Annotated in this window: 55 protein-coding genes and 1 tRNA gene; 31 read left to right on the top strand and 25 right to left on the bottom strand. The window is 69.1% G+C overall.

Features of this window, described 5'->3' with window-relative positions; translation table 11 throughout:
• Window positions 1–73: 73 nt before the first annotated feature.
• Window positions 74–592: a flavin reductase family protein gene (locus ACFPN9_RS11750; RefSeq protein ID WP_066735274.1), complete on the top strand. Its 519-nt coding sequence runs from the start codon at window positions 74–76 to the stop codon at window positions 590–592.
• Window positions 593–755: 163 nt separating this feature from the next.
• On the opposite strand, the gene pcaC is transcribed toward ACFPN9_RS11750, so the two are convergent.
• The 5 genes from pcaC to pcaB are packed head-to-tail and all read right to left on the bottom strand — an operon-like array spanning window position 756 to window position 5043.
• A complete protein-coding gene (pcaC, locus tag ACFPN9_RS11745; RefSeq protein ID WP_066735272.1) occupies window positions 756–1151 on the bottom strand; it encodes a 4-carboxymuconolactone decarboxylase in 396 nt (131 codons plus the stop codon).
• Window positions 1152–1186: 35 nt separating this feature from the next.
• Window positions 1187–1966, bottom strand: a complete 780-nt coding sequence (gene pcaD / locus ACFPN9_RS11740) for a 3-oxoadipate enol-lactonase (protein ID WP_066735270.1) — start codon at window positions 1964–1966, stop codon at window positions 1187–1189.
• A 20-nt stretch (window positions 1967–1986) separates the two neighbouring features.
• On the bottom strand, window positions 1987–2400 hold the full coding sequence (locus ACFPN9_RS11735; RefSeq protein WP_066735268.1) for an aconitase X swivel domain-containing protein: 414 nt from the start codon (window positions 2398–2400) through the stop codon (window positions 1987–1989).
• Window positions 2391–3644: an aconitase X gene (locus ACFPN9_RS11730; RefSeq protein WP_082735431.1), complete on the bottom strand. Its 1254-nt coding sequence runs from the start codon at window positions 3642–3644 to the stop codon at window positions 2391–2393. The genes ACFPN9_RS11735 and ACFPN9_RS11730 overlap by 10 nt, the downstream gene beginning before the upstream one ends.
• Window positions 3637–5043 (bottom strand): 3-carboxy-cis,cis-muconate cycloisomerase, encoded by a 1407-nt coding sequence (gene pcaB / locus ACFPN9_RS11725; protein ID WP_066735266.1) that lies wholly within the window; start codon window positions 5041–5043, stop codon window positions 3637–3639. The genes ACFPN9_RS11730 and pcaB overlap by 8 nt, the downstream gene beginning before the upstream one ends.
• 181 nt (window positions 5044–5224) lie before the next feature.
• Between pcaB and ACFPN9_RS11720 the strand changes: the two genes are divergently transcribed.
• Window positions 5225–5677, top strand: a complete 453-nt coding sequence (locus ACFPN9_RS11720; protein WP_066735264.1) for a CoxG family protein — start codon at window positions 5225–5227, stop codon at window positions 5675–5677.
• Between the two features lie 22 nt (window positions 5678–5699).
• Here the strand turns inward: ACFPN9_RS11720 and ACFPN9_RS11715 are convergent, their stop codons facing one another.
• Window positions 5700–7055, bottom strand: a complete 1356-nt coding sequence (locus ACFPN9_RS11715) for a methyl-accepting chemotaxis protein (protein WP_156450017.1) — start codon at window positions 7053–7055, stop codon at window positions 5700–5702.
• A gap of 310 nt (window positions 7056–7365) precedes the next feature.
• Between ACFPN9_RS11715 and ACFPN9_RS11710 the strand changes: the two genes are divergently transcribed.
• From ACFPN9_RS11710 to ACFPN9_RS11700, 3 genes are all read left to right on the top strand, one after another.
• Complete coding sequence (locus ACFPN9_RS11710) at window positions 7366–7878, top strand: (2Fe-2S)-binding protein (protein WP_066735261.1); 513 nt, start codon at window positions 7366–7368, stop codon at window positions 7876–7878.
• 86 nt (window positions 7879–7964) lie between these two features.
• On the top strand, window positions 7965–10328 hold the full coding sequence (locus ACFPN9_RS11705) for a xanthine dehydrogenase family protein molybdopterin-binding subunit (protein ID WP_377817030.1): 2364 nt from the start codon (window positions 7965–7967) through the stop codon (window positions 10326–10328).
• A 139-nt stretch (window positions 10329–10467) separates the two neighbouring features.
• On the top strand, window positions 10468–11271 hold the full coding sequence (locus ACFPN9_RS11700; RefSeq protein ID WP_066735257.1) for an FAD binding domain-containing protein: 804 nt from the start codon (window positions 10468–10470) through the stop codon (window positions 11269–11271).
• A gap of 7 nt (window positions 11272–11278) precedes the next feature.
• Here the strand turns inward: ACFPN9_RS11700 and ACFPN9_RS11695 are convergent, their stop codons facing one another.
• Entirely contained in the window at window positions 11279–11632 is a 354-nt protein-coding gene (locus ACFPN9_RS11695) for a nuclear transport factor 2 family protein (protein ID WP_066735254.1), read from the bottom strand.
• 94 nt (window positions 11633–11726) lie between these two features.
• Between ACFPN9_RS11695 and ACFPN9_RS11690 the strand changes: the two genes are divergently transcribed.
• The 7 genes from ACFPN9_RS11690 to ACFPN9_RS11660 all read left to right on the top strand — a co-directional run bounded on the left by ACFPN9_RS11690 (window position 11727) and on the right by ACFPN9_RS11660 (window position 17811).
• Complete coding sequence (locus ACFPN9_RS11690) at window positions 11727–12653, top strand: AAA family ATPase (protein ID WP_066735251.1); 927 nt, start codon at window positions 11727–11729, stop codon at window positions 12651–12653.
• 87 nt (window positions 12654–12740) lie between these two features.
• Window positions 12741–13118: a nuclear transport factor 2 family protein gene (locus ACFPN9_RS11685; protein WP_066735249.1), complete on the top strand. Its 378-nt coding sequence runs from the start codon at window positions 12741–12743 to the stop codon at window positions 13116–13118.
• A gap of 166 nt (window positions 13119–13284) precedes the next feature.
• Window positions 13285–14484, top strand: coding sequence for a vWA domain-containing protein (locus ACFPN9_RS11680; protein WP_066721836.1), 1200 nt, complete (start codon window positions 13285–13287; stop codon window positions 14482–14484).
• 73 nt (window positions 14485–14557) lie between these two features.
• On the top strand, window positions 14558–14881 hold the full coding sequence (locus ACFPN9_RS11675; protein WP_066721837.1) for an XdhC family protein: 324 nt from the start codon (window positions 14558–14560) through the stop codon (window positions 14879–14881).
• Complete coding sequence (locus ACFPN9_RS11670) at window positions 14881–15510, top strand: LysE family translocator (protein ID WP_066721846.1); 630 nt, start codon at window positions 14881–14883, stop codon at window positions 15508–15510. The genes ACFPN9_RS11675 and ACFPN9_RS11670 overlap by 1 nt, the downstream gene beginning before the upstream one ends.
• 4 nt (window positions 15511–15514) lie before the next feature.
• Window positions 15515–16207 carry an XdhC family protein gene (locus tag ACFPN9_RS11665; RefSeq protein ID WP_377817025.1) on the top strand — a complete coding sequence of 231 codons (693 nt, stop codon included), beginning with the start codon at window positions 15515–15517 and terminating at the stop codon, window positions 16205–16207.
• Window positions 16204–17811: an NTP transferase domain-containing protein gene (locus ACFPN9_RS11660; protein ID WP_066721850.1), complete on the top strand. Its 1608-nt coding sequence runs from the start codon at window positions 16204–16206 to the stop codon at window positions 17809–17811. Before ACFPN9_RS11665 ends, ACFPN9_RS11660 begins: the two co-directional genes overlap by 4 nt.
• A gap of 82 nt (window positions 17812–17893) precedes the next feature.
• On the opposite strand, the gene ACFPN9_RS11655 is transcribed toward ACFPN9_RS11660, so the two are convergent.
• Window positions 17894–18079, bottom strand: a complete 186-nt coding sequence (locus ACFPN9_RS11655; protein ID WP_066721852.1) for a DUF2256 domain-containing protein — start codon at window positions 18077–18079, stop codon at window positions 17894–17896.
• Between the two features lie 79 nt (window positions 18080–18158).
• Between ACFPN9_RS11655 and ACFPN9_RS11650 the strand changes: the two genes are divergently transcribed.
• Window positions 18159–18893: an SDR family NAD(P)-dependent oxidoreductase gene (locus ACFPN9_RS11650; RefSeq protein WP_066721854.1), complete on the top strand. Its 735-nt coding sequence runs from the start codon at window positions 18159–18161 to the stop codon at window positions 18891–18893.
• 12 nt (window positions 18894–18905) lie between these two features.
• Here the strand turns inward: ACFPN9_RS11650 and bcsS are convergent, their stop codons facing one another.
• Window positions 18906–19664 (bottom strand): cellulose biosynthesis protein BcsS, encoded by a 759-nt coding sequence (gene bcsS / locus ACFPN9_RS11645; protein WP_066721856.1) that lies wholly within the window; start codon window positions 19662–19664, stop codon window positions 18906–18908.
• Between the two features lie 154 nt (window positions 19665–19818).
• On the opposite strand from bcsS, the gene ACFPN9_RS11640 reads away from it, so the two are divergent.
• Both ACFPN9_RS11640 and ACFPN9_RS11635 read left to right on the top strand, forming a co-directional pair.
• Window positions 19819–20088, top strand: coding sequence for an usg protein (locus ACFPN9_RS11640; protein WP_066721858.1), 270 nt, complete (start codon window positions 19819–19821; stop codon window positions 20086–20088).
• Window positions 20089–20167: 79 nt separating this feature from the next.
• Entirely contained in the window at window positions 20168–20767 is a 600-nt protein-coding gene (locus tag ACFPN9_RS11635) for an exopolysaccharide biosynthesis protein (protein ID WP_066721860.1), read from the top strand.
• Window positions 20768–20797: 30 nt separating this feature from the next.
• Here the strand turns inward: ACFPN9_RS11635 and ACFPN9_RS11630 are convergent, their stop codons facing one another.
• From ACFPN9_RS11630 to map, 7 genes are all read right to left on the bottom strand, one after another.
• Window positions 20798–22969, bottom strand: a complete 2172-nt coding sequence (locus ACFPN9_RS11630) for a putative bifunctional diguanylate cyclase/phosphodiesterase (RefSeq protein WP_377817020.1) — start codon at window positions 22967–22969, stop codon at window positions 20798–20800.
• Between the two features lie 153 nt (window positions 22970–23122).
• Window positions 23123–23872 (bottom strand): proteasome-type protease, encoded by a 750-nt coding sequence (locus tag ACFPN9_RS11625; RefSeq protein WP_066721867.1) that lies wholly within the window; start codon window positions 23870–23872, stop codon window positions 23123–23125.
• Window positions 23873–23961: 89 nt separating this feature from the next.
• Window positions 23962–24789, bottom strand: coding sequence for a transglutaminase family protein (locus ACFPN9_RS11620; RefSeq protein ID WP_066721869.1), 828 nt, complete (start codon window positions 24787–24789; stop codon window positions 23962–23964).
• Window positions 24790–24873: 84 nt separating this feature from the next.
• Window positions 24874–25815: an alpha-E domain-containing protein gene (locus ACFPN9_RS11615; protein WP_066721871.1), complete on the bottom strand. Its 942-nt coding sequence runs from the start codon at window positions 25813–25815 to the stop codon at window positions 24874–24876.
• A gap of 73 nt (window positions 25816–25888) precedes the next feature.
• A complete protein-coding gene (locus tag ACFPN9_RS11610) occupies window positions 25889–27304 on the bottom strand; it encodes a circularly permuted type 2 ATP-grasp protein (RefSeq protein ID WP_066721873.1) in 1416 nt (471 codons plus the stop codon).
• A 121-nt stretch (window positions 27305–27425) separates the two neighbouring features.
• Window positions 27426–28166 carry a RadC family protein gene (gene radC / locus ACFPN9_RS11605; RefSeq protein WP_066721874.1) on the bottom strand — a complete coding sequence of 247 codons (741 nt, stop codon included), beginning with the start codon at window positions 28164–28166 and terminating at the stop codon, window positions 27426–27428.
• On the bottom strand, window positions 28163–28987 hold the full coding sequence (gene map / locus ACFPN9_RS11600; protein ID WP_066721889.1) for a type I methionyl aminopeptidase: 825 nt from the start codon (window positions 28985–28987) through the stop codon (window positions 28163–28165). The genes radC and map overlap by 4 nt, the downstream gene beginning before the upstream one ends.
• 173 nt (window positions 28988–29160) lie before the next feature.
• Here map and ACFPN9_RS11595 point away from each other — a divergent pair, with 173 nt between their 5' ends.
• The 5 genes from ACFPN9_RS11595 (at window position 29161) to ACFPN9_RS11575 (ending at window position 34193) form a co-directional block, all read left to right on the top strand.
• Complete coding sequence (locus ACFPN9_RS11595) at window positions 29161–30039, top strand: FkbM family methyltransferase (RefSeq protein WP_066721891.1); 879 nt, start codon at window positions 29161–29163, stop codon at window positions 30037–30039.
• Between the two features lie 100 nt (window positions 30040–30139).
• Window positions 30140–30904 (top strand): competence/damage-inducible protein A, encoded by a 765-nt coding sequence (locus ACFPN9_RS11590; protein WP_066721876.1) that lies wholly within the window; start codon window positions 30140–30142, stop codon window positions 30902–30904.
• A gap of 358 nt (window positions 30905–31262) precedes the next feature.
• Window positions 31263–33014, top strand: coding sequence for a methyl-accepting chemotaxis protein (locus ACFPN9_RS11585; protein ID WP_197426646.1), 1752 nt, complete (start codon window positions 31263–31265; stop codon window positions 33012–33014).
• A gap of 122 nt (window positions 33015–33136) precedes the next feature.
• Complete coding sequence (gpt, locus tag ACFPN9_RS11580) at window positions 33137–33646, top strand: xanthine phosphoribosyltransferase (RefSeq protein ID WP_066721880.1); 510 nt, start codon at window positions 33137–33139, stop codon at window positions 33644–33646.
• A gap of 52 nt (window positions 33647–33698) precedes the next feature.
• Complete coding sequence (locus tag ACFPN9_RS11575; RefSeq protein WP_066721882.1) at window positions 33699–34193, top strand: methyltransferase family protein; 495 nt, start codon at window positions 33699–33701, stop codon at window positions 34191–34193.
• 9 nt (window positions 34194–34202) lie between these two features.
• Here ACFPN9_RS11575 and ACFPN9_RS11570 read toward each other — a convergent pair whose 3' ends face one another.
• From ACFPN9_RS11570 to rutB, 3 genes are all read right to left on the bottom strand, one after another.
• Window positions 34203–35120 (bottom strand): DMT family transporter, encoded by a 918-nt coding sequence (locus tag ACFPN9_RS11570; protein WP_066721885.1) that lies wholly within the window; start codon window positions 35118–35120, stop codon window positions 34203–34205.
• A gap of 121 nt (window positions 35121–35241) precedes the next feature.
• Window positions 35242–36444: a Zn-dependent hydrolase gene (locus ACFPN9_RS11565; protein WP_067253452.1), complete on the bottom strand. Its 1203-nt coding sequence runs from the start codon at window positions 36442–36444 to the stop codon at window positions 35242–35244.
• Between the two features lie 48 nt (window positions 36445–36492).
• Window positions 36493–37230: a pyrimidine utilization protein B gene (gene rutB / locus ACFPN9_RS11560; protein ID WP_066716978.1), complete on the bottom strand. Its 738-nt coding sequence runs from the start codon at window positions 37228–37230 to the stop codon at window positions 36493–36495.
• 167 nt (window positions 37231–37397) lie between these two features.
• Here rutB and ACFPN9_RS11555 point away from each other — a divergent pair, with 167 nt between their 5' ends.
• From ACFPN9_RS11555 to ACFPN9_RS11540, 4 genes are all read left to right on the top strand, one after another.
• Window positions 37398–40223 (top strand): phosphoenolpyruvate carboxylase, encoded by a 2826-nt coding sequence (locus tag ACFPN9_RS11555; RefSeq protein WP_066716975.1) that lies wholly within the window; start codon window positions 37398–37400, stop codon window positions 40221–40223.
• A 99-nt stretch (window positions 40224–40322) separates the two neighbouring features.
• Window positions 40323–41903: an AMP-binding protein gene (locus ACFPN9_RS11550; RefSeq protein ID WP_066716972.1), complete on the top strand. Its 1581-nt coding sequence runs from the start codon at window positions 40323–40325 to the stop codon at window positions 41901–41903.
• Between the two features lie 28 nt (window positions 41904–41931).
• On the top strand, window positions 41932–42594 hold the full coding sequence (locus ACFPN9_RS11545) for a DUF1190 domain-containing protein (RefSeq protein ID WP_066716969.1): 663 nt from the start codon (window positions 41932–41934) through the stop codon (window positions 42592–42594).
• Between the two features lie 78 nt (window positions 42595–42672).
• Window positions 42673–42759: transfer RNA gene (locus tag ACFPN9_RS11540), tRNA-Leu, on the top strand.
• Window positions 42760–42776: 17 nt separating this feature from the next.
• Here the strand turns inward: ACFPN9_RS11540 and ACFPN9_RS11535 are convergent.
• On the bottom strand, window positions 42777–43451 hold the full coding sequence (locus ACFPN9_RS11535) for a DUF938 domain-containing protein (protein ID WP_377817010.1): 675 nt from the start codon (window positions 43449–43451) through the stop codon (window positions 42777–42779).
• A gap of 132 nt (window positions 43452–43583) precedes the next feature.
• Between ACFPN9_RS11535 and ACFPN9_RS11530 the strand changes: the two genes are divergently transcribed.
• Both ACFPN9_RS11530 and chrA read left to right on the top strand, forming a co-directional pair.
• Window positions 43584–44846, top strand: a complete 1263-nt coding sequence (locus ACFPN9_RS11530) for a hemolysin family protein (RefSeq protein ID WP_066719030.1) — start codon at window positions 43584–43586, stop codon at window positions 44844–44846.
• Window positions 44846–46240 (top strand): chromate efflux transporter, encoded by a 1395-nt coding sequence (chrA, locus tag ACFPN9_RS11525; protein WP_066719027.1) that lies wholly within the window; start codon window positions 44846–44848, stop codon window positions 46238–46240. The genes ACFPN9_RS11530 and chrA overlap by 1 nt, the downstream gene beginning before the upstream one ends.
• 3 nt (window positions 46241–46243) lie before the next feature.
• On the opposite strand, the gene ACFPN9_RS11520 is transcribed toward chrA, so the two are convergent.
• The 4 genes from ACFPN9_RS11520 to ACFPN9_RS11505 form a co-directional block, all read right to left on the bottom strand.
• The gene (locus ACFPN9_RS11520; protein WP_066719024.1) at window positions 46244–46561 is read right to left on the bottom strand and encodes a hypothetical protein; all 318 of its coding nucleotides are present in this window, start codon (window positions 46559–46561) and stop codon (window positions 46244–46246) included.
• Between the two features lie 76 nt (window positions 46562–46637).
• Window positions 46638–47813: an FAD-dependent monooxygenase gene (locus ACFPN9_RS11515; RefSeq protein WP_066719021.1), complete on the bottom strand. Its 1176-nt coding sequence runs from the start codon at window positions 47811–47813 to the stop codon at window positions 46638–46640.
• A gap of 91 nt (window positions 47814–47904) precedes the next feature.
• Window positions 47905–48159 carry a zinc-finger domain-containing protein gene (locus ACFPN9_RS11510; protein ID WP_066719018.1) on the bottom strand — a complete coding sequence of 85 codons (255 nt, stop codon included), beginning with the start codon at window positions 48157–48159 and terminating at the stop codon, window positions 47905–47907.
• Window positions 48160–48232: 73 nt separating this feature from the next.
• The gene (locus ACFPN9_RS11505; RefSeq protein WP_066719015.1) at window positions 48233–49228 is read right to left on the bottom strand and encodes a heparan-alpha-glucosaminide N-acetyltransferase; all 996 of its coding nucleotides are present in this window, start codon (window positions 49226–49228) and stop codon (window positions 48233–48235) included.
• 103 nt (window positions 49229–49331) lie between these two features.
• Here ACFPN9_RS11505 and ACFPN9_RS11500 point away from each other — a divergent pair, with 103 nt between their 5' ends.
• Together ACFPN9_RS11500 and cysE are read left to right on the top strand one after the other, a co-directional pair.
• The gene (locus ACFPN9_RS11500) at window positions 49332–50099 is read left to right on the top strand and encodes an alpha/beta fold hydrolase (protein ID WP_066719013.1); all 768 of its coding nucleotides are present in this window, start codon (window positions 49332–49334) and stop codon (window positions 50097–50099) included.
• Between the two features lie 177 nt (window positions 50100–50276).
• Window positions 50277–51125 carry a serine O-acetyltransferase gene (cysE, locus tag ACFPN9_RS11495; protein WP_066719011.1) on the top strand — a complete coding sequence of 283 codons (849 nt, stop codon included), beginning with the start codon at window positions 50277–50279 and terminating at the stop codon, window positions 51123–51125.
• A gap of 17 nt (window positions 51126–51142) precedes the next feature.
• Here cysE and ACFPN9_RS11490 read toward each other — a convergent pair whose 3' ends face one another.
• Complete coding sequence (locus ACFPN9_RS11490; RefSeq protein ID WP_066719009.1) at window positions 51143–52033, bottom strand: LysR substrate-binding domain-containing protein; 891 nt, start codon at window positions 52031–52033, stop codon at window positions 51143–51145.
• A gap of 129 nt (window positions 52034–52162) precedes the next feature.
• Here ACFPN9_RS11490 and ACFPN9_RS11485 point away from each other — a divergent pair, with 129 nt between their 5' ends.
• From ACFPN9_RS11485 to ACFPN9_RS11475, 3 genes are all read left to right on the top strand, one after another.
• A complete protein-coding gene (locus ACFPN9_RS11485) occupies window positions 52163–53485 on the top strand; it encodes a serine hydroxymethyltransferase (RefSeq protein ID WP_066719008.1) in 1323 nt (440 codons plus the stop codon).
• A 117-nt stretch (window positions 53486–53602) separates the two neighbouring features.
• Window positions 53603–53671, top strand: a complete 69-nt coding sequence (locus tag ACFPN9_RS11480) for a hypothetical protein (RefSeq protein WP_348626266.1) — start codon at window positions 53603–53605, stop codon at window positions 53669–53671.
• A gap of 29 nt (window positions 53672–53700) precedes the next feature.
• Window positions 53701–54051 carry a head-tail joining protein gene (locus ACFPN9_RS11475; protein WP_066719006.1) on the top strand — a complete coding sequence of 117 codons (351 nt, stop codon included), beginning with the start codon at window positions 53701–53703 and terminating at the stop codon, window positions 54049–54051.
• Window positions 54052–54254: the final 203 nt, after the last annotated feature.

Genomic DNA, 54254 nt, shown 5'->3' with positions numbered 1-54254 from the left:
CGCGCAAACTGGCGTTTTCGCGCCTCAGCGCCTACATGACGGTCCAACCGCCGCTTCGGCCATCCGGATCGCCATGACCGACACTCTCTCTTTGCCGCCGCGGGCGACGCCCGAGGCCGCGTCTTTCCGTGACGCCATGGCCCGCGTCGCCAGCGCGGTCCATGTCGTGACCACGCTGGGGCCGGCCGGGCGGGCCGGTCTGACCGCGACGGCGGTGGCCTCTGTCTCGGACAATCCGCCGACGGTGCTGGTCTGCATCGCGCGGCCGAGCCGGACTCTGGCGGTGATCGAAGCGAGCGGGCTGTTCTGCATCAACACGCTGCCCGGTGCGGATCACGAACTCGCGGAGATCTTCGCCAGCCGGCGCGGGATCGAGGGCGAGGCCCGTTTTGCGACACGGCCCTGGACGACGCTCGCCACCGGCGCGCCGGTGTTGTCGGACGCGGTCGCGGCCTTCGACTGCCGGCTCACCGCGGTCCAGGACGTCGCGACCCATCGCATCCTGATCGGCGAGGTGGTGGGTCTCGGCGGGGCAGCGGCGGCGCCCGGCAGCAGCCTGATCTATCGGCAGCGGCAGTTTCAGGCGGTTTAGCGCCGATCGGATCCTGCCCATTCCCGCGGTCATCCCGGACGCAGCGCAGCGGAGATCCGGGATCCATGCCGGAGCGCTGGTCGGCGAGGTTCCGGAATGGGTCCCGGGTCAAGCCCGGGACGACCTGCTGGTTTCGAGACAACCGATAAGGCGCGGCGGCGATTCAGCCCTTCGCCGCCTCCGTCTCGATCTCGGCGAACACGCTCGCGGCTTCCTTGAAGGCGTGGTTGGCGGCCGGGACGCCGGCATAGATCGCCGTCTGCATCAGCACCTCCTTGATGTCGTCGCGGGTGAGGCCATTGTTGATCGCGCCGCGGACATGAATGCGGAACTCGCCCCAGGCGCCGAGCGAGGCGGCGATCGCCAGCACGATGATCGAGCGCTCGCGCCGGGGCAGGCCCGGCCGGTTCCAGATGTCGTTCCAGGCGGTGCGGGTGATGAACTCCTGCCACTCGGCGTTGAAGTCGGTCAGGCCGGAACTGGCCTTGTCGACATAGGCGCCGCCGAGCACGGCGCGGCGTGTGGTCATGCCCTCGGCATAGCGGGTCTTGTCGTCCATGGGGGGCTCCTTCAGGTAGGGCTGTCGAAAGGGTGTCAGCCCGTCAGGAAGTCCTGCACGGCCTTTGTGAACGCTTCGGGCTGCTCGAGGTTGGAGAGATGCGCGGCGTCGAGTTCGACCGTGCGGGCGCCGGGGATGGCCTCCGCGATCAGCTGGCCGGCGGCCGGCGGCGTCGCCGGGTCGACCGTGCCGATGACGACGAGGACGGGGTTGGTCACGCTGCGGATCGTCTCGCGCTGGTCCATGTCGCGGATCGCGGCGCAGCAGGTGGCGTAGCCGATCGCCGGAGTCGTGGTCAGCATCGTGCCGACCCGCGCCACGGTCTCAGGCTCGGCCTCGCGGAATCGCGGGCTGAACCAGCGTGCGAGCACGCCCTGGACGAGGGCCTCCATGCCCTGGCCGCGCGCGGTCGCGATCCGGTCGTCCCAGAGCGAGGGCGGGCCCATATGGGCGGCGGTGTTGGCGAGGACGAGGCGGCCCATGCGCTCGCGGGCATTCGTCGCGAGCCATTGCCCGACCATGCCGCCCTTCGAGACGCCACACCAATGCGCCCGCTCGATGCCGAAATGGTCGAGGATGGCGAGGGCGTCCTTGCCCAGCCGCTCGATCCCGAAGGAGGTGTCGGTGGCGACGGAGAGGCCGTGCCCGCGCGAATCATAGCGCAGGACGCGAAAGCGCTTCGACCATTCGGGAATCTGCGGGTCCCACATCGAGAGATTGGTGCCGAGCGAATTCGACAGCATCAGCACGGGGGCATCTGACGGCCCGTCGAAGCGGATGTTGAAGGGTTCGCCCGCTAGGGTTTCGATCGGCATCAGCGTATCCCTCGTCTCAGTCAGTCGTTGAGCGTGATGGTGCCGTCGGCGGCGACGGCGAGACTGCGGCCCGCCAGCGGCGCCTGGTCGGCGGCGGCCAGGCGCAGGGCCGGCGGCGTCGGCCAGCCCATCTCGCGCGCCACCACGAGCCCGAGCAGCAGGATGGCGTCGGGCGCGTCCATCAGGATCGCGGCCGGCGCCTTGCCGGCATGGACCAGTTCGAGCAGCACGGCCGAGGCCGAGGAGGAGCCGATCGTGCCCGGCAGCGCCAGGATCGTTCCCGCCACACCGAGCCCGCACTGGGGATGGCGCTGGTCGATGATCCGGCCCGAGCGGGGATCGACGCCGCCCCAGAAGCTGATCGGGGCGGTCAGGGCGAGGCAGGGGCCGGTCGCGGCCGGGCCCGGCAGGAGGATCTGTCCGGTCAGGCCCATGCCCGCTCCTCCCGGACGAGGCGGCCGGCCACCGCGCTCTCGACGCATTCGCCGAGCGAACCATAGGTGACGGCATAGCCGGTGGTGCCCGGCGCGTAATGGGCGAATTTGCCGGAATTGGTCATCAGCACCGCGCCCTCGATCTCGGGCAGGATCGGCGTGACGACGACGCAGGTGTCGACGACGAAGACCACGCCGGCCTGCTCCAGCGCGGCGCGGCGGCCTTGCGCCTCCAGCGGCTTCAGCACATGGCGGCCGGTGTTGGCATAAAGCGGCGCGGCGAGTCGACGGCCGGCGAGCCTGTGCTCGATCTCGTCGATCTCCGCCAGCGACAGATGCGGCGAGCCGACCGCGACCGCGTCGATGCGCTCGGTCCGGCCGGCGGTGGAGAGGCCCGCCAGCGCCTGCTGCACGATCGCGGGCGTCAGCACCAGCGTTTCGCGCGGCGGCAGGCCGCCGAGCGCGGCCGCGGCGTCCGGCGCCTCGGGCGTGACGCCCGCGACATGGAACAGCCCGACGCCGCCGGCCGAGGCGGAGGCCGCGCCCAGCGCCTTGAGCCGGTCTTCCGTGGTGCAGCCCTGCAGCCCGTCGATGACGGCGATGGACGTGCCGGCGGTGCGGCCGAGCAGGGTGCCGAGCACGGGGTAGAACACGTCCGAGGCGCGTAAGCTCCGGCTCAGGCCGGTGGTGTCGATCAGCAGCGTCGCGATGCGGTTCTCCGGGCGGTGGAGCCCGTAATCGGGGGCGACGCCGGCGATGGCGCAGGCGATGTCGAGGAAATCGCCATAGCGGTTGGTGCGCGCGCCGAGCACCGAATTGCAGAAGACGACCGCGTTGGACTCGCCCCAGGCGACGTCCGTGCCCTTGGCCGGCCGGTGCCCGGCCTGATAGGGCGCGCAGGTCCAGGAGGGCTCGCAGCCCATCGCCTCATAGGCGCGCATCATGCGCCCCGCCATGTCGCGCTCATGCGGCGGCAGCCGGATCGCGGCGCAGCCAGCCGGCGCCAGCGCGCCGACATTCAGCGTCGCGCGCACCGCGACGCGGGCGCCGCCTTCGACCAGCCGCTCGGCGAAGAGCGTGCCGGAATCGCCATGGTAGAGCGCGCCGTCGATATGGGCCGAGGCCACGGGGATGAGCCGCGGCGCGCCCATCAGCCGGGCGGCCTCCGCGACGATGCGCAGCGCCATGGCGGCGCCGTCCGTGCCGGCCGCGATGGCGCGCTGCTGTGGGGTCAGCTCAAGCATCCGTGACCCCGTGTGCGCGCGTCGGCGCCGCCGCGCGGGGAAGGGCCGCCTGTGCGGCTCGCGCCAGAACCCGGTCGATGATGGCGTCGGAGGCGCCGCGATAGGTTGTGGGGTCGAACAGATCGGCCAACGCCTCGGCGGTCAGATGTTCGGTGACGGCGGGCATCGACGCCAGCACGTCGCGCAGATGCTGGTTCTGCGCGACGCAGGCCCGGCTGGCCTCCTCCAGGAGATGATGCGCCTTCGCCTTGCCCAGCGTCGCAGCCAGCGCGAGCGAGACACGCTCCGACATCACGAGGCCCTGGGTCAGGTCGATATTGGCGCGCATGCGCTCCGGGAAGACCTGAAGCCCCTCGATGAGAGTGATCATCTGGGCCAGCGCGGCCCCCGCGATCTTGAAGAGCTCGGGCAGTGTCGGCCACTCGGCATGCCAGCCGCCGAGCGCACGCTCATGCTCCTGCGGCAGCGCCGACAGCATGGTGGCGACCAGGCCGGGCGCGCGCTCGGCTGCGGCGAGGATCAGGGTGCAGAGCACCGGATTGCGCTTGTGCGGCATGGCGGAGGAGCCGCCCTTTCCGGGCGCCTCGGGCTCGGCGACCTCGCCGATCTCGGTCTGGGCCATCAGCCCGATGTCGCGGGCGACCTTGCCGAGATTGCCGGTGAGGATGCCCAGTTCGGCCGCGAGGCGGGCGATGCGGTGACGTTGCCCGTGCCAGGGGATGAGCGAGGGTTCTGCGGCCTGAGTCAGCGCGACGAACCGCGCCTGAAGGCGATCGCCGTCGTCGCCTAGCGCGGCCAGGGTACCAGCCGCTCCAGCCAACTGGACGATCGGCTCGGCCAGCATCTGGCGCAGCACATGCCGGCTTTCCAGCAGCGGATCGAGCCACAGGGCCGTCTTGACGCCAAAGGTGATCGGGACCGCCTGCTGCAGGAAGGTGCGGCCGATCATGGGCGTCGTGCGGTGCGTCTCCGCCAGCGCACGCAAGGCACCAGCCAAGCGGACAAGCCGCATGTCGATGAGCTTCAGCCCGCAGCCGATGACATGGACATGGCCGGAATCGATCACGTCCTGGCTGGTCGCGCCGAAATGAACCCATTTGGCCTGCTCGGGAGCGACTGCGGCGACGCGCGCGGTCAGCGCCTTCACCAAAGGGATCGCCGGATTGCCGGCCAGCGTCGCGGCCCGCCCGAGTTCGGCGATGTCGTAGAAATCGGGGTCGCACTGTCCGGCAATGGCATCGGCCGTGCCCTGCGGCGCGACAGATTCAGCTTCCAGCGCACGCGCGAGCATCGCCTCAAAGCCGAGCATGCCGTGCAGCAGCGCCCGATCGCTTATCGCATCCGCCATCTCGCGATCGACGAAGAGTTCGCCGAAGAGGCCCGCGTGGCTGCCGGTCATGGTGATGGAGGCGCCATGCGGCGGGCGGGTCCGGTCCTCACGCGTGCTCCCCCTGTGCAGCTCGCCCTTGTGCGGGCCGGCGCTTTCCGCTCATGGATAGGCGCGCTCGTCTTGGATAGACCCGAGGCGAGGCCGGCTGCAACAGGGGCCGCGCGCGACGAGGGATGGGAGGACAACCGCCATGGCCATGACGATGAACGGCGAGGTGACGCTGCCGGCGAGCCGGGAGGTGGTCTGGGCCGCGCTCAACGATCCCGAGGTGCTGAAGGCCTGTATCCCCGGCTGCGAACAGCTCAACAAGGACGACGAGACGCATTTCTCCGCCGTGGTGAAGGTCAAGCTCGGGCCGGTGAAGGCGAGCTTCAAGGGCAAGGTCGAGCTGGTCGATCTCGACCCGCCGAACGGCTACCGCATCCAGGGCGAGGGCGAGGGCGGCATCGCCGGCTTCGCCAAGGGCGGGGCGAAGGTCGCTCTCAGCGATGCGGAAGGCGGCCAGACCCTGCTGCGCTACGATGTCGAGGCACAGGTCGGCGGCAAGCTGATGCAGCTCGGATCGCGGCTGATCGATTCGGTTTCGAAGAAGCTGGCCGACGAATTCTTCGCCAATTTCGCCAAGGCCGTCAGCGAAGGCTGAACCGGGGCCGGCGGCCGGCCGGTCAGGAGACCTTGCGCAACGATTCGAGCGCGGCGCCGACGGTGGCCTCGGCGGCGCCGACCTGAAGCGCGATATCGGCGGCGGCGGCATTGGCGCGTTCCAGCGCCCGGGCGGTGTCGTCGAGGCTCCGGCTGACGGCATTGGCCCGCTCGATCGCGGTGTCGGAGCTGTCCGCGACGGCGGCCGCATCCTGGGCGATCGCCGCGGTCACGGCGCTCTGCTGTGAGACCGCCTCCGAGATCGCCTCGGAATCGAGCCTGATCTTGCCGATCGTGTCGGCGATCGACAGCGCATGGGCGCTGCAGGCCTCGGCGCTGGCGGTCAGTTCGGCGATCTGCCCGGCAATGTCGCTGGTGGCGCTCGCCGTCTGCGTCGCGAGCGACTTCACCTCCGAGGCGACGACGGCGAAGCCGCGCCCGGTCTCGCCGGCGCGGGCCGCCTCGATGGTCGCGTTGAGCGCCAGAAGATTGGTCTGGGCCGCGATGTCGGCGATCAGCCCGACGACGGTGCCGATATTGGCCGTGACCTCCCGCAGCCGCGCCACGGCCGCGTTCATCTGGCCGGCATCGTCGACCGCGCGATGGGCGACGACGAGGCTGGTATGGGCGCGCTTGCCGATCTCGGCGATGTTGGCCGACATCTCCTCGGTCGCCGCCGCCGTCTGCAGCGACTTCTCGCGCACCAGGATCGAGGCGCCGGCGACATCGCCGAGGACATCCTTGATGAAGCCCGTCGCCCGCCCGGTCTCGTCGGCGGTGGCGACGAACTGCTCGACGGCGCCGCCGATGCTGGCCTCCAGCCCGCCCATGCGGTGGCGCAGCGTCTCGGCCGCGTCATCGAGCGCGACGGCGCGGCGGCCGGCCTCCGCCGCACGGATCTCGTCGCCGATGGTGATCGCGGTGGTGACGTCGAAGACGAGGACCCGCTCGATCACGAAGAGATCCCGGGCGAACTGGGCGCGCCGCAGGATGTGGCGGTACCAGTGCATCCGCCCGAGCCGCTGCAGCAGAGCCATGCCGACCGACACCCTGGGCTTGGGGCCGATGCCGGCGCGCATCTCGAGGCGGCAGAGATTCTCCGCGGAGGCGACGTAATCGGCGTCGAAGCGTCCGGCGAAGAGCAGGCGGAGATGGTGTTTCTCGGCCGCGCGCAGCTCTCTGTCCACCGGCCCGAGCGAGGCGGAGAGTTCCGGCCGGATGACGAGCGCGCGGTCGAAATCCTCCTCGACGATCGCGTCCGCCAGCCGCTCGGCCTTGGCGGCATAGGCGAGCAGCCGGAGTCGCTCCGGCTTGCCATAGCCGATGGCGCGCAACCGGCTCTGGATCTGCTCGGCCGTCGAGAGCGGATGGCGGGGCACCACGGCGTTTCCTCTTGTTTTAGAGCAGACTAGGCGCGCATCATTAAAAAACGCGTAATTTCAGCAGCGTGCCACTCAGCGGTGTGCCGCGCTGCCATGCCGCAGCGTCAGTTATAAAAAGGCGAGGATTCCGCCCTGAAATCCCGCTCATCCCTCCGCGCGCGCCGGCTTGACCGCGCAAATCGGCGGGTCCACACTCGATTTATAGCTGTTCCAAGGAAAGCGTGCGCCCGCGGCCGGGGGCGCGATGCGTTACAGCGACCGGCGCGACCACAAGCCGGGCGGCAGACCCGGGCGAAGGAGGATGAGGATGGCGAGCGTATCCATGACGGTGAACGGCAAACCGGTCACCGGGACGATCGATCCGCGTACGCTGCTGGTGCAGTTCCTGCGCGAGAACCTGCGTCTGACCGGCACCCATGTCGGCTGCGACACCAGCCAGTGCGGCGCCTGCGTCGTCCATATCGACGGCAAGGCGGCCAAGGCCTGCACCGTGCTCGCCGTCTCGCTCGAGGGCGCCAGCATCACCACGATCGAGGGACTGGCCGGCGAGGGCGGGCTGCACCCGATGCAGGAAGCCTTCCGCGAGCATCACGGCCTGCAATGCGGCTTCTGCACGCCGGGCATGATCATGGCCGCCGTCGACATCGTGAATCGCCGCGGGCACCAGCTCGACGAGAAGACGATCCGCGAGGATCTCGACGGCAACATCTGCCGCTGCACGGGCTACCACAACATCGTCAAGGCCGTCGCGGCCGGCGCCGAGGCCATGGCCGGGCAGGCGATGGACAAGAAGGAGCCGCCGCGCCAGGCCGCCGAGTGAGACGCCGCCGCCCGCGCCATCCCGTGCGGGCGATAGCCCTTGAGATGATGACGTGCCCGTCAGAGGCGCGCTGAGGAGGAGACATCATGACGGCTACCGGAATCGGCGCCCCGGTGCGGCGCAAGGAAGACCACCGCTTCATCACCGGCCAGGGCCGCTACACCGACGACATCAACCGCCCCGGCCAGGCCTACGCCTATTTCCTGCGCTCGCCGCACGCTCATGCCACGATCAAGTCGATCGACACAAAGGCCGCGGCCTCGATGCCGGGCGTGGTCGGCATCTTCACCGGTGACGATCTCGCGGCGGACAAGGTCGGCGGGCTGATCTGCGGCTGGATGATCCACAACAAGGACGGTTCGCCGATGCGCGCCGGCCCGCATCCCGCGCTCGCCCAGGGCAAGGTTCGCTATGTCGGCGATCATGTCGCCGTGGTCGTGGCGGAGACGCTGGCGCAGGCGCGCGATGCTTCCGAGGCGATCGCCGTCGATTACGAGGTGCTGCCGGCGGTCGTCGAGACCGCGCGCGCGGCGGGCGCCAAGACCGTGATTCACGCCGAGGCGCCGGACAACACGGTGTTCAACTGGCATCTCGGCAACAAGGACGAGACGGAAGCCGCCTTCAAGGCGGCCAAGCACGTCACCAAGCTCGACATCGTCAACAACCGGCTGGTGCCGAACCCGATGGAGCCGCGCGCGGCCGTCGGTGACTACGATGCGGGCGAGGGCATCTTCACCCTCTACACCACGAGCCAGAACCCCCATGTGGCGCGGCTCGTGCTCTCTGCCTTCATCGGCATCGCGCCGGAGAACAAGCTGCGCGTCGTGGCGCCGGATGTCGGCGGCGGCTTCGGCTCGAAGATCTTCATCTATGCCGAGGAGACGGTCTGCGTCTGGGCGGCGAAGAAGGTCGGCCGGCCGGTGAAGTGGAACTCCGACCGCACCGAGGCCTTCCTCTCCGACGCGCATGGCCGCGACCACGTCACCCATGCCGAACTCGCCACCGACGCGGACGGGAAGATCACCGCGCTGCGGGTCAAGACGACCGCCAATCTCGGCGCCTATCTCTCGACCTTCTCCTCCTCGGTGCCGACCTATCTCTACGCCCCGCTGCTCTCCGGGCAGTACGACATCCCGGCGATCTATTGCGAGGTCGACGCGGTCTATACCAACACCGCCCCGGTCGACGCCTATCGCGGCGCCGGGCGGCCGGAGGCGACCTTCGTGGTCGAGCGTCTGGTCGAGGTCGCCGCGCGCGAACTGGGCAAGGACCCGGCGAAGTTCCGGATGCAGAACTACATCAAGAAGTTCCCGCACCAGACGCCGGTGATCATGATGTACGATGCCGGCAACTATGCCGCGTCGATGCGCAAGGCGCTGGATATCATCGACTACAAGGGTCTCGGCAAGCGCAAGCGCGACTCCGCCCGCAACGGCAAGCTGCGCGGCATCGGCTTCTCCTCCTATATCGAGGCCTGCGGCATCGCGCCCTCGGCGGCGGTGGGCTCGCTCGGTGCCGGCGTCGGCCTGTGGGAATCGGCCGAGGTGCGCGTGAACCCGGTCGGCACGGTCGAGGTGCTGACCGGCTCGCACAGCCACGGCCAGGGCCATGAGACGACCTTTGCCCAGCTCGTCTCGGACCGGCTCGGCATCCCGATCGACAATGTCTCGATCATCCATGGCGACACCGACAAGGTGCAGATGGGCATGGGCACCTATGGCTCGCGCTCGGGCGCGGTCGGCATGTCGGCGATCGTGAAGGCGGTCGACAAGGTCATCGCCAAGGGCAAGAAGGTCGCGGCCTATGTGCTGGAGGCCGACGAGGCCGATATCGACTTCGCGGACGGTCATTTCTCGGTGAAGGGCACCGACCGCAAGCTCGATTTCGGCTCCTGCGCGCTGCAGGCCTATATCGCCCACAAGTTCAACGGGCAGGATCTCGAGCCGGGGCTGAAGGAGGGCGCGTTCTACGACCCGACCAACTTCACCTTCCCGGCGGGTGTCCATATCTGCGAGGTCGAGATCGACCCGCAGACGGGCGTGACCAAGATCGAGCGCTGGGCGGCGGTGGATGATTTCGGCAACGTTATCAACCCGATGATCGTCGAGGGCCAGGTCCATGGCGGCATCGCCCAGGGCGTCGGCCAGGCGCTGCTGGAAGGCGCGCGCTACAACAGTGACGGCCAGCTCGTGACTGCGAGCTTCATGGACTACTGCATGCCCCGCGCCGACGATCTGCCCTCCTTCGAGGTGGGCATGACGGTGACGCCGTGCCCGTCCAACCCGCTCGGCATCAAGGGCTGCGGCGAGGCCGGCGCCATCGCCGCACCGCCCGCCGTCATCAACGCCATCACCGATGCACTCGGCCATGAGGACATCGCCATGCCGGCGACGCCGCAAGCCGTCTGGCGCGCGGCGCAGAAGAGCATCACGCGAATGGCAGCCGAATAGTTTTCCTCCGTCATCCCGGACAAGCGGCGAAGCCGCGCCGATCCGGGATCCATTCCTGACCCGTTCCGGAATGGATCCCGGCTCTCCGCTTCGCTCCGGCCGGGATGACGACCACCGATTTCAGCAAGGGATCACACCCATGTACGCCTTCACCTATCACCGCCCCGGCTCGGCCCGTCAGGCCGCCGGCCTGCTCGCCAAGAAGGAGGATGCCAAGATCCTCGCTGGTGGGCACACCCTGCTGCCGACGATGAAGCAGCGCCTCGCCTCTCCCGCGGCGCTGATCGATCTCGGCGGTTGCGGCGACCTCAAGGGCATCGTCCGCAAGGGCCGCACCGTTCATATCGGTGCGATGTCGACCCATGCCGAGGTCGCGGCCTCGGCGATCGTCCAGGAAGCGATCCCCGGGCTCGCTTATCTCGCCTCGCATATCGGCGATCCGCATGTGCGCCATCGCGGCACGATCGGCGGCTCGGTCGCCAACAACGACCCCGCCGCCGATTATCCGGCCGCCTGCCTGGCGCTGGGCGCGACGATCGTCACCAACAAGCGCAATATCGAGGCCGACGATTTCTTCACCGGCCTCTACGAGACGGCGCTGGAAGAGGGCGAGATCATCACCAAGGTGGTGTTCCCGGTCGTCTCCAAGGCGGGCTACGCCAAGTTCCGCAACCCAGCCTCGCGCTATGCGCTGGTCGGCGTCTTCGTCGCAAAGCGCGGCAGCGAGATCCGCGTCGCGGTGACCGGGGCGGGCGAGGGCGGCGTCTTCCGCTGGTCGGAGGCGGAAGCGGCGCTCAAGGCCCGCTTCGCGCCGAAATCGCTCGACGGGCTTAAGGCCTCCGCCGATGGCATCAATGGCGACATGCACGCCGACCCGGAGTACCGCGCCCATCTGATCGGGGTGATGACGAAGCAGGCGGTGGCGCAGGCGACGGGGAAGTGAGGGCGGTTCAGTAGAAGAACCGCTCCTCGACGATCATGCCGTCGCGCACCGTATAGAGACCGGCCTCGTCCATCTGGACGCGCTGGCCGGTCTCCTTGACCGTGACGTCGATGGCAAAGCGCATGACGAACTGGTCGCCGTTGCGATAGGGGCCGAAAGCCTCGGCCGCGTGGACCTCGTGAGCGGAATACCACCAGTCGCTCTTGGCCTTGACGGCGGCGCGTCCCTCGACCCGCGCCATGGGGCCGTCCATGGCCTCGATGCTGACGATGTCGGAGGCGTTGAAGCGCTCGGCGGCCTCCTGATGTTCGCCGCGCTTGAGCATGTCGGCAAAGGTGGTGATGGCTTCCTCGTTCGTCATCGATCGTCTCCCTGTCGGGTTTGGGGTATAGGTCGAGCCAGACTGATGGCCCGCCACGGCGCGGTGATGACAGAGACGCGCGCCAGGATTTGACATGAACGATCGCCGGACTGCCTCGCTCCCGACCTCCATCGACGAGACCCTCGCGCTGCTGCAGGGCGGCGGCTATGTCGCCGACCGGGCGCTGGCGACGGTGCTGTTCCTGGCGCTGCGGATGAAGCGGCCACTGCTGCTCGAGGGCGAGGCGGGAACCGGCAAGACCGAGATCGCCAAGGTTCTCTCGGCGGCGCTCGGGCGCAAGCTGATCCGGCTGCAATGCTATGAGGGGCTCGACCTCGCCTCGGCCGTCTATGAGTGGAACTATGCCGGGCAGATGATGGCGATCCGGCTCGCCGAGGTCGGCGGCGCGAGCGGCGACCGCGAGCGGCTGGAAGGCGACATCTTCTCCGAGCGCTACCTGATCAAGCGGCCGCTGCTGCAGGCTCTGGAACCGCAGGAGGGCGGTGCGCCGATCCTGCTGATCGACGAGCTCGACCGCACCGACGAGGCGTTCGAGGCCTTCCTGCTCGAGGTGCTTGCGGATTCGCAAGTGACGATTCCCGAGCTCGGCACCGTGAAGGCGACCGAGCCGCCGATCGTGATCCTAACCTCCAACCGCACGCGCGAGATCCATGACGCGCTCAAGCGGCGCTGTCTGTACCACTGGGTCGGCTATCCCGACGCCGCCCGCGAACTCGCCATCCTGAAGGCGCGGGCGCCCCAGGCCCCGGCGAAGCTCGCCAAGCAGGTCGTGAGCTTCGTGCAGGCGATCCGCAAGGAGGAGCTGTTCAAGGCGCCGGGCGTCGCCGAGACGCTGGATTGGGCGACGGCGCTGGTCGAACTCGACGCGGTGGCGCTCGATCCGGCCCTCGTTTCGGATACGCTGGGGGCCCTGCTCAAGTACCAGGACGACATCCAGGCGATGCAGGGCTCGAAGGTGAAGGAACTGCTGGACCAAGCGAAGAGCGAGGCCCGCGGCTGAGCGCTTCGCGCCTGCGGCAGATCAAGGATCGCGCAGGGCGGTGCGGCTAGACGACGATTGTCCCACGAGGCAGCCGGAGGAGCGACCATGTACAACGATCTCAGGGCCATCGAAGCCGTCACCTGGACCTATCTGAACGGCCTCTATGAGGGCGATGTCGCCAAGCTGGAGCACGCCTTCCATCCGACCTCGGCGCTGACCACGGCGCAGGAGGACGGCACGATCAAGATCGTGCCGCGCGACGAATGGCTGAAAGCGGTGCGCGAGCGGCCCTCGCCCAAGGCGGCCGGCATGGTGCGCGGCGATCACATCCTGACGATCGATCTCGTCGGGCCGACGCTGGCGCTGGTGAAGGTGAAGTGCCAGATGCCGCCGCGCTATTTCACCGATCTGCTCTCCTTCCTGAAGGTCGATAGCAAATGGCAGATCGTCCAGAAGGTGTTCATGACCGAGATGGGGCCTTGATCGGGCTGCCCTTCGATCGAAAGGCGCGGGGGACCCTTCTCCCGGTTGGGAGAAGGGCAGGGATGAGGGACCGCCACAGTTCGCTGGAGTACCGGCAGGCCCTCATCCGGCGCTCCGCGCCACCTTCTCCCATCCGGGAGAAGGGAAGTGTGCGCCGCGGTCAGCCATGACCGGCAAGCTAGCGGAAAACGTCGCCTATTTCGCCCGCGCGCTGCGGATCGCGGGCCTGCGCGTCGGGCCCGGCGCGGTGGTGGAGGCGGTCGAGGCCCTGGGCGAGGGGGCGCTGGGCGGGCGCGAGGACGTCTATTGGGCGCTGCATGCCATCTTCGTGAAGCGGCATGAGGACAGCGCCGTCTACGATCAGGCCTTCCGGCTGTTCTGGCGGCGGCGCAACCTGATCGAGAAGATCATGGCGCAGATGTCGCCGGTCTCGCCCGGCGCCGACTCCGCGCCGCAGAAGGAGGAGGCTGGCGCGCTGCGTGCGGCCGAGGCCTTCGCCCCGCCCAAGCGCGAGGAAGAAGCGCCGGTCGAGCTGACCGAGCTGACGGCGCGGCTGACGGTGTCCGACCGCGAGACGCTGAAATCGCGCGATTTCGCCCAGATGAGCGCCGCCGAGATCGCCCGCGCCAAGAAGTTGATCGCCGAGTTGCGCCTGCCGGACGACCTCGTCGCGACGCGGCGCTTTCAGCCGGCGGCGCGGGGTGGCCGCATCGATCCGCGCCGGACCTTCCGGCGCTCGCTGCGGGGCGGAGGCGGGATGATCGAGCTCGCCTTCCGCGAGCCGGCGCAGGTGCATCCGCCGATCGTGGCGCTCGTCGACATCTCCGGTTCGATGGCCGAGTATTCGCGCATCTTCCTGCATTTCCTGCACGCTGTGACGGAGAAGCGCCGGCGCGTGCATTCCTTCGTCTTCGGCACGCGGCTGACCAACATCACCCGCTCGCTGCGGGCCCGCGACCCCGACGAGGCGCTTGCGCTGGCGGGCAGGGCGGCGCCGGACTGGGAGGGCGGAACGCGCATCTCGACGGCGCTGCACGCTTTCAACCGGGTCTGGTCGCGCCGGGTGCTCGGGGGCGGGGCGATCGTGCTGCTCTTCACCGACGGGCTGGAGCGGCATCTTGATGGGGAACTGCCCTTCGAGATGGACCGGCTGCACCGCTCCTGCCGGCAGCTGGTCTGGCTCAACCCGCTGCTGCGCTTCGACGGATTCGAGGCGCGCGCCAGCGGCATCCGCGCGATGCTGCCGCATGTCGATTCCTTCCGGCCGATCCACAATCTCGCGGCGATGGCCGATCTCTGCGCTGCACTTTCTCCGGACGCGCAGCGGGCCAGCGATCCGCGGGCGTGGTTGAAGAAGGCGGGCTGAGGCATGATCTCTCGATCACACTGCCATCGCGACGGGTCCGGTCCGGGTGCGCGCGAATGAGGACGATCCAGCCATGATCAGCACCGACACCGACATCCTCGCGACGGCCGAGGCCTGGGCGCGCGACGGCCGCTCGGTCGCGCTCGCCACCGTGATCGAGACCTGGGGCTCCGCGCCGCGCCCGGTCGGCTCGCATCTCGTCATCGACGGGGAGGGCAATTTCCTCGGCTCGGTCTCCGGCGGCTGCGTCGAGGGCGCCGTGGTCGAGGAGGCGGTCGACGTCATCGCGCAGGGCCAGCCGCGCACGCTGGACTTCGGCGTCGCCGACGAGACCGCTTGGAAGGTCGGGCTCTCCTGCGGCGGGCGCATCCGGGTTTATATCGAAAAGGTGAACTGATGGCCTCCTGGGATACGCTGCTGGCCTTCGCGACGCTGACGATCCTCGTCGCCTATTTTCCGGGACCCGCGCTGCTCTACACCGCGGCGCAGACGATCTCGCATGGCCGCAAGGCCGGCTTCATGGCGATGCTCGGCATCCATCTCGGCTGCTACCTGCATGTCTTCGCCGCCGCCTTCGGCCTCTCGGCCGTGTTCAAGCATGTGCCGGAGCTCTATTTTGCGGTGAAGATCGCCGGCGCCTTCTATCTCGTCTGGCTCGGCATCGGCATGATCCGCTCGCGGCTGGTGGCCGAGGACGCGCCCGTGGTGCCCCCGAAGACCGTGAAGCGCGCCCTGATCGATTCCCTGATCGTCGAGGTGCTGAACCCCAAGGTGGCGCTGTTCTTCATCGCGCTGCTGCCGCAGTTCGTCGACCCGGCCGCGTCCTTCCCGGTCTGGGTGCAGTTCCTGATCCTCGGCACGATCGTCAACTTCGCCTTTTCCTCGGCCGATTTCGTCACCGTGCTGGGCGCCTCCGCCGTCGTCAGGCGAATGAAGCAGACCAAGGCCGGCTTCGCCTTTGGCCGCTGGATCGGTGGCTCGCTGATGATCGGTCTCGGCGTGAAGCTCGCGACGGACAAGGGCTGACGCGATGGATCTGGCCATCCTTTCGACGCTCAATGCCGAGCGCGCGGCGCGGCGCGCCACCATCCTCGTCACCGACGTGGAGAGCGGGGCGCAGCGCCTGGTCAAGGCCGCCGATCTGGCGGCCGATCCGCTCGCAGAGGTGCTGGAGAAGCAGTTGCGCATGGGCAAGAGCGCGCTGGTCGAGGCGGACGGCAAGGCGTTCTTCCTGACCGTGCAGGCGCCGCCGCCGCGCGTCGTCGTCACCGGGGCGGTCCATATCTCGCAGGCGATGGCACCGATGGCCAAGCTGCTCGATCTCGACCTCGTCATCGTTGATCCGCGCACGGCCTTCGCCACGCCGGAGCGTTTCCCCGGCGTGCGGCTGCTGACCGACTGGCCGGATGAGGCGCTGGCGAGCCTGGGGCTCGACGGCTACACCGCCTTCGTCGCGCTGACGCATGATCCCAAGATCGACGACCCGGCGCTGGAGGCGGCGCTGCGCTCGGCCTGCTTCTACATCGGCGCGCTCGGCAGTCGGAAGACACATGGGCGCCGGCTCGAGCGCCTCGCGGCCGTGGGTTTCGACGAGACCGCGACGCAGCGCATCCACGCGCCGATCGGGCTCGATATCGGCGCCGTCTCGCCAGCCGAGATCGCGCTCGCCATTCTCGGCGAGATCGTCAAGACGCTGCGCGGACCGCGCCGGGCGCCGGCATGAAGTTCGGCCCCGTTCCTGTCAGCGAGGCGGAAGGCTGCATCGCCGCCCACACGGTGCGCGCCGGCGGTGTGGTACTGAAAAAGGGAACGACGCTGACAGCGGAGGACGTCGCCCGGCTGGCCGAGGCGGGGCTTTCCGAACTCGTCGCGGTGCGGCTGGAGGCCGGCGACATCGGCGAGAACGAGGCCGCGACGCGGCTTGCGGCAGCGCTCGCCGGGCGCGGCATCGTCACCGAGGCCGCCTTCACCGGCCGCGTCAATCTCTTCGCAGCGGCGGCGGGCGTGCTCACCATCGATGCGGCCGCGATCAACGGGCTCAACTGCATCGACGAGGCGATCACGGTGGCGACGCTTCCCGCCCTGAAGGCGGTCGTTGCGGGCGAGATGGTCGGCACGGTCAAGATCATTCCCTATGGCCTGCCGGCGGTGCAGGTCGAGCAGGCGCTGGCCGCGCTGGAGGGGCTCAAGCCGCTGGCGGTCGCGCCCTACAAACCGCTGCGCGTGGCCGTGATCTCGACACTGCTGCCGGGGCTGAAGCCCTCCGTTATCGACAAGACGCTGCGGGTCATGACCGAGCGGCTCGCGCCGGCGCAGGCGACGGTGGCCACCGACCGGCGCGTGCCGCATCAGGAGGCGCCGCTGGCGCAGGAGATCGCGGCGCAAGCGGAGACGGCGGACCTCGTCGTCGTGTTCGGGGCGTCCGCGATCACCGACCGGCGCGACGTCATCCCGCAGGCCCTGCTGGCGGCGGGCGGGCGGATCGAGCATCTGGGCATGCCGGTCGATCCCGGCAATCTGCTGCTGATCGGCGAGATCGGCGGCAAACCCGTGATCGGCGCGCCGGGCTGTGCGCGCTCGCCCAAGGAAAACGGCTTCGACTGGGTGCTGCAGCGCTGCCTCGCCGGCCTCCCCGTCGGCCGTGCCGAGATCCAGCGCATGGGCGTCGGCGGGCTCCTGATGGAGATCGTCTCGCGGCCGCAACCGCGGGCGCCGGACCGGTTGGAAAGCGCCCCCGTCGCAGGGCTGGTGCTGGCGGCGGGCCGCTCGACCCGGATGGGTACGCGCAACAAGCTGCTGGAGCCGGTGCGCGGCCAACCGATGCTGCGCCATGCCGTCGAGGCGCAGCTCGCCTCGGTCGCCAGCCCGGTCATCGTCGTAACCGGGCATGAGCGGGAGGAGGTCGCGGCCGCGCTCGCGGGGCTCGACGTCACGCTCGTGCACAATCCCGATTTCGCCAGCGGGCTTGCCAGCTCCGTCCGGGTCGGTCTCGCGGCGCTGCCGGAAGCGGCGGCGGGCGTCGTGGTCTCGCTCGGCGACATGCCGAACGTGACCCCGCAGGTGATCGACCGCCTCGCTCAGGTCTTCGCCGAACAGGGTGAGGCGAAGGCCGTGGTGCCGACGCTGCTCGGCCAGCGCGGGAACCCGGTGCTGCTGGCGCGTGCCCTGTTCGCGGAGGTGGCCCAGCTCACCGGCGACCAGGGCGCGCGGCGCCTGCTCGACGCGGCAGGCGAGCAGATCGTCGAGGTGCCGCTCGACGACCCCGCCATCGCGCTCGACATCGACACGCCCGAGGCGCTGGCGGCGGTGGATCGCACGGAATCTTGAGGACGCACAGGCGGTGGTTGCCAGGGAGCCACAGCCTTGACGGCTGCCTTGCGAGCCCGCGTTTGGAGGACGCGCCTCTGCTCTAGCCGACGTCGCGCCGGCTGTCGCTCTCTGATCCTGCCTGCGGCTTGCGCTCCCGCCGGCAGCGCTCGGAGCAGTATTTGACCTCGTCCCAGACGCGAGCCCATTTCTTGCGCCAGGCGAAGGGGCGGCCGCAGGCCAGACAGGGCTTCTGGGGCAGATCTCCCTTGCGGATCGGCTTGGGCATGCGGGGATGCTCCTGCTGCGCTGGTCCAGAGGGGACTGCACGGACGTATACGCTGCGACGAGTCTTCTGGAGCAGCGGCATGAGCGACACGATCCTGATCTATGGCGGCAGCGGCGGCATCGGCTCCGCCGTGGCGCGCGCCGTCCGGGCCAAGGGGCTCGGGGTGCATCTGGTCGGTCGCGACGCCGCGCGGCTCGAGGCTCTGGCCGGCGAACTGGGCGGGAGCTTCACGGCGGGCGATGTCGGCGAGGACGAGACTTTTGCGCGGGCCACTCAGGAGGCCGCCAGTGGCGGTGCGCTCAAGGGGCTGGTCTATGCCGTGGGCACCATCAACCTGAAGCCCGTCGCGCGCCTGAGCGAGGCTGATTTTCTCAAGGATTTCAGCGTCAACGCGCTCGGGGCTGTCAAAGCGATTCAAGCCGCCCTGCCGCATCTGAAGCAGGCGGAGGGGACGGCCGGGATCGTGCTGTTCTCGACGGTGGCGGTCGCGCAGGGCTTCGCGGCGCATGCCTCTGTCGCGATGGCGAAGGGCGCCATCGAGGGGCTGACGCTGGCGCTCGCGGCCGAACTCGCGCCCCGCATTCGGGTGAACTGCATTGCACCCTCGCTGACACGCACGCCGCTCGCCGCCGCGCTCACCGGCAACGAGGCGATGGCGAAGGCGATCGCCGATCTGCACCCGCTGCAGCGCCTCGGCGAGCCGGCTGATATCGCGCCGCTGGCCGCCCTGCTCGCCTGTGACGAGGCCTCCTGGATCACCGGCCAGATCGTCGGCGTCGATGGCGGGCGCTCGACGTTGCGAACCAAAGGGTAGGGTCGGCGCGAGTCAGCGCAACCAGTGGACGCCTAGCGTGGCATAGGCTTCGGATGGGCGGTCGCTCGTGCGCTGCCAGCCCCCCGAGAGGCGCCAGACGACGCCGAAGAGGCGCAAGCCGGTCAGATGCAGGCCGAGCCTCAGCTTGGTGTAGTCGCCGGCGCGGTAGGCCTCGACCTCCGGCCCGGCATAGACATCCTGCGACAGCCAGCCCCTCGGCAACAGCCAGCCCGGCGCAACACGGCCCCAGCGCCTGTGGTCGAGCGTCGAGGCATAGGCGCCGGCGTGCAGCATCGTGCCCGGCTGCGGCGTCATCCAGAGGTCGCCCTGGATCCGGGCGCCATAGCGGTTGCGGTAGAGCAATCCGTTGCGCAGTTCGCGTTGCTCGCCCTCGTGGTCGGAGCCGGCATAGAGCGACAGGAATGTGTCGCCGATCCGCCATTCATAGCCGATCAGGGCCTGTGACTCGCTCTTGTAGGCAACGCCATGGGGGCGCTGCCGCTGCGCCTGCTCCTGCGCGCCACCCACCTTGAGGAGCGTGCGAAAGCCGCTGCCGGAGAGGGAGCCGGTCAGCGCCTTCTTCATGCCGAGCGAGACGAAGGTCTTGGCCGGCCCCGCCTCGAGCGAGCCGAACAGGACGGTGGAGAGGGCGGCGCGCTCCTCGGCTTCGGCCTCGGTCTCGGCCTCCTGGGCGAAAACGCCTCCGGCCGGACCCGCCGTCAGGACGGCGACCAGCGGCACCGCCCAGGCGAGCCCCCACCCATACGCCACGCACGCCACCCCCGAGGCGGGCTGCCCCAGCCCGCGCCGAGCGCGATTGCAGCAGGGCCGACCGGGGGTTGCAAGCTTTTCTTAACCAAGCGGGCGCAGCCTCGTCATCGGGCCCGGCTAAGCTTTCACCGCTGTCGAAGTGGAGAAACGGCAGATGACCGATACCGACTTCATACGCCAACTGGCCGGATACGGCCTGACGACCGCGACGATCCTTTACCGGATGCCGGATCACCGCCATATCCTGCAGAGCTATATCTGGCAGAACTACGATCTCGCGCCGCGCTTCCCCGTGCTGCAGGCGTTTCTGGATTTCTGGAAGCGCGAACTGGAAGGTCCGCTGCATTCGGTGACCGTGGCGCATGAGCGCCTGATCCGCCCGGCCGAGATCGTCCATGTACGGGGCGTGCTGACGCTGCATTGAACGGCTGCGCCGGCGCGGCTTGGCGCGGAGGCGGGGCGCGTGCTAGGCCGCTCGTCCTGTCACGGCCCGGCCCGCCCTCTTGTCCTCACCGCTGCGCACCTCCGGAATCCTGCTCGCACTGGCGGCGTTGCCGGGGGACCGTGTCGCGGTCGGTTCGATCGTCGCGGCGCTGAAGGACCGGGCCTATGCCCTCCTGGTCGTCCTGCTCGGCCTCCCGAACTGCCTGCCGATGCCGCCGCCGATTCCGCTGGTCTGCGGGCTGGTGCTGGCCTTCGTCGCGCTTCAGATGCTGACCGGGCGCGTGATGCCCTGGCTGCCGCCGACCCTGCTCGCGCGCAGCATCGGCAAGCCGGTGTTGACGCGTGCGGTCGACCGGGCGGTGCCGCTGATGATGCGGCTGGAGCGGGTCTCGCGGCCGCGGCTGACGGTGCTGGGCAGCGCCCATGCCATTCCGGTGCTCGGCCTGCTGATCCTCGTCCTGGCGCTGGGGCTCGTGGTCGCAGCGCCCTTCATCGGGCAGATCCCGCTCGGCTTCGCGGTCTGTCTGGTCGGGCTCGGCCTGGTCGAGCGGGACGGGCTGTTGATCATCGTCGGGGCCGTCTGCGGGGCTCTCGGCCTCGTGCTCAGCGCCGGCTTCGCCTATGCGATCTTCAGCGGCATCCACGAACTGTTCTTCTGACCGCGACGGCTTGCTGCCCGCCGCCGGGCCTCAGGCTGCGGCCAGCGTGGTGGCGAAGGGCTTCTCCTGAGCCAGCAGCGCGTCGATCTCGTCCGCTGTGACGCCCTTGGAGAACAAGAAGCCCTGCAGTTCGTGGCAGCCGATCGCCTGCAGGAAGCGGTGCTGCTCGGCCGTCTCGACCCCTTCGGCGCAGACGCGCAGGCCGAGCGCGCGGCCGAGATGGGCGATGGAGTGAACGAGGATGGCGGATTCGCCGGTCGTCTCCATGTATTCCAGGAAGGAGAGGTCGATCTTGATCTTGTCGAAGGCGAAGCGCCGCAGATAGATCAGGCTCGAGTAGCCGGTGCCGAAATCATCCAGCGCCAGGCCGACGCCATGGGCACGCAGATCCATCATCGCTGCTTCTGCGGCGTCGGCGTCGTCGACGACGACGCCTTCTGTCAGTTCCAGCTCGAGCCGGGCCGGTTCGAAGCCGGTCTCGTCGAGAACGCGAATGACGTTGGCGACGAAATCCTTGTGGCGGAACTGGATCGGCGAGACGTTGACGGCGAGACGGATGCCGTCCCAGCGCTTCGCTTCCTGGCAGGCCTGCCGCAGGACCCATTCGCTCAGCGGCACGATCAATCCGCGTTCCTCGGCGATGCCGATGAACTCGGCCGGCGGGACCATGCCATGTTCGGGATGGTTCCAGCGCACCAGCGCCTCGACGCCGACGATGGTGGCGCCATCGATCGAGACCTGCGGCTGGTAGTGCAGCAGCAATTCGTCGTTCTCGATGGCGCGGCGCAGATCCTCCTCGACCATTCGCTTGAGGGCGAGGGTGCGGTTCATCTGCGCCTCGAAGAAGGAGTAGCGGTTCCGGCCGCCGTTCTTCGACTGATAGAGCGCCGTATCGGCGAGCCGCAGCAGCGTTTCGCGGTCGGTGGCATCCTCCGGTGCGAGGGCGATGCCGATCGAGCAGCCGATCGTGGTCGCGACGCCCATGATGACGAAGGGTTCGGTCAGCGCCTCGAGGATGCGCTCGCCCAGCGCCGCGCAGCCGGCCGGGAAGTTGCCATGGGTCTGGATGATGCCGAATTCGTCGCCGCCGATGCGGGCGACGGTGTCGCCGCTGCGCACGAGGCGCGTCAGGCGCTGCGCGACCTGGCGGATGAGTTCGTCGCCCGCGGTGTGGCCATAGGTGTCGTTCACCGCCTTGAAGCGGTCGAGATCGATCAGCATCACCGCGAGGCCCTTGCCGGAGCGACCGAGATGGGCGAGTTCCTGATCGAGCCGCAGATCGAAGGTCCGGCGGTTGGGCAGTAGCGAGAGTTCGTCCTGACCGGCGAGGCGCTGGATCTGGCTCTCGCGGATGGCGATCTGATGGGCGGCGCCGCGCAGGCGCTGAACGACGAAAGCGAAGATGCCGCCAAAGAGCAGGCCGACCCCGGCCAGCGCCCAGATGAACTGGCGCAGCATGGCGTCACCCGGGCGGTCCGGCGTCCAGCTCAGCCAGGCGCGGGCGGCCCCGTCGGGAGCCGGAATGGCGCGACGGGCCAGCGGGTCGGCTGGCATGTCGCGGACGATGCGGATGTCGGACACGCGGTAGCGCTGCGCCAGCTCCGTCATCATGGTGCTGGTGACACGCCGATAGCCGACGATCTTGAGTGGCCCAAGCAGTTGCGCGAGGGAGCCCTGCCGCGCCGGCACATCGATCATCATCACGCTGAGCGTGTCGAAGCCGTCATGAGTCAACGACCAGGACGTCTTGCCCGGCCCGCCGCGCATGTCCGGCAGCCGGTGCAGTGGCGATCCGCCGGGTCCCCCGGGCAAAGACGGGCTGAAATGCTTCAGCCCGTCATAGCCGGTCTGGCCCGACGCGCCGTCACCCTCGATGCCGGCGAAGACGAGTCCTGTTTCCGAGACGACATAGGCGCCGTCGAATTCGAGGAAGCGCGAGCCGAGACGGGCGAGCGAGTCCTGCAGGGCCGCGAGCGGATCGGAGCCCGTGAAGGCGCTCTGCAGGTCGCCGGCGGCCGCAAGGCTCTGGAAGCGCAGCTCGCGCAGACGGACCTGGCTCTCGATGGCGGCCTCGATCCGGTCACGCTGCCGCTCGGCCTCGAGCCGGTTGGCGTCGCGGGTGATGGCCAGGACGACCAGCACCGCCGCAGCCATGACCATGACGAACGCGAAAGCCAGCGTCGCGACCGAACTCTTCAGCATCCGTGCGGATGCATCCGCGTTGGTCAATTTCCCGACGGAAGGCGACGACATCAGAGGTCCTGGACCGGTCACATCAAACCGGACCATGTCAGTGATGTCTTGATATCCCGTTGACGCGGCTGCGCAGCGTCGAGCTATCTCGATCCCAGAGCGTCAATCCTTGCGCGGCTCGTAGGGTGGGCGGGGGATTGCCGTGTGGGCTGCGCGCAACGCCGCCGACCAGCGCTCGCGCAGATCATGGAAATAGGGTTCTCCCGCCTCGATGCGCCGCGTCAGCTCCGGCTCATCGGCGTCGCGCCGCATCACCAATAGGTCGATCGGGAGGCCGACGCCGAGATTGGAGCGCATGGTCGAATCCATCGAGATCAGGCCGACCTTGAGCGCGTCGTAGAGATGCGTCCGGTAGGTGATGGCACGGTCGAGGATCGGCTTGCCGTATTTGTGCTCGCCGATCTGGAGGAAGGGGGCATCCGTGCCGCATTCGATAAAATTGCCGGCACCGTAGATCATGAACAGCCGCATCGGCTGCCCCTTGATCTGTCCGCCGAACAGCATCGTGACCTCGAATTTGACGCCGGCCTCCTTCAGGGCCGGGCCGTCCTCGGCGCGGACATGGCGGATGGCCCGGCCAACGAGTTGCGCGGCGCGGAACATCGAGGTCGCGCCCAGCAACGTGTCGCTTTCGCCCGTCTCCGGATTCGGCAGGCCCTCATGCAACAGGCTGATGACCGACTGCGTGACCGAGAGATTGCCGGCCGTCATCAATCCGAAGGTCCGGTCGCCCGGCCAGGAGAAGACGTGAAGCTTGCGGAAGGTCGAAATGTCGTCGAGCCCGGCATTGGTGCGGGTGTCGGCGATCATGACGAGACCGTCCTGCACGAGGATTCCGGCGCAATAGGTCACGGGTCTGGTCCTGGCTGAAACGGGTCGGGCGCTGTCGTCGCACATCGCGCGCGCAGGGGCGAGTCGTCAGCGGGCGGAGCGCGGGCGCCTCACTGGTTGGCGGCACGCGCCCCGGCGTCACGGGCGCTGACGCGTACGGCCAGCGCCTCGCCGTCACCGCCCTTGCGGGCCCCGCGGACCGGGGCGGCGTCGGCATAGTCCAGGCCGGCGGCGACGCGGACATGGGTGTCGATCGGGCAGAGACCATTCGCAGGGTCGAAGCCGATCCAGCCAAAATCCTCGAGATGGACCTCGGCCCAGGCATGGGCGCCGTTGGCGTGGGGCAGGGCGTCGGACTGGGCGACATAGCCGGAGACGTAGCGGGCGGGCACATCGAGATGGCGTGCGCAGGTCATGAAGACATGGGCGACGTCCTGCGGAATCCCTTCGCCCGCAGCGAAGGCGGCCGCGGCGCCGATCCCGGTGCGCTGGCCGGTCTCGATGCAGGGCATCTTCTCGTGCAGCGCCTCCATCAGCGCGTGCATCCGCGACAGGGGGGTGGCGTCGCCGCGCGTGACCTCCTCCGCGAACTCGCGTAGCGCAGCGTCGGGTGTCGTAAGCAGCGTGTCGCGGCGGAAAACGTCGACCGGCACGCGCTCGGGGACGCCGCGCACGATGCCGGCGAGATCGACGGTCTCAATCAACCCCTCGACGCGGATCGCCATCTCGGCGATCGGGCCATCGGCCGAGAAGGTGTGCACGACATTGCCGAAAGCGTCCTGCGTCATGCGCAACCGGCCATCGATGGTCGGCTCGATGCGCCACGACATGACGTGCTGGCCGTCATGGTCGCGCGGCGTCAGCCGCAGGATTTGCGTGATGTGCCGTGCCGGCTCGGCATAGGCGTAGCCGATCGAGTGGGAAATCCTGATCCGCATGGACAATCGCTAACCGACGCGTCGGGGCCTTCTCAAAGGGTCTTCTTGGCTGCGGCAGCCGCGCGAGGCGGATGCCGCGCCGGCTCATTGCAGATACTGCTCGAAGATGGTGCCGCCGAGGCGGTTGTTCTCGGTGATGAAGTCCGAGATGAACTCGTGCAGCCCGTGCTGGAAGATGTCGTCGATGCTGGTGCTCGATAGATTGGCGAGTGTCTTGCGTGCCTGGCGCTGGGCCGGGCCCTGGCGGCCGTAGGAATCGCCCAGCAGGTCGAGGAAGCGCGAGATGTTCTCGTAGCAGGCAGCGAGCGAGCGCGGCATGCGCCGGTTGAGGATCAAAAGGTCGGCGATCAGAAGCGGCTTCACGGCCTCGCGATAGACCCAGTGATAGGCGGTCAGCGCCGAGACCTCGCGCAGCACCGTGGTCCACTGGAAATAGTCGAGCGAGCCGCCGACCTGCTCATTTGCAGGCAGAAGAACATGGTATTTCACGTCGAGGATGCGGGCGGTGTTGTCGGCCCGCTCGACATAGACGCCGAGCCGCGAGAACCAGTAGCCGTCGTCTCGCAGCATGGTCCGGTAGGCCGAGCCGTCGAAGACCAGCGAGACGTTCTTCACCCATTCGAGGAAGCGGGCGAATTCCTCGCGATCCATGCGCTTCTTCTCGAAGCGCTGCAGCTCGAGCCAGGCGCCGTTCAGCGCATCCCACATCTCCGATGTCAGGGCGGTACGCACCCCGCGCGCATTGGAGCGGGCCAGCGCCAGGCAGTTGCGGATCGAGGAGGGGTTGTCGGGGCTGAAGGTCAGGAAGTCGCAGACATTGCGCTCATTGGCCTCGCCATAGGCCTGGGCGAAGGCCTCGTCGCAGCCGGCGGTGGCGACGGCGCTCTGCCACTCGCTGCCGGCGCCGCCATAGGAGGAGGGCAGGTTGGACAGGCGCATCGTCGCGTCGAGGATGCGGGCGAGATACTCGGCCCGCTCGACATAGCGGGAGACCCAGTAGAGGCTGTCGGCGGTGCGCGAGAGCATAGTCAGATCGGGCCTTCTGGCGATGAGGCGAGATGTGTCCGGTGAACGCTGGAACAGGGAGCCGCTGGCGAGATCAGGCATCGAGAACCCAGGTATCCTTGGTGCCGCCGCCCTGGCTGGAATTGACGACGAGGGAGCCCTCCTTCAGCGCAACGCGGGTCAGGCCGCCCGGCACGCAGGAGATACCGTTGGCGCCCGACAGCACATAGGGCCGCAGATCGACATGGCGGGGCGCCACGCCCGACGCCACGAAGGTCGGGCAGGTCGAGAGCGCCAGCGTCGGCTGGGCGATGAATCCCTCCGGCTGAGCCTTGAGCTTGCGGCGGAAGGTCTCGAGCTGCGCCTTGTTGGCATGAGGGCCGACGAGCATGCCGTAGCCGCCCGAGCCGTTGACCTCCTTGACGACGAGCTGCTCCAGATTGTCGAGCACATAGGCGTTGGCTTCAGGCTCGCGGCAGCGCCAGGTCGGTACGTTCTTCAGGATCGGCTCCTCGCCGGTGAAGAACTTCACGATCTCGGGCATGTAGCTGTAGACGGCCTTGTCGTCGGCGACGCCGGTGCCGACCGCATTGGCCAGTGTCACATTGCCGGCCTTGTAGGCGCCGATCAGGCCGGGCACGCCCAGCACGGAATCGCTGCGGAAGACGAGCGGGTCGATGAAGTCGTCGTCGATGCGCCGGTAGATCACGTCGACGCGCTTGGGACCCTGCGTGGTCCGCATGTAGACGACGTCGTCCTTGACCAGCAGGTCCGAGCCCTCGACGAGCTCGACGCCGAGCTTGTCGGCCAGGAAAGAATGCTCGTAGAAGGCCGAATTGTATTGTCCCGGCGTCAGCAGGCAGATGTTGGGATCGGCCGAGGAGGAGCGCGGCGCGACCGAGCGCAGCGTCGCCAGCAGCTGGTCGGGGTAGTTGTCGACCGGCGCGACGCGGTGGGTGGCGAAGAGCTCCGGGAAGAGCCGCAGCATCACCTCGCGGTTCTCCATCATGTAGGAGACGCCGGACGGCGTGCGCGCATTGTCCTCCAGCACATAGAAGGTGTCGGCGTCGACGCGGACGATGTCGATGCCGGCGATGTGGCAGTAGATGCCGTGCGGCACCTGGAAATCCACCATCTCGAGCTGGTAGCAGGCGTTGCGGTAGACGAGGTCGGCCGGAATGACGCCGGCCTTGATGCATTCCTTCGGTCCGTAGACATCGGCCAGGAACATGTTGAGCGCGGTGACGCGCTGGCGCAGGCCGGCCTCGAGCTTGGTCCATTCCGGCTTGGTCAGGACGCGGGGGATGATGTCGAAGGGGATCAGCCGCTCGGTCGATTCCTCGTCGCCATAGACGGCGAAGGTGATGCCGATGCGCCGGAAGAAGAGTTCAGCCTGGCTGCGCCGCAGCGCCAGCATGTCGGCGGGCGCCTCCTTCAACCAGCGGTCGAGCGCCGTATAGGCCTGCCTGACATCGCCTCCCAACCCCGTCATCTCATCGAACGCGACCATGCAGCCTTCTTTCCCCATTTTCAGCAGCCTATGCCTATTCGCGCGCGTTCGGAAAGGGGGCTGATGCCACGCCCTTTGGCGGAGCTGCCTCATTCTTGGGCGGCTGAGGGGGGAGGTCGCTTCAGATCAGGCCGAGGCCGCGGAAGCTCGCATGTCCGTCGCGACCAACGATGACATGGTCGTGGATCGCGATGCCCAGAGGCTTCGCGATATCAACGAGTTCGCGGGTCATCTTCACGTCCGCGCCCGAGGGTGTCGGGTCGCCCGAAGGGTGGTTGTGGACGAGGATGATCGCCGAGGCCGAAAGTTCAAGCGCGCGCCGCACCACCTCGCGCGGATAGACCGGAGTGTGGTCGACGGTGCCGGTCTGCTGCACCTCGTCGGCGATGACGGCATTCTTCTTGTCGAGGAAAAGCAGGCGGAACTGCTCGCGCTCGGCGAAGGCCATGGTCGTGCGGCAATAGTCCAGCACTGCCGACCATGAAGAGAGCACGGTGCGCCGGGTCACGGCGCCCTTGGCCATGCGCTGCAGCGCGGCCTCGACGATCTTCAGATCAAGCGCGACGCCCTCGCCGACGCCCTTGATCTCGGTCAGACGGGCCGCCGGCGCGCCCAGCACCTCGGCGAAGGAGCCGAAGCGCGCGATCAGTTCCTTGGCGAGCGGCTTGACGTCGCGCTGCGGGATCGAGCGGAAGAGCAGCAGCTCGAGCAATTCGTAATCGGCCAGCGCCTCGGCGCCGGCGTCCTGGAAGCGCCCACGCAGACGCTCGCGATGGCCGTGGTAATGCGGGGCGGGAGAAGCCGGGGCCGGCGAGGCGCTTCGCGCGGCGCGCGCCGAACGTTCGTCCGCCCCCGCGCTCATCGGGCCGCGAGCGGGTTGTCCCGTCCCGCCGGCGAGAGGGTGAAGATCTCGCAGCCGGTCTCGGTGACGCCGATGGTGTGCTCGAACTGGGCCGAGAGCGAACGGTCCCGCGTCACCGCGGTCCAGCCGTCGGACAGCACCTTCACCCCGGCCTTGCCGAGATTGATCATCGGCTCGATCGTGAAGATCATCCCGGGCTTGAGCTCCGGCCCCTCGCCGGGCGAGCCGTAATGCAGGATGTTGGGGGCGTCGTGGAAATTGCGGCCGACGCCGTGGCCGCAGAAATCGCGCACCACCGAGCAGCGCTCGGCCTCGGCATAGCGCTGGATGGCGAAGCCGATATCGCCGGTGGTGCCGCCGGCGCGGACGGCCCTGATGCCGCGCAGCAGGCTCTCATAGGTGATCTCGATCAGGCGCTCGGCTTTCCGCGAGATGTCGCCGACCCCGTACATCCGGCTCGAATCGCCATGCCAGCCGTCGACGATCAGCGTGTAGTCGATGTTCAGGATGTCGCCCTCGCGCAGCGGCTTGTCGTCCGGGATGCCATGGCAGACGACATGGTTGATCGAGGTGCAGATCGACTTGGTGTAGCCGCGGTAGAACAGGGTCGCCGGGAAGGCGCCGTTGTCCATGGCGAACTGGTAGGCGAGATCGTCGAGGCGCTGGGTGGTGACGCCCGGCTTGACATAATCGCCCAGCATGTCGAGCCCGGCTGCCGTCAGCCGGCCGGCCTTGTGCATGGCGGCGAAGGCGTCCGGGCCATGAATCCTGATGGCCGGCTCGCGCATGCGACCGCGTCCCAGCGTTTCGTCGAAGGTCATGGCTTGGCGGAGGTCTTGGCGAAGGTCATGGCGGCGATACGGCTCCTCGATCGTCTTATGGATCGGCTCGGCGGGGCGGCGCAAGGCGGTGAGGTGCAGCCGACCGATGCGTTCGCAAGCCGGGCATCGTGCGGCTGGCGCCGGGGCGCTGCCGGGTGTATCAGGCGCGCAACATGGCCATCATCGAACAATCGCAGGCGGAGGACAAGCCGTATGGCGCCTTCGCCCCCCGGCGCGGGCTGTCGCGCCTCATCGGCTGGACGCGCTGCGCCTCGGACAGCTTCCTCGGCCGCAAGCTCGCCTATGCGCTGCGCCGGCTCGGCCTACGCTCGCTGGCGGGGCAGCCGGTCGACATCGAGTCGCTCGGCGCCCGGATGCGACTTTATCCGGACGGGAATGTCTGCGAGAAGCGCGTGCTGTTCACGCCGCAATATTTCGACCCCGTCGAGCGCGAGATCCTGGCTTCGCGCCTGCGCGACGGTTTCCGCTTCATCGACATCGGCGCCAATATCGGGGCCTATTCGCTGTTCGTCGCGGCCAAGGCGGGTCCGAGCGCTCGTATCGTCGCCGTCGAACCGCAGCCCGAGATCTTTGCGCGGCTGGCCTTCAACATCGCCCAGAACCCGTTCGGGACGGTGAAGGCGGTGGCCTGCGCGCTGGCCGACAAGCCCGGCGAGCTGACGCTTTTCCTCGACCCGACCAATCGGGGCGAATCGAGCGTCCGCATCCTGCGCTCCAGCACCGGCAGCACGGTGCGGGTGCCAGCCATGACGCTGCTCGCCCTCGTCCAGAACGAGGGCTATGAGCGGCTGGACGCGATCAAGCTCGATGTCGAGGGCGCGGAGGACCTGATCCTCGAGCCGTTCCTGCGCGATGCGCCGCAGAGCCTCTGGCCGGGGCTGATCATCATCGAGGATTCGCGCCAGCGCTGGCAGAGCGACCTCGCCGCGCTGCTCGAGCGCAGCGGCTACAGCCTGGTCGCGCAGACGCGGCTGAACCTCGTCTTCGAGCGCCCGCATACGCCGGCGGCAGAGCCGGCGCCCGCGGCCTGAGCGCGCGGCGACGGCGCCGCTTGAGCCGGCGCCGGCAAAGCCCTAGCTGTAGCGGCGCCAGGAGGCGGAGTGCGCCTCGCGCCGCAGCCAGGAGCCGGGCATGACCACCAGCGAGACGACTTCATCCCCGGTCAGCGTGACCGCCGCGATCCTGGTCATCGGCGACGAGATCCTCTCCGGCCGGACCAAGGACAAGAACATCGGCTATATCGCCGAGTACCTGACCAATATCGGCATCGAGCTGCGCGAGGTTCGGATCGTCCCGGACGTCGAGGGCGAGATCGTCGCCGCGCTGAACGCGCTGCGCCACCGCTACACCTACGTCTTCACCACCGGCGGCATCGGGCCGACGCATGACGACATCACCGCCGATTCGGTGGCGGCGGCCTTCGGCGTCTCGATCGACCATGACCCGCGCGCGATCGCGATGCTGGCCGAGCGCTTCCCGCCCGACCAGCTCAACGAGGCGCGGCTGCGGATGGCGCGGATCCCGGCCGGGGCCGATCTCATCGCCAATTCGGTCTCGAAGGCCCCGGGCTTCAAGATCGGCAATGTCCATGTGATGGCGGGCGTGCCCTCGATCATGCAGGCGATGCTCGACGTCGTGGCGCCGACGCTGCAGACGGGGGTGAAGATCCTCTCCGATACGGTCCGTGCCGGCCTGCGCGAAGGCGATATCGGTACGGCGCTGGCCGAGGTCGCCAAGGCCCATCCGGACGTCTCGATCGGCTCCTATCCCTTCTTCTCTGAGACAGGGCCCGACACCAACGTCGTGGTGCGCTCGCGCGATCCGGAGGCGCTGGCGGCGGCGATGGCGGCGGTCAAGGCGATGATCGCGGCGGAGCAGGCGAAGCTCGGCGCCTGACAAGCGGCGATGCCCATCTGGCAGACTGGCCCGGCCGAAGAATAGATATATCAGGCCGGCAGTGACGCTGGGTTCATTGATTGAGTTCGAGCGGCGAGGTCTTTCGTGGCCCGGTGATTATGCTCGATCAACTCATCAATAAATCATCAACCAAGCTCGATTAACGATTCGCGAGTAACCTGTCGCGCAGGGTGACGTTGCGGCATGTTGCGCCTCGCGCCTGCGAGGCCCGAGGGGCATTGAACGGTGCGCCAGAGCACCGTCGGCTTGGATTCACTCAATGGGCTTCATCACGAATTGGCTCCCCGCCAGCCGTTTGCATGGACAGCTGGCCGCACTCGACCGTTGCCAAGCCATCGTGGAGTTTGATCTCGATGGCAAAATCCTGTCCGCCAATGCCAATTTCCTCAATGCCACGGGCTATTCGCTGGACGAGGTGAAGGGCCGCCAGCATCGCTTGTTCATGCCACCGGGCGAGGCAGACACCGCTGATTACAGACAGCTTTGGGCCGATCTCGGGCGCGGCGAGTTCCGAAGCGGCGAATTCCTGCGCATCGGCAAGGGCGGGCGCGAGATCTGGCTCCGGGCGAGCTACAACCCGATCCTCGATGCCGGCGGGCGGCCGGTCAGCGTCATCAAATACGCCTTCGATATCACCGAGCAGAAGAACCGCATGGCCGATCTCGAAAGCCAGAACGCGGCGATCAGCAAGGCGCAGGCCGTCATTGAGTTTGACCTTACCGGCAAGATCATCGACGCCAACGAGAACTTTCTGTCGGTGATGGGCTACACGCTGTCGGAGATCGTCGGCCAGCATCATCGCATGTTCGTCGACCCCGCCGAGCGCGGGTTGCCTGCGTACAAGGCCTTCTGGGAGCAGCTCGCCCGCGGCGAATATGCCGTCGCCCAGTACCGCCGCATCGCAAAGGATGGGCGCGAGGTGTGGATTCAGGCGAGCTACAATCCGATCATGGATGCGCGCGGCCGCCCCTATAAGATCGTCAAGTTCGCGACCGACATCACAGCCAGCCACAAGGGCCAGCAACTCGAACAGGCGGTCCACGAAACCGGAGAGGTCATCGCCCGGGCCAAGAACCGCGACCTGACGGGCCGGATCGACCTGGCCGGCAAGAGCGGAGAGGTGGCGGTCCTCTGCGGAGGCGTCAACGATCTCCTCGACACGCTGACGGATGTCGTCGGCGCGGTGCGGGCTATCGCCGATCGGATCGACGCGGCATCGACGCAGATTTCCGCCGACAGCCTGCAGCTGGCGCAGCGGACCGAGGCGAATGCCGCCAACCTGCAGCAGACCACCGCGACGACCGAGGAACTGGCGGCTTCCGTCAAGACGAGTGCGAGCAATTCGCGTGCAGCGGTCGCGCTGGGCGAAGAAGCCAGCGAGGTTGCAAGGCGCGGCGGCGCCATTGTCACCGAGGCGGTGGGCGCGATGGAGCGCATCGAGAAGGCGTCTTCGGGCATTTCGGAGATCATCTCGATGATCGACGAGATCGCCTTCCAGACCAATCTGCTGGCGCTGAACGCCGCCGTCGAGGCGGCGAGGGCGGGCGAGGCCGGCCGTGGCTTCGCGGTCGTCGCCTCCGAGGTCCGAGCGTTGGCCGCGCGCTGCAGCGAATCCGCTAATGGCGTCAAGACGTTGATCGCCAACTCTGCCCAGCAGATTCAAGCCGGTGTTGGGCTGGTGAAGGATGCTGGCCAGACTCTCGGCGAGATCGTCTCCGCCGCATCCAAGGTGGCCGCGACGGTCAACGAGATTTCGGCTGCGGCGGGGGAGCAGTCCAAAGGCATCGACGAGATGGCCCGTTCAGTGGCGCATATGGATGAGCTGACGCAGCAGAACGCCACGCTCGCCGACCAGAGCGCCAAGGTGGCGCAGGACCTGAGGCGGGATATCGCCGCCCTCAGCGGGATGGTGTCTTCCTTCACGGTCGACCGGGAAGGCAAGCCGGCGCCAGCGCGCCCGACAGAGGACCTTCGCCAGCCGAAGCAGATCGCGGGCTCGGCCGGCCTGCCGCGACTGCCCGCGGCGGCGCTGTCCCCGCCCCGGAAGCAAGCCGCCGCTGCCGGGGACCGGGGCTGGTCCGAGTTCTGACGCCGGCCAAAGCCGGCTTTTGCAGGGATGAGCGGCGCGTCGCCCCTTGCCAGCGGCGCGCCGATAGGGTTTTGCCAGGGGCTGAAGGGCCGTCCGCGCCCGCCCTCATCCGGAGCCCCACCATGGCCGAGCCGACCTCCAACAAGGCCTTCCCCGTCTCCTGGGACCAGTTCCACCGCGACGCGCGCGCGCTCGCCTGGCGGCTGGCGGAGAAGGGGCCGTTCGAGGCGATCGTCTGCATCACCCGCGGTGGGCTGGTGCCGGCGGCGATCATCTGCCGGGAACTCGGCCTGCGGCTGATCGAGACGGTCTGCGTCGCGAGCTATCACGACTACAAGAACCAGTCGGAGCTCAAGGTCCTCAAGGACGTCGCGCCCTCGATCAAGGCGATCGGCGACGGCAAGGGCAAGGGCGTGCTCGTCGTCGACGACCTGACCGATACCGGCAAGACGGCACGGGTCGTGCGCCAGATGCTGCCGAACGCGCATTTCGCCACGGTCTATGCCAAGCCCGCCGGCGTGCCCACCGTCGACACCTTCGTCACCGAGGTCAGCCAGGACACCTGGATCTATTTCCCTTGGGATATGGGGCTGTCCTATGTCGAGCCCATCGCCAAGGATCACAAGGGCTGAGGACCGCAAGGACTGAGGGTGGGCCGGCCGCCACCGTCTTGAGGAGATCGCGATGATCGACGCAGCGACGGACCGGCCCAACCGCATTCCCTGGCCGCCCCTGCTTTATGGCGGAGCGATCCTGCTCGCGATGGCGCTGCAGCGGCTGCTGCCGCTGCCCGATCCGGCGCCCGACGGCGCACTGGCAGGCTGGCTCGACCCCGTCGGCTGGGCGCTGCTGATGCTCGGCGCCGGCTTCGATCTCTCCGCGATGGCGACGATGGCCCGCGCCCGCGCCAACATCCTGCCGCATCGCGCCGCGACCGCGCTGGTCGAGAGCGGCCCATTCGCGATCAGCCGCAACCCGATCTATTTCGGCAACACGCTGATGATGGCAGGCGCCGGCCTCGGTCTCGGCAATCTCTGGCTGATCGTGACGGGGCTCGTCGCCGCGGCCCTGGTGCTGAAGCTCGCGATCGAGCGCGAGGAGCGCCATCTCGAAGCGGTGTTCGGTCCGGATTGGCTGGCCTATCGCGGCCGGGTGCGCCGCTGGATCGGCCGGCACTGAGAGCGAGGTTCAGCGCGCCCGCAGCGCTACGCTCATGCCGGCGATCACCAGCACCATGCCGGCGACCTCGACCGGGGAGGGATGTTCGCCGAGCAGCAGGATCGCGGCCAGCGCGGTGACGACCGGGTTAAGCGGCAGGAACAGCGTCGCCCGCGAGGCGCCGAGCCACTCGACCGATTTGGTGTAGAGAAACAGTGCGCCGACGCCGACGAGCGCGCCCTGATACACCGCCTGCAGCGCGATCGCCGGCCAGGCGACCTCGCCGAGCCGGATCGGCATGGTCAGGGCGAAGACCGGCAGCAACAGCAGCGAGAGCAGGCAGGTCGCGATGGTGACGTCGATGGCGTCCGTCCGCCAGCGCAAAGCGAGGAGCCCGAAGACCGACCACATCACGGCGTTGGCGACGAAAAAGAGATCGCCGATCCAGGCGCCGGCCCCTGCGCCCGATTCCCCGAAGGCCTGCCAGCCGAAGGCAGCGATGCCGGCCAGCACCAGGGCGAGGCCGAGCAGCCGCAGCGGCCCCGGCCTTTCTCCGAGTACGAGGAAGGCCAGCACCACCGTCATCACCGGGATCAAGCCAGGCACGATCACCGAGGCGTGCAGTGCCGGGGCGAAGGTCGCGCCGCCGACCAGGACGAGGGCATAGGGTGCGCCGGCGAGCGCGGTCAGGATCAGCGCGCGCCGCCAGCCGAGCGCACCGACCGGAAAGGGCCGCATCCGCCGCCGCGCCAGCGGCAGCAGCAGGAGCGAGGCCACGACGAAGCGCAGGATGGTGACGTCGGCCGCGCTCAGCCCATCCGCCACCGACTGGCGCGAGACCACGGACTGCACGCCCCAGATCAGGCTGGTCAGCAGGCCGCAGCCGATGCCGAGCCAGAGGCGGCGGCGCGCGGAGGCGGCCGCGTTGGGGGAGGCGAGGTCTGTCACGGGTGTCTTTCGCGAGGGCCGGGGCCGGAGAACGGCTCCGGTTGCGCCCCGCTCCTATGCGGGCCCGGTCGCTGCCGGGCAAGGGGTGAGAGCGCCGGCGCAACCCTGCGCCCGGCGCGGTCTACCCCGCCAGGAATCGCTCGGCCGCGCCGTGCAGCACCTGGATGCCCAAAGCGAGGTCCTCGTCCTTCGTGTCCTCGCTCCAGTGATGCGAGATGCCGCCGATCGAGGGCACGAACAGCATTGAGGCCGGCATGGTGCGGGCGATGACCTGCGCGTCATGGCCGGCGCCGGAGGGCATGGTTTGCCAGGCGCCGGGCGCGATGGCCTCGGCGGCGTCGGAGAGGGCCTGCATCATGGCCGGGTCGCACAGCGCCGGCACGGCCTTCGAGACCGAGGAGAGCGTGATCTTGCAGCGCTCGCGGCGGTTGGCCTCCTGAACCAGCGATTTTAGTCCCGCCTCCAGCCGCTCCAGCACCGCGACCGAGACGTCGCGGAACTGGAACAGGATCTCGGCTCGGCCGGGAATGATGTTGGGCGCGTCGGGCTCGAGCCGGAAGCGGCCGGTGGTCCAGGTCGTGCGCTCGCCGACGAGGCGCGGGAACTCGGCGTCGATGGCCGCCAGCAGCCGGACCGCGCTCAGGCCCGCATCCTTCCGCTCGGCCATGGTGGTGCCGCCGGCATGGTCCTGCTGGCCCTCGACGACGATGCGCCACTGCCAGATCGCGACGATGCCGGTGACGACGCCGAGCCGCAGGCCCGCCTCTTCGAGCTGCGTGCCCTGCTCGATATGCATCTCGTAATAGCCCTTGTAGCGGCCGATCTCGAGCTGCCGGCGCGGCAGGCCCTCGAGGCCGGCGGCGCGCAGGGCCTCGCGCAGCGGCGTGCCGTCGGTGCGGTTGCGGGCGCCGTCGATCGCCTCCTCGGTCAGATCGCCGATCATCGAGCGGCTGCCGGGCAGGCTGAGGCTGAAATGCCCCTCCTCGTCGGCGAAGGCGCAGACATCGACCGGCAGGCCTGCCCGGGCGAGCGCGATGCCGGCGACGACGCCGAGCGCGCCGTCGAGCCAGCCGGCCTCGTTCTGCGATTCGATGTGGCTGCCGACGAGCAGATGCGGGCCCGGGCCGGGATGGCGGCCATAGACGTTGCCGATGCCGTCGATCGAGGCCTCCAGCCCGCATGCGGTCAGCTTGGCCATCAGCCAGCGGCGGGCCTCCATGTCCTGCGGCGAATAGGTCGGGCGGTGGACGCCGGTCTTGAAGGTGCCGATGGCGCGCAGCTCGTAGAGATCACGCAGGAAGGCTTCGGTGTCGACGGCAGGCATGGCGGGCTCGCTTTCGGGCAGGCGGGGAGGCGCGGGACGATGTCGCGATCAGGCCGGCGGCTGCTGGCCGACCGCGCCGGCGAAATCGGCCACGGTCGAGACCCAGCCGAAGAAGGTCTCGATGTTGTAGAGCGCAGCCTTCTGGGCGAAGTCCGGCCCGGCCGCATGGGTGGCGTCCTCCAGCACGACGCTGAAATATTCGAGATGGAAGGCGTCGCGCAGCGAGGATTCGACGCAGACATTGGTGGCGATGCCGGTGAAGACGAGATTGCGGATGCCGCGCGCCCGCAACAGGCTGTCGATGTTGGTGTTGAAGAAGACGCTGTAGCGCGGCTTGGGAACGACGATGTCGCCCGGCTGCGGCGTCAGCGCATCGACGATGGCATAGTCCCAGCCGCCCTTGGCCAGCAGCTTGCCGTCGAGCTCGGGCCGGCGGCGCATCGTTTTCAGCGCATTCGACTTGTGCCAGTTCGGCGAGCCCGGCCCGCCCGCCTCGCGATACGCGGCATCCCAGCCGTTCTGCAGGAAGATCACCGGGATGCCGGCGCTGCGGGCGGCCTCGGCCGCCAGCGCGACCTGCCGGATCACGGCCGGCGTGCCGGTGATGTCGAAGCCGGCGAGGTCGATATAGCCGCCTGCGGAGGCATAGGCGTTCTGCATGTCGACGACGATCAGCGCCGTGCGTTCCGGATCGAGCCGCAGCGGTTCCGGCCGGGCCGGCAGGACGATCGAGGCGGCGGCATCCTGTTCGGGCAGGCCGGCTGCGGCGGCGGACGAGGCAGGCATCGGCATCTCCGGCTGGGCATCGAGGCGTATGAGGGCGAGCATCGCATGCCGGGCAGGGCGGGCAAGATGCGCCTGCCGGTCCAGCAAGAGCCATGCCGGGGCCTGCTTGCGCTGCCTTGGTGTTCCGGTCTGAAACTTGCCTCGGCCGATTCCGGGAGGGCTGCGCGATGAACGACGGGGTCGAGAGCGTGATCGGCGACGAGGCGGCGCTGGCCGCGCGGCTGCTGGACGAGATCGCCCAGGCGCGGGCCGATGCCCGCGAAGACCCTTTCGGCAACCCGGTCCTGCGCGTGACGCTGTGGCTGACGCGGCGGATGGACCGCGGCGAGCTCGATGTCGAGGCGGCCTGCGGGCTGGTGCGGCGTCTGGGACGCGAGGCCCTGCGCCAGCGGGCCGGGCGGCTGGCGGCCTATGTCGGGCTCGACGGCGATGGCGAGGCGGCCTTCGCTACGCTGGCCGGCAGGCTGGCCGAGTCAGCCGCGGGCGCTGCCGATCCGCTGGCCGCTTATCGCGAGGCCGTCGAGCGGCTGCGCTTCGCGGCCGTCTTCACCGCCCATCCGACCTTCGGCATGAGCCGCAGGCTCGCCCATGCGCTCGCGGCGCAGGCCAGCGGCGAGGCGGGCGGCGAGGCGGTGATCGGCGATGAAGCGCTGTCCTTCCGGCCCGACGGGCGGATCACGCTGCAGGACGAGTTCGAGCAGGCGCGCTACGCCGTGCGCCATGCCCGCGACGCGATCGACCGGCTGAACGCCGCGCTGCTGCGGGCGGCGCAGTCGCTTTCGCCCGAGCGCTGGCAGGATTTGGCGCCGCGCCCGGTCATCCTTGCCTCCTGGGTCGGCTGCGACACCGACGGGCGCACCGATATCGGCTGGTGGGACACGCTGCGCTACCGGCTGGAATCGAAGCAGGGCCAGTTCGCGCGCATCCTCGAGAAGCTGCCGGCCGTGCCGGCAACCGCTGCCGTGCGCGAGCTGGTCGGCACGGCGCTGGCGGCGGTCGAGCGGCAACTGGCGCTGGCGCCGCCGATCACGACGCAGCCGGCCCTGCCGGCGCTGCAGGCCTTCGCTCTGGCGCTGGTCAATGAGCGCGAGGCGGCGCTGCCGGAGGCGTCGCGCCTGATCGCGGCGCTGGACGAGGCGATCGGGCTCTCTTCCGACGACGACACGCGGATGGCGCTCTGCCTGGTCAGGGCCGGCTGCGTCGCCCATGGCGTCTCGATCGCGCTGCCGCATTTCCGGCTCAACGCCTCGCAGCTCCACAACGCGATGCGCGGCGTGATCCCGCTCGACGAGGAGCCGACGCAGCCGGCGCAGCGGCGCGCCTTCCTCTCGGCGGTGAACGGTCTGCTGGCGAAGGTTGCGCCGATCGCGGTCGATTTCGGCGCTCTGGCGGCCGAGCGCGCCTCGGCGACGCGGATGCTGATGACGATCGCGCAGATCGTGAAGCATGTCGACGGCACCAAGGCGGTGCGGTTTCTCGTGGCCGAGACGGAGACGGGCTACACGCTGCTCTGCGCGCTCTGGCTCGCCAGCCGCTTCGGCATCGCCGACCGGGTCGAGATCTCGCCGCTCTTCGAGACGGAAGACGCGCTGGAGCAGGGGCCGCGCATCATCGACGAGGCACTGCGCAGCCCGCATTTCCGCGCCTATCTCAAGCGCCATGGCCGCTTTTGCGTGCAGTTCGGCTATTCCGATTCCGGCCGCTATATCGGGCAGGTCGCGGCGACCTTCTGGATCGAGCGGCTGCGCATCCGCATCTGCGAGCTGCTGCGCCGCTATGACCTTTCCGAGGTCGAGCTCGTTATTTTCGACACCCATGGCGAATCCGCCGGGCGCGGCGCCCATCCCGCCAGCCTCGCCGACCGGCTGGCCTATCTGGAACCCGCCTGGGCGCGCGCGGCCTTCGCCAGGGCCGGCCTGCGCTCGGTGCGCGAGACCAGCTTCCAGGGCAGCGACGGCTATCTGATGTTCGGCACGCCGCTGCTGGCGGCGGCGACTATCGGGCGCATCGCGGAGGCGGTGCTCGTGCCGGTGGCCGAGGAGGTCGCCGATCCGATCTACGACGAGCCCGACTTCGCCACCGAGTTCTTCCAGACCGTGCGCGAGGAGATGACGGCGCTGGTCGACGACTCCGGCTATGCCGCGCTGATCGGCACCTTCGGCCCCTCGCTGCTCGACAAGACCGGCTCGCGCCCCGCCGCGCGCCAGAGCGATGCCGGCGGGCCGACGCGCATCCGCCATCCGCGCGAGCTGCGCGCCATTCCCAACAACGCGATCCTGCAGCAGCTCGGCTGGCTCGCCAACAGCGTCCACGGCATCGGCCAAGCGGCGGCGCGCGCGCCCGATCTGTTCAACGCGATGCGCGAGCGCTCCGACCGGTTCGACCGGGCCTACCGGCTGGCCGAGCACGCGCTGGCGGCGAGCGATCTCGACGTGCTGCGCGCCTATCTCGACTCGCTCGACCCCGGCAGCTGGTTCGACCGGGCGCGGCGCACGCTGCGCGAGGGACGTCGCGACGAGCTGCTCGCCGTCGGCGAGGCGCTGTCGCGGCTCGATCTCGCGCCTTCGCTGCGCAGCCTGTTCTGGCGGCTCTCCTCGGATGCGCTGAAGCTGAAGGCGGCTGCGCCGGATGTGCCGGAGATGCCGGCGCGGCTGGTGGCGCTGCATGCGCTGCGGCTGGCGGCGATGCACGGCATCTGGCTGCGGGCCAGCCATATCCCGGATTTCCGGCCCCATGCCGGCATCACCCGCGAGGTGCTGGTCGAGCGGCTGCTGCGGCTCGACGTGCCGGCCTGCCTCGCCCTGCTGGCCGACATTTTCCCGCTGCGGCCCGACCCGACCATCGGGCTCGATTTCGGCGAGCCGCCAGGCCCGCGGGAAACCGGCACCTATGAGGCGCTGCATCGCGACGTGATCGCGCCGATGCAGGCGCTGTTCGAGCTGCTGCGCGAGATCTCCGGCGCGATCCAGCACGAGATCGGCGCCTTCGGCTGATGGCGCCGGCGGGGTGGCTGGCAGAGCGTCATTGCAACGGCTGCGGATCGGCTTAGTTAGGAAGCCAAGAGGAAACGCCAGCCGGGAGCCGAGCCAAGCATGGCCGACACCGAACGACAGCTGCCCGTCTTCGATGCGGCGGGCGCACGGATCACCCTGTTCCAGGCGCTGCTGCAGGCGGTCTCCCGCCATGGCAAGGGCCGCGTCGCGGTCGAGGATGCCGAGCGCAAGCCGCTGAGCTACGGCAACTTGGTGCTGGGCGCGCTCGTGCTCGGGCGCAAGCTCGCGGGCTACACGCAGCCTAGGGAACATGTCGGCGTGCTGCTGCCGAATGTGCAGGCGCTCGCGGTGACGCTGTTCGGGCTCTCGGCCTTCGGCCGCGTGCCGGCGCTTCTGAACTTCACGGCCGGCGTGAAGAATCTGCGGGCGGCGGGCGAGCTCGCCGAGCTGAAGACGATCGTGACCTCGCGCCGCTTCGTCGACCAGGCCAAGCTCGAGGACGAGCTGGAGGCGCTCGGTGAGAACAGGCGGGTCATCTATCTCGAAGACGTCCGCAAGGAGATCACCAGCCTCGACAAGGCGCTGGGCGCGCTGTCGAGCCTCGCGCCGGGTTTCGTGCATCGCAGCCATGCGGCGGCTCCGGACGACGCGGCGGTGATCCTCTTCACCTCGGGCACCGAGGGCAAGCCGAAGGGCGTGGTGCTGAGCCACGCCAATCTGGTCTCGAACGCGCGCCAGATCTTCGCGCTCGCGGCCGGCTTCCTGTCCGAGCGCGACATCGTCATGAACCCGCTGCCGGCCTTCCACTCGTTCGGGCTGACGGCGGGCCTGCTGATGCCGCTGCTGTCGGGCATGAAGGTCGTGCTCTATCCGAGCCCGCTCCACTACAAGCAGGTGCCGAAGCTGATCGGCGAGACCGGCTGCACCTTCCTGTTCGCGACCGACACGTTTTTGCAGGGTTACGCCCGCGCTGCGGACCCGGACGACCTCAAGAGCGTGCGCTATGTCGTGGCCGGGGCCGAGCGGGTGAAGCCCGAGACGCGTCGGATGTGGGAGCCCTATGGCACCACGATCCTCGAAGGCTATGGCTGCACCGAATGCTCGCCGGTGCTCGCCTGCAACACGCCCGTCGCCATGCGCGAGGGCAGCGTCGGGCGGCTGCTGCCGGGCATCGAGGCGCGGCTGGAGCCGGTCGAGGGCATCCATGAGGGCGGCAAGCTCTGCGTGCGCGGCCCCAACATCATGGCCGGCTATCTCAGCGCGGACGCGCCCGGCACGCTGCTGCCGCCCGAAGGCGGCTGGCACGATACCGGCGACATCGTCACGCTCGACGACGGCTTCGTCACCATCAAGGGGCGTGCCAAGCGCTTCGCCAAGCTCGGCGGCGAGATGGTTTCGCTCGCGGCGGTCGAATCGATGGTCGCCGGGCTCTGGCCGGACTTCAACCATGTCGTCGTGGCGCTGCCCGATGCGCGCAAGGGCGAGCAGCTCGTCCTCGTCACGGAAAAGCCGAATGCCGAGCGCAGCCTGCTGCAGGAGACCGCGAAGGCGCAGGGGTTCCCCGAGCTCTGGGTGCCGCGCGCCATTCTGGTGACGAACTCCATCCCCGTGCTTGGCAACGGCAAGATCGACTATGGCGCCACGCTCGAACTCGCCCGCTCGCGCCGCTCGCTTCTCTAAAGCCACAATCATGCGGATGCTGCGGCCCATGATTCTGCTCAGTTCCGCCGCTCCGCTGCTCGGGGCCCTGCGCGCCGCCACGCTCGCCCCGCTGCTGTTCCTGGCGCCCGTCGATCTCGCGGCGCAGGAGCGCGGCGCCGTCTATGAGCGCCGCGACGAGTGCATCGCCGGCGGCATCCTGACCGCGGAGCAATGCGAGTTCGCCTATCGCAATGCCCGCGCCGAATTCGAGCAGAAGGCGCCGCGCTACGCCTCGCGGGCGCTGTGCGAGCGCAGCCACAAGCGCTGCGGTGCCCAGATGGTCGCATCCGGCGGCTGGGAGAGCTTCGGCAAGGGTGGCGCGACCTATGTGCCGCGCTTCATCGGCGTGCGGGTGGCCGGGGAGGGCGCGGCGCGCCGCGCCTGGCCCGTGATCGAGGGTAACGGGCGGCCGCCCTTCGCGGGACGCAGCGTCAGCGAGCTGCAGGACAAGGTCGCCGGGCGGCAGGGGACGATCGGCCTCGCCGCCTCGCGCGGCCACGGGGCCGACCACGGCGCGCCTCCGAGCGGGGCTCCTTACATGAAGCGGGGCGACCGCGACGACACCGTGCGCGTGCCGATGCAGCAGAAGGCGATCGGCTCCGACGTGGCGCCCGGCCTCTATGTCGATCCCGACGGCGTCGAATGGTACAAGCCGGCGCGGCGGCACTGAGCCGAAACCGGGCCGTCCTCCGGGGGGCTGCCGAGGCGCTTGCGCGCCGCGCCCGCGGCGGCTACCGCTCTGCCCCAGGCGGACGTGGCGAAACTGGTAGACGCAAGAGACTTAAAATCTCTCAGCCGCAAGGCTATGCGGGTTCGATCCCCGCCGTCCGCACCAAGGGTTCCGTCGCGTGATCAGCGCCTGCCTGCTTTCCCGAACACCACCGTCAGATTATTCGCGGGCATCTCGATCACCTCCGGCGAGCCGAACCCCGCTGCCATCGCCAGCGCGGTGACCTCGCCGAGGTCGCGCAGGCCGAAGGCCGGGTCGCGCTCGCGCAGGCTTTCGTCGAAGGCGGCGTTGCCGGGTTCGAGCGGGCGGCCGGGGCGGCGGAAGGGGCCGTAGAGGATCAGCTGCGCACCGGCCGGGAGCAGGGCGCCCGCGCCGCGGAAGAGCCCTTCCGTCGCCGCCCAGGGGGCGATGTGGATCATGTTGATGCAGAGGATCGCGGCGGGCGCCTCGCCGGGCGGCAGGGTCGCGGGCCAGGCGGGGTCGGCGGCGTCGATCCGCAGCGGCGGCAGGACGTTGGGCGCGCCCGCCTGCGCGGTCCAGGCGGCGATGCTGGCGAGCGCCTCTGGCGCCGGGTCGCTCGGCCGGAAGGTCAGCCCCGGCAGGGCTTCCGCGAAATGGACCGCGTGCTCGCCCGAGCCGCTGGCGATCTCGAGCACCGTTCCCGTCGGCGGTAGCACGGATCGCAGCACGGCGAGGATCGCGTCGCGGTTGCGCGCGGCGGCGGGAGCATGAAGACGCCGGTCGGCGTCGGCGGGGGCTGCGGCGGGGTCCCAGGGGGCGGGCTTTTGCTCGGTCATCACGCGTCCTCGCCGCAAAAATTTTGGCCGTGAACCATCGCCAGCGGCACAACATCCGCTATAAGGGGCGCAGAAGCAGGCCGCCATCGCTGCGGCTCTGCATGATACGGACTGGTTTTGTTAACCGAAATTCTGATCGTCGTGGCCCTGACCGTCATCAACGGTCTGCTTGCCATGTCCGAGCTCGCGGTTGTCTCCTCCCGTCCCGCACGCCTCAAAGTCCTCAGCGATCAGGGCAGCAAAGGCGCCAAGACCGCGATGCGCCTTGCCGATAATCCCGGCCGCTTCCTCTCCACCGTCCAGATCGGAATCACGCTCGTCGGCGTGCTCTCGGGCGCCTTTTCGGGCGCGACCTTGGGCGCAAGGCTGTCGGAATGGCTGGTCGGGCAGGGCTTCTCGCAGGTCGTCTCGGACGGGTTCGGCGTCGGCCTCGTCGTCGTCGCGATCACCTATCTCTCGCTGATCATCGGCGAGCTCGTGCCCAAGCAGATCGCGCTGCGCGATCCCGAGCGGGTCGCGGCGCGGGTCGCGCCGGCGATGCTGTTGCTGTCGAAGATCGGCGCGCCGCTGGTTTTCCTGCTCGACATTTCGGGGCGGGCCGTGCTGGCGCTGCTCGGCCAGAAGGGCGAGCCGGAGGAGAAGGTCACCGAAGAGGAGGTCCGCACCATCATCGCCGAGGCCGAGACGGCCGGCGTTCTGGAGCGCGACGAGCGCGAGATGATCTCGGGCGTGATGCGTCTCGCCGACCGCTCGGCACGCGCCCTGATGACGCCGCGCCGCGAGGTCGAGGTGATCGACCTCTCCGACAGCGCCGACGAGATCCGCGAGCAGCTGCGCGCCACGCGTCGTTCGCGCCTGCCGGTGCAGGACGGCGAGGCGGATGCGATCATCGGCGTCGTCGTGGTCAAGGAGTTGATCGACTTCCTGTCGGATGGCGGCACGCATGATCTGCGTGGGCTGGTCAGCGAGGCACCGGTGGTGATGGACACGGCCGGCGCGCTGCTGGTGTTGCGCGAGATCCGCGCCTCGCGCGTCCATATGGCGCTGGTCTTCGACGAGTACGGGCATTTCGAGGGCATCATCACGCCGGGCGACGTGCTGGAGGCGATCATCGGCGCCTTTCAGGAGGAGGAAGAGGACGAGCCGCCGCTGGTGGCGCGCGCCGACGGCTCCTGGCTGGTGGCGGGCTGGATGCAGGTCGACGAGTTCTCGCACGAGCTCGGCATCTCGATCCCGCGCGACGCCGATTTCCAGACCGTGGCCGGCTTCGTGCTGGCGCAGCTCAACCATCTTCCGGTGGTCGGCGAGGTCTTCGAGAAGGGGCACTGGCGCTTCGAGGTGGTCGATCTCGACGGGCGCCGGATCGACAAGATCCTGGTCAGCCGGATCGATTGATGGCGCAGGCGACGCCCGAAGGCGCTGGCGCCGCGGGCGGCGAACTGCCGACGCTGGCGGAGGCGACGCGCGTCTGGGCGCGCATCGGGCTGCTCTCCTTCGGCGGGCCGGCCGGGCAGATCGCGCTGATGCACAAGGAACTGGTCGAGGAGCGGCGCTGGATCGGCGAAGCGCGGTTCCTGCACGCGCTGAACTACTGCATGCTTTTGCCCGGCCCGGAGGCGCAGCAGCTCGCCGTCTATATCGGCTGGCTGATGCACCGCACCCTCGGCGGGCTGATCGCCGGGCTGCTCTTCATTCTGCCCGGCGCGGCGGTGATGCTGGGCCTGAGCATCCTCTACGTGCTCTATCGTGAGGTTCCGCTCGTCGACGGGCTGTTCTTCGGCATCAAGGCGGCTGTGCTCGCCGTGGTGATCGAGGCGGGCTTGAGGATCAGCCGTCGCGCGCTGAAGAACCGGGCGATGGTGGCGCTCGCCATCGCCGCCTTCCTCGCCATCTTCCTCGCCAGGGTGCCCTTTCCGGCAATCATCCTCGCCGCGGGGCTGATCGGCTGGGCCGGCCACCGGCTGAGCCCGGCGCTGTTCGGCGCGCAGGCCGGCCATGGCCAGGCCGGGCCCGATGTCACGGGCGTCGTCGACGCGCTGTTCGCGCGCGGCGAACTCGACCATGTCCGGCCCTCGACCGGCCGGGCCTTGCGGACGCTGGCGATCTGGCTGCCGCTCTGGCTCGCTCCGGTGCTCGTTCTCTGGCTCTGGACGGGGGAGGGCAGCGTCTGGACGCAGCTCGGGCGCTTCTTCAGCACGATGGCGGTGGTGACCTTCGGCGGCGCCTATGCGGTGCTGGCCTATGTGGCGCAGGCGGCGGTCGAGACCTATGGCTGGCTGCAGCCGGGCGAGATGATCGACGGGCTCGGCCTCGCCGAGACGACGCCGGGGCCGCTGATCCTGGTGCTGCAATTCGTCGGGTTTCTCGCCGGCATGCGCGGGGCCGGCGATCTGCCGCCGCTGCTTGCGGGGAGCCTCGGCGCGCTCTTGACGCTGTGGGTCACCTTCGCACCGTGTTTTCTCTGGATCTTCCTCGGCGGCCCCTATGTCGAGGCGCTGCGCGGCAACAGGGCGCTGTCGGCGGCGCTGGGCGCGATCACCGCCGCCGTGGTCGGCGTGATCATGAACCTCGCGCTCTGGTTCGGGCTGCACGTGCTGTTCAGAGAGGTGAGGACGGTCTCGTTCCTCGGATTGTCGTCGGATTGGCCGGTGCTGGCCTCGCTGGACTGGCGCGCCGCCCTGCTCAGCGCGGGCGCCATCGTCGCGATGCTGCGCTTCAAGATCGGGATGATCCCGACGCTCGCCGTCTGTGGCGTCGCGGGCGTGATCCTCACCCGCCTGCCGGCGTAACGATCAGCGCCGCGGCGGCTCGTTCGGCTCGATGATGCGGTATTCCGCGTCGATGATCTCGCCGCGTGCGGCACCACGCGGCTCGCCCGGCATCGGGCCCGGCTGGCCGAAGCCCGCCGCCTTGAGCCGGCTGCGCAGGCGCCAGATCGCGATGGCACCGGCCAGCGCCGCGACCGGCAGCAGGATCAGCGCGAGGCTGGCGGCGAGCAGGAAGAGCACGGCGCCGATGACGAGGCTTGCAGCCATGGCGAGCCAGGCCGCCCAGCGTGGCATCGTGGCGGCGCGGCCGCCGATCTGCTCATGGAGATTGACGCGGATCATCGTGGGGTCATCCGTTCCTGCTTCACGAAGCTAGGTACGAATTGCGGCGAAGGCGAGATCATCGCGCCGCAGACCGTCAGCCATCGCGCCAGTCGTAGAGCCAGGCATAGCGGCGGCGCATGCCCTCGGCGCCGAGGCGTGCGAGCGCGATGTCGCGCGCGATGCCGAGCGGCCAGCCGAGATGAAAGTTGCGGCCATTGCTGCGGCTGGCCTCCTGCACGCGCGCGACCCGCTGGGCGCGCGCGCTCGCATAGGCCGCCATCGCGGTAGGGACGCCGGCCTCGCCCTTCGCCTCGAGCGCCCGCGCCAGAAGGCGCGCGAGAACCGCGGCATCCTCGATCGCCAGAGAGGCGCCCTGGGCGAGGAAGGGCAGGACGGGGTGGGCGGCATCGCCCAGAAGCGCGACGCGCCCCTTCGCCATCACGGCCGGCTTGCGGTCGAACAGCGACCAGACCTGCCAGCCCGAGGCCGCGGCGACGAGATCGCGCAGCGGCCGCGAGGCTTCCGCGACCTGTGCCGCGACCTGTCGTGCATCGCCCTCGCGCGACCAGCCCTCGCGGGCCTCGGTGGCGCGCCGCACGACGACGAGATTGGTCTCCCGCCCGCCCGCGACCGGGTAATGCACCGCATGACGGCCCGCGCCCAGATGCAGCTCGACCTGGGCTTGGCCAGCCATCCCGGCCGGGGCGAGGGCGCGCCAGGCCTCGAAGCCGGTGAAGACGGGGGGCGACGCATCGCCCGTCTGGTCCCGCACGCGCGACCAGAGGCCGTCCGCGCCGATGAGGCCGATTCCGTGCAGGGTTTCCGTCTGGCCGCTCTGGCCGGTGAGCGTCGCCGCGACGCCGCCATCCACCTCGACGACGTCCTCGATGCCGCGCCCGACGACGAGGCGGATATTGGGCATGGCCCGGGCGGCATCGAGCAGCACGGTGTGGAGGTCGCTGCGCTTGAGCAGCCGGTAGGGCGGCTGCGCGGTCTCAGGCGTCGGCGCCTCCAGCAGCGCCCGGCCATCGCGCCAGCGCCGGACCACGAGGCCCTGGGACCTCACCGCGACGCGCTTCAGCGGCAGGGTGAGGTCGAGCCCGTCCAGGACATGGCCGGAATTGGGACTGATCTGCAGGCCGGCGCCCAACTCGCCGAAGCCGGTGCGCTTTTCGACGACGGTCGCCGCGATGCCGCGCCGCGCCAGGGACAGGGCCATGGTCAGGCCGCCGATCCCGGCGCCGGCGATCAGAAAATGGGGAGCGGACACGGGCGGCAGGCTTTCACGAACGGGCGCTGCGGCCGGGCCTTGCGGCCCGCCCGGAAAGGGGAGCGGCCGGCTGGTCCGGGCCGCCCTGGCCTCAGGCCGCGGCCTGGGCCGTCTCGTGATGGGCGCAATCGGGCGGCGAGCAGGTGCCGGGCTTGAGGCTCGCGTCGAATTTGTAGAGCGTCGAGCAATAGGGGCAGACGATCTCGTCGTCGCCGCCCATGTCGAGATAGACATGCGGGTGGTCGAAGGGCGGCTTGGCACCGATGCACATGAACTCGCGCGCGCCGACATGGATGACGGCGACGCCCTTGTCGTTGTGGAAATGCGGAATGCCGTGATCGGCCATGATCGTCGCTCTTGCTTCGTGATGTGGCTGCAAACTATCGCGCCGCAGCGCTGCGCGCCAGTGCGCGATTGCCTCAGCGTGGCGTCGCCGGGCGCAGGCAGGCCTGGGCGAGAGCGGACACCCGCTCGCGCTGGCTCTGGTCGAGGGTGTCGGTGAGCGTCTCCTGCCAGAGGTTTTCGCGCTTCAGCGAATCGACCGTGCAGGCGCAGAGCCGCTCGCAGGCGTCGGCGCCGAGCGGTCCCGTCCCGCAACTGCGCTGGCAGGAGAGCATGAAGCCGCGCTCCGGCGAGACCGGCTGCGCCGGATTCAGCTGGAGCGCCAGCATCAGCGCGCCGATGAAGATCGGCTGGTGGACGAGATAGACCAGCAGGCTGTGCCGCCCGCCCCAGGAGAGGATCCGCGCCGGTAGTGAACTCGGGCGCCAGCTCGCGAGGCGGCTGCCGGCCAGCCGCGGCAAGGCCAGCCTGGCCAGTACGATCCCGCCGAGCACGCAGCCGAACCAGGGAAAGACCGGCACGAAATCCGCCGTCACGATCGGGGCGCGGGAGAAGCCGAGCCAGGCGAGGGCGGGCGCATCGAGCAGCGGATGAGCGACGAGGACCGGCAGGGCGAAGGCGGCGACCGCAGCGACTGCAACAGCGGCAACCGGCAGGCGCAGGAAGGGCAGGGCCAGCACGCTGGCCAGCGCGACATGATGCAGGATGCCAAAGAAGATGAAGCTGCGCGGCATCGCGAAATAGGTCGCCAGTGTCACTAGCGCGGCGGCGCCCGCGACCATCGCGAGGCGCTTCAGGAAGGCGGGGCGGTTCAGGCCGCTCCGCGTCGCCAGGACGAGGCTGATTCCGACCAGCGTCAGGAAGGAGCCCGCGATCAGCCGGGCAAAGCCGCGCCAGCCGGGCTCGGAGGGGACATCGGTCTCGATCAGCCCGAAAAAGGACAGATCATAGGCGAAGTGAAAGACGAACATCGCCAGAAGCGCGACGCCGCGGGCGCCATCGACGATCTCCAGCCGCAGGCGCGGCGAGGGGGCGGTCATGGGGGCGGCAGCTTCGGAGGGAACGGCGCTCATGGCAGCCTTCATAGGCAGGCGGCGGCGCAACCGCTACCCAAGTCGTGGCGTTGATGGCATGGGAGGGCGACAGTTCCGCTTCGAAGACCCGCCACGGACCGCCATGCAGACCTTCTCTTCCGACGGCGTCAGCCTCGCCTATGTCGATCTCGCGCCCACGGGGGATGTCGAGCGCCATGCCACGGTGGTGCTGGTGCACGGCTTCGGCTCGAGCCACATGGTCAACTGGGTCAACACGCAGTGGACGAAGACGCTGACCCATGCCGGCTACCGCGTCGTCGCACTCGACAATCGCGGCCATGGCCAGAGCCAGAAGCTCTACGATCCGGCCGCCTATTCCTCCCAGATCATGGCCGAGGATGTGCGGCGGCTGATGGACCATCTCGACATCCCGCGCGCGGCGGTGATGGGGTATTCGATGGGCGCGCGCATTTCCGCCCATCTCGCGCTGGCGCATCCGCAGCGGCTGACCGCGCTGCTGCTCGGCGGGCTCGGCATCCATCTCGTCGAGGGCGTCGGCCTGCCGCTGGGCATTGCCGACGCCATGGAGGCGCCCTCGCTCGACGGTCTGACCGACCCGATGCAGCGCATGTTCCGCGCCTTCGCCGAGGCGACGAAGAGCGATCTCAAGGCGCTCGCCGCCTGCATCCGCGGCTCGCGGCAGACGTTGAGCGAGGCCGAGGTCGGCCGGATCGCCGCACCGACCCTCGTCAGTGTCGGAACGACCGACGAGGTCGCGGGCTCGGGACCGGCGCTGGCGCGGCTGATCCCCGGCGCGGAGGCCTTCGACATCCAGGGCCGCGACCACAACCTCGCCGTCGGCGACAAGAGCCACAAGCAGGCGGTGCTCGACTTCCTGTCGCGTTTGTGAGGTCGCGGGGAGACGGTTCGAAAACCCTCTTCCGACAAGCGTTTGTGGAACGGTTTTGACAAACCGAATCCGGCGCCCCACATGCGGGTGGCCCATCGCCCTGAAACAGCTTTGGCGTCGATGCCGCCTCGGGTGCTAGGATCGGCCTTGCCGAACGACCCTCTCCGGAGAAAAACCATGTCGTCAGGACGCTCCGTCGCCGAAGTCCGCGATCCCGCGAGCGGGCTCGAGCGGCTCGACCCCGTCTGGTCGCGGCTGCGCCGCGAGGCCGAGGCCGCGCTCGCCGCCGAGCCGGCGCTGGGCAGCCTGATCCTCGCCTCCGTGCTGAACCAGCCGAGCTTCGAGGCCGCGGTCAGCCACCGCGTCGCGGCGCGGCTCGGCCATCCCGCCGTCCCGTCCGATCTGATCGAGCAGGCCTTCGCCGAGGCGCTCGCCGCTGACGCGACGGTGGGGCTCGGCATGCGCGCCGACGTCGTCGCCGTGCTCGACCGCGACCCCGCCTGCTACCGCGTGCTCGAGCCCGTGCTGTTCTTCAAGGGCTTCCACGCGCTGCAGTGCCACCGCCTGGCGCATTGGCTCTGGCGGCAGGACCGGCGCGATTTCGCGCTCTATCTGCAGAGCCGCGCCTCCGAGGTCTTCCAGACGGACATCAACCCGGCCGCGAAGATCGGCAAGGGCATCTTCCTCGACCATGCCACCGGGCTCGTCGTCGGCGAGACGGCGGTGATCGAGGACGACGTCTCGATGCTGCACAGCGTCACGCTGGGCGGCACCGGCAAGCAGGGCGGCGACCGCCATCCCAAGATCCGCAAGGGCGTGCTGCTCGGCGCCGGTGCCAAGATCCTCGGCAATATCGAGGTCGGCCAGTGCTCGCGCGTCGCGGCGGGCTCGGTCGTGCTGGCGAGCGTGCCGCGCAACAAGACGGTCGCGGGCGTTCCCGCCAAGGTCGTCGGCGAGGCCGGCTGCGCCGAGCCCTCGCGCTCGATGGACCAGATCCTTTGCGGCGATTGCGGCGCCGATATCTGAGCCACGCGCCTCTGGCCTCACTCCTGCGCGACCAGCCAGGCGGCGATCTCGGCATGGCGCGGATGCGGGTGCTCCGTGGTCGCAGGCGTCACCGTCAGCCGCTCGCTGAGAAGCAGCGGCGGCCGGAGCGGCGCGACCAGCCGCCCTTGCGCGAGCAGAGGCGCGACCAGCGAGAGCCGCCCCATCAAGATGCCCGAGCCCGTCAGCGCCGCATCCAGCGCCAGGCTGTAGAGCGAGAAGCGCGGGCCCCGCGTCGCATCGAGGCCGCGTGGCGCTCCCGCATGGGCGAGCCAGCGGGCCCAGTCGTTGTGCCAGACGGCGTCGTGCAGCAACGTCTGGCCGGCGAGATCGGCCGTCGAGCCGAGGCGTTCCGCCAGCTCGGGCGCGCAGACCGGCAGGATCGCGTCCTCGCCGGCCAGCGTCAGCGCCTGCGGGCCTGAACCGGGCTCGCGGTAGAAGATCGACAGGTCATGCGGCTCGCGGCGCGGATCGGGGGGCGCTTCCATCGCCGATATCGAGACCTGCAGATCCGGCCAGGTGCGCTGCAAAGCGGGCAGGCGCGGCGAGAGCCAGAGCTGCGCGATGCAGGGCAAAGCGGCGATGGTGAGCGCGCGCTGGCTCTCGCTTTCGCGCAGGCTCTGGGCGGCCTGGGCCAGGATGTCGAAGCCGCGCGTCAGCCGGGGCAGCACCTCGCGGGCGGCGACCGTCGGCACCACGCCCTGTGGCAGCCGGCGGAACAGCGAGAGCCCCAGAGCGGCCTCGAGCTGGCGGATCTGCTGGGTGACGGCGCCGGGCGTGACGCCGAGCTCGGCCGCGGCCTCGGTGAAGCTCTCGAGACGCGCAGCCGCTTCGAAGGCGCGCAGCGCCTTGAGCGAGGGCAGGCGGGGGCGGGGCGGCTTGACGGCCATGGAGGGGTCCGGCGGGAGGCTGAGATTTTCTCTGCCTTCGAGCGACGAATACTCGTTTGCGCCAGGCGGCGCAAACCGCTCCTATGACGTTGGGTTTCAGGCAGGCCCCGGCGGGGCGGGAGAATGGCGATGACGGCACTGGGCAGGCGCGACTGGGTTCCCGCGGCGAGCGAGGATTACGTGCTCGCGGTCGCCGGCGGCGTCAGCGGCCAGCCGCTGGACGCGATCGAGGCCAGGCTTTCGGCGCTGACCACCGAGAACCGCAACATCCACGAGCGCGACTGCTTCAATCTAAACCCCGCGACCAATGTGATGAACCCGCGCGCCGAAGCGGCGCTGGGCTCGGGCCTCGGGGCGCGACCCTCGCTGGGCTATCCCGGCGAGAAATACGAGATGGGGCTGGAGGCGATCGAGCAGATCGAGATCATCGCCGCCGAACTCGCGGCGCAGGTCTTCGGCGCCAAATATGCCGAGATCCGCGTGCCCTCGGGCGCCATCGCCAATCTCTACGCCTTCATGGTCGCGGCCAAGCCCGGCGACTGCATCATCGCGCCGCCGCCCTCGATCGGCGGGCATGTCACGCATCACGGCGCCGGCGCGGCCGGGCTTTACGGCATCGTCACCCATCCGGCGCCGGTCGACGCGACCAACTACACCGTCGATGTCGCAAAGCTGCGCGAGGATGCGCTGCGGCTGAAGCCGAAGATGATCACCATCGGCGCGAGCCTGAACCTCTTCCCGCATCCGATCCGCGAGATCCGCGCGATTGCCGACGAGGTCGGGGCGCTCGTGCTGTTCGACGCGGCGCATATGTCGGGGATGATCGCCGGCCAGGCCTGGCAGCAGCCGCTGGAGGAGGGCGCCCATCTGATGACGATGAGCACCTATAAGAGCCTCGGCGGCCCGCCCTCGGGGCTGATCGTCACCAATGACGCCGCCATCGCCAAGCGGCTCGACGCCATCGCCTATCCCGGGCTGACGGCGAATTTCGACGCGGCGAAATCGGCCTCGCTGGCGATCACGCTGCTCGACTGGAAGGCTTTTGGCCGCGACTACGCGCAGATGATGGCCGCCACCGCCAAGGCGCTGGCCGAGGCGCTCTGCGAGCGGCAGATCCCGGTCTATGCGCGCGAGCGCGGCATCACCACCTCGCACCAGTTCGCGATCGAGGCGCACAGCTATGGCGGCGGCCAGGCGGCGGCGCAGAAGCTGCGCGCCATCAACATCCTGAGCTGCGGCATCGGCCTGCCGCTGCCGGAGGTGGCGGGAGACGTCAACGGCCTGCGGCTGGGCACCCCCGAAATCGTCCGTTTCGGCATGACCTCCGCCGACATGCCCGAACTCGCTGGCTACATCGCCGAGGGGCTGAACGGCTCGCGCCCGGCGGAGGCGATCGCGCGGGATGTCACGGCGTTCCGGGGGAGGTTCCGGGAGCTGTGTTTTATGCGGTGAGGGGGGCGTCGCTACGAACGACGCTGCGCTCTTTGCCGATGTCGCGCTCGATCTCACGGGCGTGTTTGAACTCACTACGTCGGCTCGCAAGCCTGGACGGTCGGCGGGCCGGTCTATTTGGACGACACCAATGAGCGCTGCGCGAAGGTTGCGGCCCGTAACCTTCTGTTCGGCGTTGCGGCCTGAAGTCCTCCTTCTGGGCGGAATGATCCGTGATGGGTGCTTTCGCTGCGGCCATCGATGCGCTCTTCGCCGATGCCAATATCGGCGAGGATGCGCTTTGGAAGGCGGGTGGCGCTGGCGTCGCTATCCGCATCATCCGCAAGTCGCCCGACCGTATGGCGGAATTCGGGGACAGCCGCGCGGTGTTGCCGACCGTCGGTATCGATATCCGACGCTCCCAGGCGGCAACAATCGCCGAGGGCGATCTGATGGTGATCGGCGCTGAGACGTTCAAGATCATCGGTGAACCGATGGGCGATGCGCTCGGGCTCGTGTTGGCTGGTGAATGTGTGGACCTTGACAACCTGCCTAATGGATCATCAATCTCGGACCGCTACTTCTGATCCTTTGACTTAAAGCCTCGAACAAAATCAGTTGCCTTTTCATTTCGATCTCGCGATTCACTATCCTGTTGAGGATGCTGTTCAAAAAAATCGCGCGCCGCTTTAGAGCGGAACCCGATCTGATTGAATCGGGAGGGATTCCCAAATCAGGGGTGAAGTGATTCATATGTGGACGCCCCCTTTGGCAAGGCGTTTATGTCGGG

Source organism: Allobosea massiliensis, from assembly GCF_042655245.1.
Classification (GTDB): domain Bacteria; phylum Pseudomonadota; class Alphaproteobacteria; order Rhizobiales; family Beijerinckiaceae; genus Allobosea; species Allobosea massiliensis.
This window is presented reverse-complemented; position numbering and strand designations above follow the sequence as displayed.

Bases quoted from the DNA above. Each gene is read 5' to 3' on its own strand.
- ACFPN9_RS11750 (WP_066735274.1), top strand. From the start codon at position 74: ATGACCGACACTCTCTCTTTGCCGCCGCGGGCGACGCCCGAGGCCGCG.
- pcaC (WP_066735272.1), bottom strand. From the start codon at position 1,151: ATGGACGACAAGACCCGCTATGCCGAGGGCATGACCACACGCCGCGCC.
- pcaD (WP_066735270.1), bottom strand. From the start codon at position 1,966: ATGCCGATCGAAACCCTAGCGGGCGAACCCTTCAACATCCGCTTCGAC.
- ACFPN9_RS11735 (WP_066735268.1), bottom strand. From the start codon at position 2,400: ATGGGCCTGACCGGACAGATCCTCCTGCCGGGCCCGGCCGCGACCGGC.
- ACFPN9_RS11730 (WP_082735431.1), bottom strand. From the start codon at position 3,644: ATGCTTGAGCTGACCCCACAGCAGCGCGCCATCGCGGCCGGCACGGAC.
- pcaB (WP_066735266.1), bottom strand. From the start codon at position 5,043: ATGACCGGCAGCCACGCGGGCCTCTTCGGCGAACTCTTCGTCGATCGC.
- ACFPN9_RS11720 (WP_066735264.1), top strand. From the start codon at position 5,225: ATGGCCATGACGATGAACGGCGAGGTGACGCTGCCGGCGAGCCGGGAG.
- ACFPN9_RS11710 (WP_066735261.1), top strand. From the start codon at position 7,366: ATGGCGAGCGTATCCATGACGGTGAACGGCAAACCGGTCACCGGGACG.
- ACFPN9_RS11705 (WP_377817030.1), top strand. From the start codon at position 7,965: ATGACGGCTACCGGAATCGGCGCCCCGGTGCGGCGCAAGGAAGACCAC.
- ACFPN9_RS11700 (WP_066735257.1), top strand. From the start codon at position 10,468: ATGTACGCCTTCACCTATCACCGCCCCGGCTCGGCCCGTCAGGCCGCC.
- ACFPN9_RS11695 (WP_066735254.1), bottom strand. From the start codon at position 11,632: ATGACGAACGAGGAAGCCATCACCACCTTTGCCGACATGCTCAAGCGC.
- ACFPN9_RS11690 (WP_066735251.1), top strand. From the start codon at position 11,727: ATGAACGATCGCCGGACTGCCTCGCTCCCGACCTCCATCGACGAGACC.
- ACFPN9_RS11685 (WP_066735249.1), top strand. From the start codon at position 12,741: ATGTACAACGATCTCAGGGCCATCGAAGCCGTCACCTGGACCTATCTG.
- ACFPN9_RS11680 (WP_066721836.1), top strand. From the start codon at position 13,285: ATGACCGGCAAGCTAGCGGAAAACGTCGCCTATTTCGCCCGCGCGCTG.
- ACFPN9_RS11675 (WP_066721837.1), top strand. From the start codon at position 14,558: ATGATCAGCACCGACACCGACATCCTCGCGACGGCCGAGGCCTGGGCG.
- ACFPN9_RS11670 (WP_066721846.1), top strand. From the start codon at position 14,881: ATGGCCTCCTGGGATACGCTGCTGGCCTTCGCGACGCTGACGATCCTC.
- ACFPN9_RS11665 (WP_377817025.1), top strand. From the start codon at position 15,515: ATGGATCTGGCCATCCTTTCGACGCTCAATGCCGAGCGCGCGGCGCGG.
- ACFPN9_RS11660 (WP_066721850.1), top strand. From the start codon at position 16,204: ATGAAGTTCGGCCCCGTTCCTGTCAGCGAGGCGGAAGGCTGCATCGCC.
- ACFPN9_RS11655 (WP_066721852.1), bottom strand. From the start codon at position 18,079: ATGCCCAAGCCGATCCGCAAGGGAGATCTGCCCCAGAAGCCCTGTCTG.
- ACFPN9_RS11650 (WP_066721854.1), top strand. From the start codon at position 18,159: ATGAGCGACACGATCCTGATCTATGGCGGCAGCGGCGGCATCGGCTCC.
- ACFPN9_RS11640 (WP_066721858.1), top strand. From the start codon at position 19,819: ATGACCGATACCGACTTCATACGCCAACTGGCCGGATACGGCCTGACG.
- ACFPN9_RS11630 (WP_377817020.1), bottom strand. From the start codon at position 22,969: ATGCTGAAGAGTTCGGTCGCGACGCTGGCTTTCGCGTTCGTCATGGTC.
- ACFPN9_RS11620 (WP_066721869.1), bottom strand. From the start codon at position 24,789: ATGCGGATCAGGATTTCCCACTCGATCGGCTACGCCTATGCCGAGCCG.
- ACFPN9_RS11615 (WP_066721871.1), bottom strand. From the start codon at position 25,815: ATGCTCTCGCGCACCGCCGACAGCCTCTACTGGGTCTCCCGCTATGTC.
- ACFPN9_RS11610 (WP_066721873.1), bottom strand. From the start codon at position 27,304: ATGGTCGCGTTCGATGAGATGACGGGGTTGGGAGGCGATGTCAGGCAG.
- radC (WP_066721874.1), bottom strand. From the start codon at position 28,166: ATGAGCGCGGGGGCGGACGAACGTTCGGCGCGCGCCGCGCGAAGCGCC.
- map (WP_066721889.1), bottom strand. From the start codon at position 28,987: ATGACCTTCGACGAAACGCTGGGACGCGGTCGCATGCGCGAGCCGGCC.
- ACFPN9_RS11595 (WP_066721891.1), top strand. From the start codon at position 29,161: ATGGCCATCATCGAACAATCGCAGGCGGAGGACAAGCCGTATGGCGCC.
- ACFPN9_RS11590 (WP_066721876.1), top strand. From the start codon at position 30,140: ATGACCACCAGCGAGACGACTTCATCCCCGGTCAGCGTGACCGCCGCG.
- gpt (WP_066721880.1), top strand. From the start codon at position 33,137: ATGGCCGAGCCGACCTCCAACAAGGCCTTCCCCGTCTCCTGGGACCAG.
- ACFPN9_RS11575 (WP_066721882.1), top strand. From the start codon at position 33,699: ATGATCGACGCAGCGACGGACCGGCCCAACCGCATTCCCTGGCCGCCC.
- ACFPN9_RS11565 (WP_067253452.1), bottom strand. From the start codon at position 36,444: ATGCCTGCCGTCGACACCGAAGCCTTCCTGCGTGATCTCTACGAGCTG.
- rutB (WP_066716978.1), bottom strand. From the start codon at position 37,230: ATGCCTGCCTCGTCCGCCGCCGCAGCCGGCCTGCCCGAACAGGATGCC.
- ACFPN9_RS11555 (WP_066716975.1), top strand. From the start codon at position 37,398: ATGAACGACGGGGTCGAGAGCGTGATCGGCGACGAGGCGGCGCTGGCC.
- ACFPN9_RS11550 (WP_066716972.1), top strand. From the start codon at position 40,323: ATGGCCGACACCGAACGACAGCTGCCCGTCTTCGATGCGGCGGGCGCA.
- ACFPN9_RS11545 (WP_066716969.1), top strand. From the start codon at position 41,932: ATGATTCTGCTCAGTTCCGCCGCTCCGCTGCTCGGGGCCCTGCGCGCC.
- ACFPN9_RS11535 (WP_377817010.1), bottom strand. From the start codon at position 43,451: ATGACCGAGCAAAAGCCCGCCCCCTGGGACCCCGCCGCAGCCCCCGCC.
- chrA (WP_066719027.1), top strand. From the start codon at position 44,846: ATGGCGCAGGCGACGCCCGAAGGCGCTGGCGCCGCGGGCGGCGAACTG.
- ACFPN9_RS11520 (WP_066719024.1), bottom strand. From the start codon at position 46,561: ATGATCCGCGTCAATCTCCATGAGCAGATCGGCGGCCGCGCCGCCACG.
- ACFPN9_RS11510 (WP_066719018.1), bottom strand. From the start codon at position 48,159: ATGGCCGATCACGGCATTCCGCATTTCCACAACGACAAGGGCGTCGCC.
- ACFPN9_RS11505 (WP_066719015.1), bottom strand. From the start codon at position 49,228: ATGAGCGCCGTTCCCTCCGAAGCTGCCGCCCCCATGACCGCCCCCTCG.
- ACFPN9_RS11500 (WP_066719013.1), top strand. From the start codon at position 49,332: ATGCAGACCTTCTCTTCCGACGGCGTCAGCCTCGCCTATGTCGATCTC.
- cysE (WP_066719011.1), top strand. From the start codon at position 50,277: ATGTCGTCAGGACGCTCCGTCGCCGAAGTCCGCGATCCCGCGAGCGGG.
- ACFPN9_RS11490 (WP_066719009.1), bottom strand. From the start codon at position 52,033: ATGGCCGTCAAGCCGCCCCGCCCCCGCCTGCCCTCGCTCAAGGCGCTG.
- ACFPN9_RS11485 (WP_066719008.1), top strand. From the start codon at position 52,163: ATGACGGCACTGGGCAGGCGCGACTGGGTTCCCGCGGCGAGCGAGGAT.
- ACFPN9_RS11475 (WP_066719006.1), top strand. From the start codon at position 53,701: ATGGGTGCTTTCGCTGCGGCCATCGATGCGCTCTTCGCCGATGCCAAT.